A 45,442-nucleotide genomic window follows, 5' to 3' on the forward strand; every position below is an offset into this window, starting at 1 on the left:
CGACACCGTAGACGGTGTCGGTCGGGATCACGACGAGCTCGCCCTTGCCGATGGCGGCCCTCGCGAGTCGCATTCCGGTCAGTAGCGCAGCGTCGACGGAGCAGTCGTAGATGGCCATGTCGCTCCATGGTACGCGGTAGACGGGATAGCCTTGGAGCGCCGTGGACCTCTATCTATTCGACTTCGACAAGACGCTCTACGGCTACAACTTCCTGCACCGCCTTCCCGCCCTGTCGCGCATGAGCGGTGTCAGCCAGTACGACCTCGCCCGACTGTGGTGGGCCGACGGCTACGAGGCACGCGCAGAGTCGGGCGAATGGCCGGATGCCGAGCAGTACCTCGACAAGTTCCTCGAGGTGACCGGTGCCCGATTGAGCCTCGGCCAGTGGCAGGATGCCCGCGCCGCCGCCATGACCCCATTGCCCGGCAGCATCGCGGCCCTGCAGCGCGCCAGCACGCTCGGCACCGTCGGGCTCTTCTCGAACAACCCGTCGATCTTCGCGCGCTCGCTTCCGCGGCTGGCACCAGACGTGGCAGCGATCCTCGGGCCGAACGTTGTCACGAGCTGCCTGTTGCGGGCCCGCAAGCCGATGCGGCAGTCGTATGAGCGGGTGCTCGAGCACTTCGGCGCGAGCCCGAGTGACACCTTCTTCGTCGATGACAACCGCTCCAACGTCGCCGGCGCCCTCGAAACCGGCATACGCGCCCACCACTTCACCGATACCGCCGCGCTCGACGCCGCCATCACCGCATTCGCAGCAAGGAACGCATGACTCTGCTCTTCATCTTCGACATGGACGACGTCCTGTACGACTACGACTGGCGGCACCGGATGGCTGGCATGACAGCCCTCACCGGCCTGTCGCTGCGCAGGATGCGTGAACTGTGGTGGAACGACGAGGGCGAGTGGGCCGCAGAGGCAGGCGTGTTCGCGACGCCAGAGGCGTACCTGCACGCGTTCGAGGCAGCGATCGGCCAGAAGGTCGACGAGCAGGAGTGGGTGCGCGTGCGCGGAGCCGCGATGACGCCGCGGCCAGAGGCGATCGCCGCCGTGGAGCGGGCGGCAGAGCTCGGCGACGTGACGCTGCTGACCAACAACGGCGCCCTGACCGCCAAGCACCTGCGCACTCTCGCGCCCGACCTCGTGCCCGTGTTCGGAGACCATCTGCTCACCTCGAGCCACTACTCGGCGCGCAAGCCCGATCCCGTGGTGTTCGAGCGCGTGCTCTCTGCCTACGATCGCAGCGCGAGTGAGGCGTTCTTCGTCGACGACATGCCAGACAACGTGGCCGGGGCGGCATCCATCGGCATCACCGCCCACCTGTACCGCTCCCCCGCGGCGCTTTGTGCCGCGATCGAGGACTTCGCCGCGGTCGAACGCGACTAGCGAGCCCGGCCAGCGCAGCGCTACTAGCGCAGCGCGGTCGTGGCGCGGTCGCGACCGAGGAGGTCGCGGTGGGTCGCGACGGCCCGCCAGCCGTCCGCGGTGAGCAGCGCGGCGATCTCTGCGGCCTGCAGCTCGCCGTGCTCGATGACCAGGGTGCCGCCGTCGTGCAGAAGGCGGCGCGCGGTCGTCGAGACGTTTCGCACGACATCCAGCCCGTCCTCGCCGCCGTAGAGGGCGATCTCGGGGTCGAACAGGCGAACCTCCGGGTCGCGCGGAATCGCGTCGACCGGAATATACGGAGGATTGGATGCGACAACAGCGACCGTGCCGTCGAGCTCTGGCAGCGCGACAGCAAGGTCGATGAACACGGCGCGGGCGTTGTCTGGCGCGATCTCGCGGAAGTTCTGCTTGGTCCAGACGAAGGCGAGCGGCGACACCTCGACCCCGTAGACGCTCGCGTGTGGAACCTCGACGGCCATGGCGAGGGCTATCGCTCCGCTGCCCGTGCCAAGATCGACGGCGATCGGCTTCGGCGACGCGCTTGCCCGCAGGGCCTCGATGGCGATGCCGGCAACGCTCTCCGTCTCTGGCCGTGGCACGAAGACACCGGGCCCGACGGCGAGCTCGATCGAGCGGAACGCCGCCCGGCCGGTGATGTGCTGAAGCGGCTCGCGCGCTGCGCGGCGCTCGACGAGCTCTGTCACTGCGAGCAGCGACTCGGCGTCGAGCACTCCCCCGCTGATCGCGCGCGCCTGCACGGCACCGCGGCTGGTTCCGAGCACGAATCCGATGAGAAGCTCTGCGTCGACTGCCGGAGACGGCACCCCGGCGCTCGCCAGAACACTCGTTGCGCGCTCGAGCACCGCAGAGACAGCCGAGGGATTGGTGCTCATTGCCTACTCGGTGGCGAGATCGGCCAGCTGCGCCTCTTCGTCAGAGGTGATGCACGACTCGATCACCGGGTCGAGGGCGCCGTTCATCACCGCGTCGAGGTTGTACGCCTTGTAGCCGGTGCGGTGATCCGCGATGCGGTTCTCCGGGAAGTTGTAGGTGCGGATGCGCTCTGAGCGGTCCATCGTGCGGATCTGGCTCTTGCGGAAGACGCTCGCCTCGGCGTCGGCCTCCTCCTGGTACCGGGCGAGGATGCGGGCACGCAGCACGCGCATGCCGGCTTCGCGGTTCTGCAGCTGCGACTTCTCGTTCTGCATTGCCACGACGATGCCCGTCGGGAGGTGGGTGATGCGCACTGCGGAGTCGGTCGTGTTGACCGACTGGCCGCCTGGTCCGCTCGAGCGGTACACATCGATCTTGAGGTCGTTCTGGTTGATCTCGACCTCTTCTGGCTCATCGACCTCAGGGAAGACGAGCACACCGGCCGCCGAGGTGTGGATGCGCCCCTGCGACTCGGTCGCCGGCACCCGCTGCACGCGGTGCACGCCACCCTCGTACTTGAGGTGCGCCCACACGCCCTGGGCGGGGTCGGTCGAGTTGCCCTTGATGGCGACCTGGACATCCTTGTAGCCACCCAGATCGCTCTGGGTCTGCTCGAGGATCTCGGTCTTCCACTTCTTCGACTCCGCGTAGTGCAGGTACATACGCAGTAGGTCGGCGGCGAACAGCGCGGACTCCGCGCCACCCTCGCCCATCTTGATCTCCATGATCACGTCGCGACCGTCGTTGGGGTCGCGCGGAATGAGGAGTCTGCGAAGGACCTCGGCTGAGGCATCCAATTGCTCGGTCAGAACGGGCAGCTCTGCGGCGAACGACTCGTCCTCCGCTGCCATCTCGGTCGCAGCCTCGACGTCATCCGTCAGCTGGCGCCACACGTGATAGGCCGCGACGATGCGCCCGAGCTCTGCATACCGGCGGTTGATCCGCTTGGAGCGGGCCGGATCGGAATGCAGGTCGGGGTCGGAGAGCTGCTTCTCGAGGTCGGCGTGCTCCTCAAGGAGACCCTGCACTGACTCGAACATGCTTAGTCTTCCTTGGTGCCGCTCGCTCCGGGGAGCGACTTCTGGATCTGCATGAGGAACTCGACGTTCGACTGCGTCTCCTTGAGCTTGCCGAGAACCGTCTCGGTCGCCTGCTGGGTGTCGAGCCCGGCGAGGGCGCGGCGCAGCTTCCAGGTGACCTTGACCTCTTCAGCCCCGAGCAGCATCTCCTCGCGGCGCGTGCCGGAGGCGTTGACGTCGACCGCAGGGAAGATGCGCTTGTCGGCCAGCTGGCGCGAAAGGCGGAGCTCCATGTTGCCGGTGCCCTTGAACTCCTCGAAGATGACCTCGTCCATCTTGGAGCCGGTCTCGACGAGCGCGGTCGCGATGATGGTCAGCGAGCCGCCCTCCTCGATGTTGCGCGCGGCGCCGAAGAAGCGCTTCGGCGGGTAGAGCGCCGACGAGTCGACGCCACCGGAGAGGATGCGACCGGATGCGGGAGCCGCGAGGTTGTATGCGCGGCCGAGGCGGGTGATCGAGTCGAGCAGCACGACGACGTCGTGGCCGAGCTCGACGAGGCGCTTCGCGCGCTCGATGGCGAGCTCTGCGACCGTCGTGTGGTCTTCAGCCGGGCGGTCGAAGGTCGAGGCGATGACCTCGCCCTTGACCGTGCGCTGCATGTCGGTGACCTCTTCTGGCCGCTCGTCGACGAGCACGACCATGAGGTGAACCTCTGGGTTGTTCTTGGCGATCGCGTTGGCGATGGCCTGCAGAACGAGGGTCTTGCCCGCCTTGGGCGGCGAGACGATGAGGCCTCGCTGGCCCTTGCCGATCGGCGACACGAGGTCGATGATGCGGGTCGAGAGCTTCTGCGACTCCGTCTCGAGGCGAAGGCGCTCGGTCGGGTACAGCGGGGTCAGCTTGCCGAACTCGACACGGTTGGCCGCCTCCTCAACGGGCAGGCCGTTGATCGAGTCGACGCGAACGATCGCGTTGTACTTCTGGCGGCCCTGGTTGCTGTCGCCCTCCCGCGGCTGGCGGATCGAGCCGACGACGGCGTCGCCCTTGCGCAGGTTGTACTTCTTGACCTGGCCGAGCGAGACGTAGACGTCGTTGTTGCCCGGGAGGTAGCCCGACGTGCGCACGAAGGCGTAGTTGTCGAGAACGTCGAGGATGCCGGCGACCGGGATGAGCACGTCATCCTCGGTGATCTCCGGCTCGAAGTCGTCGCCAACCGGACCACGGCCGCGCTTGCGGTCGCGGTAGCGGTTGCGACCACTGCGGTCGTCGTCGTCGCCGAGCTGGTCGCGCTGGGAATCGCGCTGCGGTCCGTTGTTGTTCTGCGGCTGCTGCTGGCGGCCGTTGTTCTGCTGGCGCTGCTCGCCCTGCTGCCCGCCCTGGCGCTCGTTGCGGTTGCGGTTGCGGTTGCGGCTTCTGCCCTGGCCCTCGCGCTGCTCTCCATCGGAGTCGCCGGACTCGTCGGCGCCCGACTGCCCCTCGCGCGCGGCAAGAGCGCCGTCGAGCAGCTGCTCGACGTCGGGAGCGGTAGCGGCTACTGCATCGGTTGCGGAGTCTGCTGCGGCGGCAGGCTTGGTGGCGCGCCGGCTGCGGGTCTCGCGCTTGGCCGGGGCCTGGTCGGCCTGGTCGGCCGGTGCCGTCTCGACGCCGGTCTCGCCCTGCGAGACGTGCGAGCGAGCCGACTTCGGCGCCGACTCGTCGGAGCGGGTCTCGACGTCGGGGGCCTCGCTCACGGCGGGCGCTGCGGCGGCGGCGGCATCCGTAGCGGCGCGAGCCTCCGCGTCGACCATCGTGGCGCGGCGCGGCGCGCGCTTCTTGGGAGGCTCAGTCGCCTCTACTGCTGCGGGGGCGACATCGGTCGATGCGGCCTGGTTCTCGTTGATCGCGTCCACGAGTTCTCCTTTGCGAAGTTTCGAAGCACCGCTGATACCGAGAGCGCTCGCGAGTTGCTGCAGCTCAGAGAGCTTGAGCGAACTCGGGTTCGTGCGGACGTCGATATCAGACACTGCTGGGGTTCCTTTCCCCTGCCCGGATGCGGATCGATCCGGTGGAGGAGAGCTAAATCGCTGCTGCGGGTGCCAACGGCACCGCTGTAACTGCATCAGCGAGGGTGAGATGCAACCCGGGAAGTTGTGGCTAGGCCAGGCCTTCTACCGGGTGCACTGTCACTGTAGCACCTTTGAAATCCACGGCTGGCATGAGCGCCTGCCACGGTGTGGCGGTCGTCGCGGCGATGAGCGCGGCCGCGTGCAGTCGCTCTGCGGGGTCGCTCGCCAGCACGAGCACCGAGGGTCCGGCGCCAGAGACGACGGCCGCGAGACCCTCGGCGCGCAAGACGCGGATCAGGCTGTCGGTCTCGACCATGGCGCTTGCGCGGTAGTTCTGGTGCAGGCGGTCCTCGGTGGCGGCAAGCAGCAGCTCCGGGCTCTGGATGAGCGCGGCGATGAGAAGCGCAGACCGCGAGACGTTGAAGATCGCGTCCTCGTGGGGCACCGATTCCGGCTGCAGGCTGCGGGCGTGGGCCGTCGACATGGTGGCCTCCGGCACCGCGACGAGCGGAGAGACGCCGCGGTGCACGATGAGCTTCTTGTGCCGAGGACCGGTCGGAGTAGTCCAGGCGATGGTGAGGCCGCCGAAGAGGGCGGGTGCAACGTTGTCTGGGTGGCCCTCGAGCTCGGTCGCGAGCCTCAGCAGGGCATCCGCGTCGATGTCGACGATGCCGTCGAGCAGCCCCTTGGCCGCCATGATGCCGGACACGATCGCCGCACCAGACGAGCCGAGGCCGCGACCGTGGGGAATGACGTTGTGCGCAACGAGGTCGAGCCCTGGCATCGGCTCGTTGAAGGCCTGGAAGACGTGCGCGATAGAGCGGACGACGAGGTTGGTCTCATCGGTCTCGACCGTGCCTTCGCCGACGCCGTGCACCTCGACGGTGGCACCCGGCTGCGTGCGAACCCGCACCTCTAGCTCGTCGTAGAGCGCGAGCGCAAGGCCGAGCGTGTCGAGCCCGGGGCCGAGGTTCGCCGTGGTGGCGGGAACCTTGACCGTGACACTGCGGCCGAGCAGGCCGGTCATGTGCGGACGAGGCCGAGCACGCTCGCAACCTCCGCCGTGTCGACCGGCACGATCGTCGGTGCGACGTCGGAGCCATCGGCGGTGCGGAGAGCCCAGCTCGGATCTTTGAGACCGTGGCCGGTCACTGTGAGAACGACCGTGGAGCCGCGCGGGATCTGTCCGGCGTCGGCGCGCTCGAGGAGGCCGGCGACACTGATCGCCGATGCCGGCTCGACGAAGATGCCGACCTCGGCAGAGAGGATGCGGTGCGCCTCGAGGATCTTCTCATCGCTGATCGCGCCGAAGTAGCCGTTGCTCGTCTCGCGCGCGGCGATGGCAAGCTCCCATGAGGCAGGGTTGCCGATGCGGATGGCGCTCGCGATGGTCTCCGGGTTCTTGACGATCTTGCCATCGACGATCGGCGCGCTGCCCGATGCCTGGAAGCCGAACATGCGCGGCAGCTTGGTCGACTCGTTGCGGGCCAGCTCCTCGCTGTAGCCGCGGAAGTAGGCGGTGTAGTTGCCGGCGTTGCCGACCGGTACTAGGTGGAAGTCTGGTGCGTCGCCGAGAACCTCGACGACCTCGAAGGCCGCCGTCTTCTGGCCCTCGATGCGGTCGTTGTTGACCGAGTTGACGAGGTGCACCGGGTAGTTCGCCGCGAGGTCGCGGGCGATGTCGAGGCAGTCGTCGAAGTTGCCCTGCACCTGCAGCAGCTGGGCGTTGTGGGCGATCGCCTGCGCGAGCTTGCCCATGGCGATCTTGCCCTCCGGCACGAGCACGGCGGCCGTGATGCCGGCGTGGGTGGCGTAGGCGGCGGCGCTCGCCGAGGTGTTGCCCGTCGATGCGCAGATGACGGCCTTCGCCCCGGCCTCGACGGCCTTGGACACCGCCATCGTCATGCCGCGGTCTTTGAAGGAGCCCGTTGGGTTCATGCCCTCGAACTTGACCCAGACCGTCGCTCCGGTGCGGCGCGACAGCGCGTCTGCGGCGATGAGCGGCGTTCCACCCTCACCGAGCGTGATGATCGGGGTCGCGTCGGTGACGTCGAGACGATCACGGTATTCGTGGAGAACTCCACGCCACTGGTGCGCCATAGGTTTCTACAGACCTTCAACTCGGAGGACGGATACGACAGAACTCACGACGGCATTGTCCGTCAGCGCCTCGACAGTGGCGGCAAGAGCGGACTCCGTGGCGGAGTGGGTTCCAATGACAAGGCTAGCGGTGGGCGAGGCGGCCCCTTCACCGCTGGCTACCGATTGCGCAACGTTCTCGACAGAGACGCCGTGCTCGCTGAACAGGGTCGCGATCGCGGCGAGAACCCCGGGCTCGTCGACCACGGTGAGCGTGATCTGGTAGCGGGTGGTCACGCTCGACATGGGCAGGATCGGAAGGTTGGCGTTGTTCGACTCCGCGACACCAGGACCGCCGACGACGTGACGGCGCGCTGCAGAGACCAGATCGCCGAGCACCGCCGACGCGGTCTCCTTGCCACCGGCACCCGCGCCGTAGAACATGAGCGAGCCGGCCGCCTCCGCCTCGACGAACACCGCGTTCTTCGCCTCGTGCACGGCGGCGAGCGGGTGGCCGAGCGGCACGAGAGCAGGATGCACGCGCGTGCTCACGCCGAAACCACCGGTCGGGATGGCGATGCGCTCGCACACCGCGAGCAGCTTGACCACATAGCCCGCCGCGCGTGCCGCCTTCACCTGCTCAAGCGTGACGCCCGTGATCCCCTGGCGGTAGACCGACTCCAGCGGCACGGAGGTGTGGAAGGCGAGGCTTGCGAGGATCGCAGCCTTCTGCGCTGCGTCGTAGGCCTCGATGTCGGCCGTCGGGTCGGCCTCGGCGTAGCCGAGCGCCGTCGCCTTGGCGAGGGCGTCCTCGAGCGAGGAGCCCTCGGTGTCCATAAGGTCGAGGATGTAGTTGGTCGTTCCGTTGACGATGCCGAGGATGCGCGTGACCTGGTCACCCGCAAGGCTGTCGCGCAGCGGGCGGATGATGGGGATGGCTCCGCCCACAGCGGCCTCGTAGTAGAGCTGGGCTCCAACCTGCTCAGCGGCCTCGAAGAGCTCGGTGCCGTGGGTGGCGAGGAGCGCCTTGTTGCCGGTGATGACATCCGCGCCGCTGTTGAGTGCGAGCAGCACAAGGGATCGGGCCGGCTCGATGCCGCCGATGAGCTCGATGACGATGTCGGCACCCAGGATCAGCGCTTCTGCGTCGGTGGTCAGCAGCTCCTTCGGGATGCTCGGCGTGCGCTCCGCGTCGAGATCGCGCACCGCCACGCCGACGAGCTCCAGACCCGCTCCGGCGCGGCTGGCGAGCTCGTCGCCGTGCTCGAGCAGGAGCGATGCGACGTTGGCGCCGACGCTGCCGCCGCCGAGAAGGGCGACTTTGAGGTTGCGGTACTCGATCATCTAGTTCACTCCCGTGTCTCTGGCCAGAAGGTCGGCCTCGGTCTCACCGCGCACGAGGACGCGGGCCTTGCCATCGCGAACGGCCACCACGGGTGGTCGAGCGAGGTAGTTGTAGTTGCTCGCGAGCGACCAGCAGTACGCGCCCGTTGCGGGAACCGCAATAAGGTCACCGGGCTCGACGTCGCCAGGAAGGTACTCCGCATGCACGACGATGTCGCCGCTCTCGCAGTGCTTGCCGGCGACGCGCACGAGGATCGGGTCGGCGCTCGAGGTGCGGTTCGCGATTCGCGCAGAGTAGTCGGCTGCATAGAGCGCGGGGCGCACGTTGTCGCTCATGCCGCCGTCGACGCTCACGTAGGTGCGCACCGAGCTTCCGTCCACGAGCACCGGCTTGACGGTGCCGACGGTGTAGAGCGTCGAGGTCGACGGGCCGATGACGGCGCGACCAGGCTCGACCGCGACGACAGGTACCGCAATGCCGAGCTCGGCGGCCCGCTCGGCAACGATGTCGGCGAGACGGTGGGCGAGCTCTGCGACCGGGAGGGCGTCATCCGCGCTGGTGTAGGCGATACCGAAGCCGCCGCCGAGGTTGAGCTCGGGAACCGGCCCTCCGGCGAGCAGCTCTGCGTGAAGGGCGAAGAGGCGGCGGGCGGACTCGGCGAAGCCCTCAGACTCGAAGATCTGCGAGCCGATGTGGCAGTGAAGGCCGAGGAAGGCCAGCGAGTCGTGGCCGCGGATCGCCGCGACGGCAGCGGGAGCATCGGCGAGCGTGATGCCGAACTTCTGGTCCTCCCGCGCGGTGGCGAGGTACTCGTGGGTCGAGGCGTGAACGCCGCTGTTGACCCGCAGGCGAACCGGCTGAACCCTGCCGTGCCTTCTGGCGGCCTCGGCGACGCGCTCGATCTCGATGAGGCTGTCGATCACGATCGCGCCAATGCCGACCCCGACCGCTCGGTCGATCTCGACGACGCTCTTGTTGTTGCCGTGCAGTCCGAGGCGGGCGGGGTCGGCTCCGGCGGCGAGCGCGACTGCCAGCTCTCCCCCGCTGCAGACGTCGATATTGAGCCCGGCCTCGATCATCCATGCCGCGACCTGCATAGACAGGAATGCCTTGCCCGCGTAGTAGACCTTCGCGCTGCTGCCGACGCGCGTGAACTCGGTGTCGAACGCGGTGCGGATCTCGAGCGCGCGAGCGCGCACATCGGCCTCGTCGAGCACGAACAGCGGTGTGCCGAACTCGGCGACAAGGGCGGAGGCCGCGACACCAGCCACCTCGAGCTCGCCCGTCGCCGAACGCGCGCTCGAGCGCGACCACACGGCGGGATCGAGCGTGTTGGCGTCGACGGGATGCTCTAGCCACGACGGGGCGAGCGGGTTGACTGTCACGGGGACCCCTGAAGATCGGTTGCTGGTGGGGCGAGCGAACCCGCGAGGGTCGGCCAAGCCCTTGCAATAGTACCGGTGCGAGGCACCCCCCGAAGTGATGCCCCTGCAAGACGGGGCTACTGCCGAGGACGCACCGCGGGCAGCATTGACGAATCGCAGCCTCCAACGACAGGACGAGTCCCATGACGCGCGAACAGGGCAACGCAGCCCACGAAGGTGGATTCACCCTGATCGAGCTGCTCATCGTGACTCTCGTCATCGGTCTGCTGTCGGCGATCGCCGTACCCATCTTCATGAGCCAGCACGAACGGGCGACCGACGCGTCGACGATCAACGACCTCACCAACGCCAAGCTCTCTCTCGTGGCATACGCCGTCGAGCACGACGGGACCTACACCTCCGACACCGAGGCGCTCCGGCAGTATGGCTTCGAGACGAGCGATGGCGTCGAGTTCTCCGACATCATCATCATTCTCGACAGCGAGGACTTCTGCATCGAGGCGGCCGCCCGCACCGGCACGTGGTTCAGCGTGACAGAGGCGGCCGGCGTCACGAGGGCCGCCTGCGCCTAGTCGCAGCTGCCGAGTGTCGCGAGCGACGTCTCGTCGAAGAGGGCAGTGGTCGCCCCGATCGTGACGACGAGCGTGCTGTCGCGAACCGATACCTCGTCGACGGCGAAGGAGGCGGGAAGCCACGTTGCCACGCACAGCGACCTCGTCTGCAGCAGGTTCTCTGCCGGCCGGCCGAAGGTGTCGATGAGCGACTCCGCGCTCGATCGTGTGCCCCCGAGCTCGACACTCGTGGGCGTGAAGCCGATCTGACCACCGTCGGCAAACGGCTCGACGCCCAAGCCGACGGTGAAGGGAATGCCGAAGATCGACAGCTCTGTGCCCACCCTGATCTCACCGTCGACGAGGCGCACGGAGTCGATCGCCGTGTCGCTGAACGTGCGGGCGATCGACTGGATGCCGTCTTCACCGACCCGGAACTCGATCTGCACCCGGTCAACGGGCTTCGACGTATCGATCGGAACACCCTCTGCGCGAAGGCTGACGCCTCCCGTGAGGTCGCCGATGGTGACGGTCTCGACATCGACGCCGATCTCGTCGAGCGACCCGGTCACGACCTGGGCGATCACCGACGTGCCCCCGATCTCGACCGCTACCGGGTCGGTGCTCTCGAGGCTGAGCACCGTGCGCACCTTCTCTGCCACGTAGTCGGCGACCTGCTGCCGCGCCCATGCGTCGAGCGCGATGTAGCCGACAACGAGAACCGCAACGGTCACAAGGATGGCGATGACGGCCTTCAGCCCGCGACGCCGCGGGCGGGAGGCGGCAGTCACGACGACGGTCTCGCTCACGCGCAGTCGCCCTTGGTGGCGAGGCCGCCGCCGGTGATCGGCACCGTGGTGCCGTGGAGTCCGAGCACGAGTGTGTCTCCCGCGACAGTCACGTCGTCGAGCGCGAGTGCCGCCGGGAGGAATTCCGCTACGCAGAGCGAGCGGGGGGTTGCCGCCGCGGCGGCCCCCGGACCGTAGCTTCCTGCCTGGGCGGCCACGACATCCACCGGCGCGTTGTTGACCGTCATGGCCGAGACGGCGAACGCGACGATGCCCTCGCCCGCCGACGGCACGAGCGTGACAGTCGCCGGCAGCTCTTGGCCGAAGGCCGCCGTCGTGGTGGTGAGAACGAGGGCACCGTCGACGAGGTCGACGCTCGCCACCGGCGCGTCGGTCAGGCCTGCGCTGAGGGCGAGCAGGGCATCCTCGTCAAGAGCGACCGTTGCCGACAGCGTCGCAATCGAGCCGCCGAGGTCGAACGGAATGCCGGTTGCCAGCAGCACGACGTCGGCAGAAGCTGCCCCGACCGGCACACTGTCTGCGGTGATCCGCACCCCGTCGAGACCGCCGCCGACCACCTGAGAGATGAGTGTTCCGGAACCGAGATCCACCTCGACCCCGTCCTCTGCCTCCGCGCCGAGCGCACTGCCGACCTGGTCTTTGAGGACTCCGGTGAGGAAGTCGCGCCCGAGGCTCTCTCCGATGACGAGCGTCGCCACGACGAGGGAGAGGAAGACGAGTAGGGCAATGGTCATTCCAACCCACCGCCGCTTCGGACGGATCTTCGGCTCATCCCAGGTCATAGCCCCATCCTCGCAGGGGTTGGCCGAAACGCGGCCTACATCTTCTCTGGAGCGCCAACCCCGAGAAGAGTGAGGGCGTTGCGCAGCACCTGTCCCGTTGCGTCGTTCAGCCACAGCCGTGTGCCGTGCACGTCTCCCACCGGCTCGTCGCCGATTGGCGTTACGCGGCAGTTGTCGTACCAGCGGTGGTAGGCGCCCGCCACCTCCTCCGCGTACCGGGCGATGCGGTGCGGCTCGCGCAGCTCTGCCGCCTGGCGAACGATGCGCGGCAGCTCGGCGAGGATGCCGAGCAGCGCGCTCTCCGTCTCGTGCGTCAGCAGGCTCGCGTCGAACGCGTCACGCGTCACCCCGGCCGCCGCGGCGTTGCGGGCGACGGAGTTGGTGCGGGCGTGGGCGTACTGCACGTAGAACACGGAGGTTTCGTTGGTCTTGCTGCCGAGGAGATCGAGGTCGATGTCGAGCTGCGAGTCGGCAGAGCTGCGCACGAGGGCGTAACGACCGGCGTCGACGCCGACGGCATCCACGAGGTCCTCCAGCGTCACGACGGTGCCGGCCCGCTTGCTCATGCGCACTGGTTCGCCGTCTTTGAGCAGGTTGACCAGCTGCCCGATGAGGATCTCGAGGTTGTAGTAGGGCTTGTCGCCGAACGCCGCGACCATCGCCATGAGGCGGCCGACGTAGCCGTGATGGTCGGCGCCGAGCAGGATGAGGTTGCGCTCGAACCCGCGCTCTCGCTTGTTCAGGTAGTAGGCGAGGTCACCGGCGATGTACGCGGCCTCGCCGTCGCTCTTGATGACGACCCGGTCGCGGTCGTCGCCGAATGTCGTCGTGCGCAGCCAGATTGCTCCGTCGGCCTCGAAGATGTGGCCGAGCTCGCGCAAGCGCTCGATGGCACGCTCGACTGCCTTCGTGTCGTAGAGGTCGTTCTCGTGGAAGTACACGTCGAAGTCGACACCGAACTCGTGGAGGCTTGCCCGGATGTCGCCGAACATGAGGCCGACACCGACCGACCGGAACGCCTCCTGCAGCTCTGCCGGCGAGAGGGAGTCGAGGTCGCCGGGGTAGTCGGCCATGACCCGCGCCGTGATGTCGGAGATGTACTCTCCGCCGTATCCATCCTCCGGAGCGGGTGCGCCGTGGAAGCTCGCGACCAGGCTGCGGGCAAACCGGTCGATCTGCGCGCCGTGGTCGTTGAAGTAGTACTCGCGGGTGACGATTCCACCCTCTGCGGTGAAGATGCGAGCGAGGCTGTCGCCAACCGCCGCCCAGCGAACGCCACCGATATGGATCGGGCCGGTCGGGTTGGCGGAGACGAACTCGAGGTTGATCGTGACCCCGGCGTAGAGATCTCCGGTGCCGTAGTCGGAGCCAGCCTCGACGATCGCCTTGGCAAGAGCACCGGCTGCTGCGGCATCCAGTCGGATGTTGATGAAGCCGGGGCCCGCAACCTCGACTCCCGCGATGCCGTCGAGCGCGCCGAGGCGCACGGCGATCTCGGTGGCGAGTTCGCGCGGATTGGCGCCGATGCCCTTGGCGAGCTTCATGGCGGCGTTGGATGCCCAGTCGCCGTGCTCGCGGTTCTTCGGCCGCTCCAGCACGATGTCGCCGAGCTCGATGTCGGCGCTCGCGCCACGAGACGACACGACATCGCGGACGATCTCAAGCAGGGCGGCAGAAAGGCTTGCGGGATTCACGGTGCCCAAGCCTATCGCCGCCTGTCGAACCGCCCGTCATGGCGTGCACGGGGACAATGGAGGGATGCGCTCTCCACTCGCCACCGTCCTCGCAGCCGCTATCGTGCTCGCCATCGCCGGATGCACCCCTCAGGCCGAGCCGACACCGCAGCCGACTGCCAGCGCCTCGACCAGTGCGAGCCCATCGGCGGAGCCGAGCACGGAGCCGACCGCTGCTGGCCCGTTGCCGGTTCCGTCGTGTGAGGAACTGGTGTCGGCGGAGGAGATGTACGAGTACAACAGCAACGTTGCGGTCAGCCCCGGCTACTCGCCCCCAGCCGGAAGTCTCCTGGCACGGGTTGCAGCGACCGGCATCGCGTGCGGGTGGGTCAATCTCTCGAGCAACGAGGTCATCTCCCTCGCGGTCGGGGCGCCCGACGAGGCAGCGATTGCCGGCTTCGACGCGGAGTTCAGCGCGTGGACTCCGGTCGAGTGGAACGGCGCGAGTGGCTACTTCGGCGCGAGTGACGGCGTGGCCACCGCTGCAGCGATCGTCGACGGATACGTCGTGGTGAGCAGTTCGACGGTATACGTCGAGGCCGCGGATGCCGCTGCGATCGTCGACGCCGCACTGGCGTCGCTCTAGGAACTCGACGCCGCACTGGCGTCGCTCTAGGAAATCGCCGCCGCAGCGCCGCTGTGGCTAGCCGAGCTGGATCAGCTGCTGGCCGTCGTCGGTCGGCAGCGAGTCGACGATGGCGAGCACCTCGAGCCGATTGAGGATGAGGTCGGCCCTGTGGTTGGTGAGGAACGCGATATCGGCGGCATCGCGTCCCGTTGAGATGCGGAGCATGCTCTGGCGCGGAGCGAGTCGGGTGGCGTCGACGACCCACCATTGCCCGTCGATGTTTGCCTCTGCGACCGCGTGGAAGTCCATGGGGCTCAGCCCAGGCGCGTAGACGGCGACCATGCGCGCCGGCACGTCGAGGGCGCGCAGGAGGGCAATGACGAGATGGGCGTAGTCCCGGCAGACCCCGCGGCGGGCCATGAGGGTGCGAGCTGCGCCATCGGTGACGAGGCTGGAACCCGGCACGTAGGCGAGGCGCTCCCAGACCCACAGGGTCACTGCGGTCAGCAGTTCGTGTCCGCTGAGGCCGGCGAACTCGTAGCGCGCTGTCGGCAGCAGGCTGTCCGACTCGCAGTAGCGGCTCGGCCGAAGGTAGATGATCGGGTCGAGTTCGTCAGCCGGTGCCGCCTCGGCTCTGCCCTCGACGGTGGCAGAGTACTCGACCACCATGCGGCCGGGGCCAGCAGCGAACTCGTGCAGCCGCGAGCCGTGGCGGTCGACGAGCTCGCGGGCGTCGAAGCTCGTGCCGTCGATGAGGAACGACATGCTCTCTGCGAGGAACGTCGACTCCGCGGCGACCGCCATGCTGAAGACGAGATCGCTCTCGCCGCGCAGCTCGAGTTCCATACGGGTCGACACGGTGCGCTGCATCCATCGATCATGTCACGTGCCGCGGGCGAGGCGTCGCCGGTCTGCTGCTAGCCTTGAATCGAACCTGGCCCCCTTAGCTCAGGGGATAGAGCACTGCCCTCCGGAGGCAGGGGCGGCAGTTCGAATCTGCCAGGGGGCACCGCTACCGCGCTAGCAGCGCATCCAGTCCGACGGCCATGGCCGCCGCGAGACGGAAGTCGAGTCGGGTGTCTGGCACCGTCACCGAGTACTGGTCGCGCAGGGCGAATTTCTTCTCGCTCGACATGACGACGGCCCCCGTCGCCTTGTCGGTGAAGTCGAAGTGGAAGACGAACGGGATGTCGTTCCAGAGACGACGCAGGATTCCGACCAGCTCGTTGCGCTCCTGACCGTACGCGTCGATGCCAGGGCCGCCGAGGTGGAAGCTCGACCGCAGCAGGCTCGCCTTGAAGTCCTTCTGGAAGAAGCCAATGGGCGTTCCCGCGGCGTCGAAGACGTCGTAGACGGCGGCGAGCTCCATGATGTTGCGGGCCTTGAACGAGAAGACCGGTGTGGTGCGGGCCTCATCGGAGTAGAAGGTGACCTGTTCCTTGAACGCCATTCGCTTCTGCTGCGCGACAGCGACAACCGCTCCTGCCGTTCCGTCGGGGTTGGCCCCGCGGATCTCGTACCGGTTCACCATGAGGGTGAGCTTCTGCTTGACGAAGAACCGGGGAAGGTGGTGCACGCCATCGGCGGGGGCTGAGGGCTGCGGGGACTGGATGGAGTCGGTCATGACTGGAGTCTAGGGAATGTCATGTCCTCGTGCGGCCGCCGCTAGAATCCGACAATGGCGAGAACGGCTGCACTAGGCACCGTTCTCCGCGACGCGATCGAGCTTCGGCCGAACGACGCGGTCTCGTACTGCGACGACAGGCTTGCCACCACCGGCGACCCGTGGCTTCATTCCCTCCGCTCGTTCGCCGCCTTCTTCGCGCAGGACTTCTCGTCGGCAACCACCAGCGCCGCCATGGCTCGCCAGACGGCAGCGGATGACGAGTCGGCCGTCTTCTCCCTCGTCGCCACCGCCTTGGCGAGCGCGGGCGCCGACCCGCACTATGACGGCGACCCTCACCTCGACGCCATCGCGGCACTCCCCCGGCTCGTCAGCGCCCCGCGCGACCGCCGCGCGTTCATCGAGTACCTGCTCGCCGAGGCGAGCCTCGGGTGCGGCCGCCTCGACCTCGCGACGCGCGTCGTGGCAGAGAGCATCGCGCTGCCTGCTGACTTCCTCGCGGATGGCGGTGCACCGCATCCGTACCTGGCAGTGATGAGGGTGATGCACGCCCGCCTGCTCGGGTTTCAGGGTCGGGTGACCGACGCCCTCAGCGTCATCTCTGGCATTGCCACAACCCCGGGAAGCGCCGGCGACATGCTGGTGAGCGCGACGACGTGCCTGCTGCAGGGCAACAATGCGAAGCGCCAGGTTGTGCGTGCACTCGCCGACAGGCTGGAGCGTGAGGTCGGAGAGCCGAACGACTACATCTCCGCTGGGTGCTACCTGCTCGTCGCGTTCGGCCTTGTCGCGACGCCCGATGTCGACCGTGCGGCGGCTTTCGTGCTCAGGGCAGGGCACACGGCCAGTCTCGACGGACTCACCATCATCGACAGGGCACTCGGGCTGGAGATGCTCACCAGCGCCGCGGTCAGCCAGGGCGACATCGGTGCCGCCCAGGCGTGGCGGCTGCGGGCGCAGCCTATGCTCGACACCCTCGCCGCCTGCTCGACAATCGAGCGGATCAACAGCAGGGTCGCCCTTCTCGAAGGCGACGCGGTCGCCGCAGCCGCGTGGGCTAGGCGGGCCGTCGAGCATGCCACGATCCAGGGCCGGGCCATCGAGGCGGCGGAGGGCGAGATCGTTCTGTCGAGAGCCCGCATCGCGCTGTCGGAGCGCGGGGCCGCGAGCCAGGGGCTCGAGGCGATGGCTGCTCGCGCCGCGTCATCCGGTCATCTCGCCGCCCAGAAGTCTGCTGCACGCGAGCTGCGGGCTATCGGTCGGCGGCTGCGTCCCGTGGCCGGCAGCGGTTGGCAGGGGCTCTCCCCGCGCGAGCGCGATGTCGCACTGCTGATCGCCGAGGGGTTCGGCAACCAGGCGATCGCCAGGGCGCTCCATCTGTCAGAGCACACCGTGCAGGCTCACGTGTCTCGCGTGCTCGCGGCCTTCGGTGCGGCCTCGCGTCTCGCCGTCGTCGCCGCGCTGACACCGCTGCTGCCGCGGGACCCGGATGCCGCACCACCGCCTGCCCTCACGCCGCGTCAGCAGATGGTTGCGGCCCGCATCGCCGCCGGCGGCACGAACGAGGCGATCGCCATCGAGCTCGGCGTGAGTGTGAAAACCGTTGAGAAGCACGTCAGCGAGATCCTGCGCCGCTGGCAGGTCGCCTCCCGCATTGGCATCGCCCGGTTGGCGCTGTCCGTCGCCTGATCGCAGCAGAAAAGAATAGGCAGGAGCCCTACTGCCACCGCGCCGCCACTGACGGATCATTGGCGCATGACTTCCTTCCCGTCGCCCCGCCGCGCCATTACGCTCCTCCTGACCGCTGCCGTCGTGCTCACGGCCGCCGGCTGCTCGAGCTTGCCCAGCACTGTCAGCAATGGCGAAGCCCCGGTAGCGGAGACGGCCACCTCCTCGCAGGTCGGCGCAGGGAAGGGCCCGGCCTGCGAGGACAACACCAGCGGTGTCGAGATCTTCGCCGGCGAGGGGGTCACGAACGCTCCAGAGCCCGGACAGGTCTGGGGCGACGGCTCAGAGCTCGCCTTCGACTACGCCGACTTCGTTCCCGGCGCGACTCTCGGCTATGAGATCGGCTATGTGCAGGAAAACGGCTCGGTCAGCCCCGTGACGGGCGGGTTCTTCGCCGAGCCGTCGGGAACGACGTTTGCGTCGAGCGATCTGTACTTCGACAGCACATCGGAGGGCTATTTCGGCATCGTCTCCGTGACGATGACGAGCAACGTCGAATTCGACGGAGAGAACTACACGTCAGACAGCACCGACGTGGCGAACTTCTGCGTGCTGCTCGCCACGAGCGAGTAGCACGCGGGTCGTCAGGACCTAGCGGTCTTTCGGCTTCGCCTTCTTCTCGGCGCGCTTCTCCTTGAGAGACTTCGAGGCGGCCGTCTTCGGGCTGGACTTCTTGGGGGACTTGTCAGCCATGCGATTCTCCTATCCGTCGATGCGCTTGAGAACGTGCACCGGAAGGGCAATGGAAGCGGCTACCGCGAGGATGCCACCCACGAACATGACGCCCTCGTACCCGACCGCGTAGAAGGAGTAGGCGAACAGTGCCAGGCCTCCGACGAAGAGCGCGATGGCGATGAGGAAGGCGAAGACGTTCATGACCTCATTGTAGGGGCGGTCATACGATGAGGCCGTGCCACTCTCCGTACTGATCGCCCCCGACTCGTTCAAAGGCAGCATCAGCGCACAGGATGCCGCCACGGCGATCGCGCGCGGCTGGTCGGCCCAGCGCCCCGACGACGCACTCGCGCTGCTGCCGCAGGCCGACGGCGGCGAGGGCACCCTCGACGCCGTCGAGGCCGCCGTCGCCGGAGCACGGCGGCAGTGGGTGCACGGTGTCACCGGCCCCGACGGAGCCGAGGTCGATGCCTCCTGGCTGTCGCTGCCCGACGGCACCGCCGTCGTCGAGCTCGCGCAGTCCAGCGGGCTCCCGCTCATGCGGGTGCCCGATCCGCTCGGCGCCACGACGCGGGGTCTCGGCGAGGTGATCCGCGCTGCACTCGAAACGTCGCCGCGCCGCCTGCTCGTCGGGCTCGGCGGCTCCGCCTCCACCGACGGCGGGGCCGGGGTGCTCGAGGTCGTTGCCAACGTCGACGTCGACGTCGTGCTGCTCACCGATGTGACCTCTCCCCTCCTCGGCCCCGACGGTGCCGCCGCGGTGTACGGGCCGCAGAAGGGTGCGTCGCCAGAGCAGGTCGCGCAGCTCGAACGCCGACTGGCACTGCTCGCGGAGCGGCTCGGCGGCGACCCCGACGCCGCGGGTGCCGGCGCGGCGGGCGGCACCGCCTACGGGCTGGCGGCGGCGTGGGGTGCTGTCATCGCATCCGGGGCCGACTACGTCGCAGACCTCACCGGCCTCGACGCCAGGATCGCGGGCGCGGATGCCGTGATCACCGGCGAGGGCTGCTTCGACGACCAGTCGACGGCAGGCAAGACCGTCGGCCGGGTGCTGTCGCGGGCGGCGCTGCACGACGGCGGCGTCGCCCTCATCGCCGGAGAGGTGCGCGCACCCGCTGCAGCCCGCGCGATCACGCTGGTCGAGCTGGCCGGGTCGCGCGAGGCGGCGATGGCCGAGCCAGCGCGATGGCTGGAAACGGCGGGAGGCCTGCTGGCTCAGTCCGTCGAGCTGTGGGCCTCGAGGAACTCGTAGAGCTCCTGGTCGTCCACCCCGGGAAAGGTGCCGGAGGGCAGCGGCGACAGGATGTGGGCATGCAGCTTGGCACTCGACCAGGCACGGCCTGACCACTGGGCGCTGAGGGCGGCATCCGGTCGCTTGCAGCATGACTCGTCGGGGCACCGAGACGCCGTGCGGTTGCTTGTCTCCCGCCCCCGGAACCAGGTGGAGTGCACGAACGGCACCCCGACAGTGATCGAGAACTCGTCTTTCTCGCTCGTGCCCGTCTGCGTCGAGTCGAAGAAGGTGCCCTCCGGCGTGTCGGTGTACTGGTAGAACTCCGTGGTGCGGTTGGTGCGGCGGAAGGCCGCGCGCGCGCTCCAGTGCCGGCACACGAGTTGGCCCTCCGTCGAGCCGGTGACGTCGACGGGAAGGCGAAGGCCGTCGTTCTCGTATGCCTTGGAGACGGCACCGTCACCGCCGACGCGGAGGAAGTGCACCCGCATGTCGAGGAACGCCGTGGCGAGGTTGGTGAAGCGAAGGGCCGCGGCCTCGTGGGTAACGCCGAAGGCATCGCGAAAGTCCTCGACGGCGATGTTGCGCTCTGCCTTCGCCGTGAGCAGGAACTCGACCGACTGGGTGCGTGGCATGAGCGCGGCCGCGGCGAAGTAGTTGATCTCGAGCCGCTGCTGGAGGAAGTCGGCGTAGGTAGCCGGCTGCTCGTGGCCAAGCAGCCGGTGCGCCATCGCCTGCAGCGCCATGCCGCGGAGTCCATGACCACCGGGAATCGACGCCGGCGGGAGGTAGATGCGACCGTTCGCGAGATCGGTGACAGATCGGGCGGAGTGCGGGAGGTCGTTGACGTGAACGAGCTCGAAGCCGAGCCGCTCCGCCATGCGGCTCACCTCACGGTGTGTGAGTGCACCAGAGACGTGGCCGACCTCGCGCAGTGTCTGCTCTGCGAGCTCCTCGATCTCCGGAAGGTAGTTGTCGACGGCGCGCATGCGCTGCCGCAGCTCTGTGTTGGCGCGGCGCGCCTCCTCTGGGGTCGCGATCGCCTCTCCGGCCCGGCGGGAGAGCTCGCGATGGAGGCCGACGATCGCCTCGAGCGTCTCGTCTGACATGCCACGGCTCGCGCGAACCACCGGGAGCCCGAGCGAGGCGTAGAGCGAGGCCTGCTGCGCGCGGTCGAGCTCGAGCTCGAGCGCACTGCGCCGGTCGGGCGGTGTCTCATCGAGCAGGTCGCCGACCGCGATGCCGAGGGCGGCGGCGATGTCGTTGAGGAGGCTCAGCCGCGGCTCGCGGCGGCCGTTCTCGATGAGGGAGAGCTGACTGGCAGCCATGCCGACACCGGCCGCGGCGCCGAGTTGGTCGAGGGTCAGGCCCGCCGCGTTTCGGTAGTGACGGATGCGGCGCCCGATGGTGGCGATGTCGGTCATTCTTTTACGATATCAAAAGAAGTGCCCGTATTAACTGCGATTCTTGGTCATCAAGCCTGATTCTCGGCGAAGAATGAAACACGAGCCGATTCTTTCGGCGAGTTCGTTCCCGGCGAGGAGGATCCATGTCGACCATCACGGTGAAGCAGAGCGTCGCGACGACGCCGATCGTCACGAGCGACCGCCTGGCGATGTGGGTGCACGAGATCGCCGCCCTCACGCAGCCGGATGCCGTGGTCTGGTGCACCGGGTCGACGGCAGAGCGCGACGGCCTCCTTCGCGGCCTCGTCGAGGCGGGAACCCTCACCCCGCTCAACCCGGAGCGCCGCCACTACAGCTTCCTCGCCCGCAGCGACCCCGACGACGTCGCGCGCGTCGAAGAGCGCACCTTCATCTGCTGCGACGACGAGCAGGATGCCGGGCCGACCAACAACTGGTGCGATCCCGCCGAGATGCGCAGCACCCTCTCGCGGCTCTTCACCGGCAGCATGCGCGGTCGCACGATGTACGTGATGGCGTTCTCGATGGGCCCGCTCGGATCCCCGTTCTCGCGGATCGGGGTGCAGGTGACCGACTCCCCATACGTCGTCGTCAGCATGGGCACGATGACCCGCATGGGCTCAGAGGTGCTCGAGGGCATCACCGACTACACGCCATGGGTGGCCGCCGTGCACAGCGTCGGCGCTCCCCTACAGGACGGCGCCGACGACGTGCCATGGCCGTGCAACCCGGAGAAGTACATCAGCCACTTCCCGGCAGAGCGGGAGATCTGGTCGTTCGGCTCCGCCTACGGAGGCAACGCCCTGCTTGCAAAGAAGTCGTTTGCCCTCCGCATCGCGTCGTCGATGGCGCGCGAGGAGGGCTGGCTGGCTGAGCACATGCTCCTCGTCAAGGTCACCAGTCCCGAAGGCCGCGCGTTCCATCTCGCGGCAGCCTTTCCCAGTGCGTGCGGCAAGACGAACCTTGCCATGCTCGCACCCTCGCTTCCCGGGTGGACAGTCGAGACGATCGGCGACGATATCGCCTGGCTGCACCGCGGCGACGACGGCCGGCTGCGCGCGATCAACCCGGAGGCTGGCTTCTTCGGAGTGGCCCCTGGCACGAGCACCTCGACGAATGCCACGGCGATCGAGACGCTGTGGGGCAACGCGATCTTCACCAACGTCGCGCTCGACGACGACGGCGACGTGTGGTGGGAGGGGCTGACGAAGAAGGCGCCAGACCACCTTCTCGACTGGCAGGGACGTGACTGGTCGCCCGCGTCATCCAGTCCGGCCGCCCACCCCAACTCCCGTTTCACCGTAGCGGCAGCCCAGTGCCCGTCTATCGCAGACACCTGGCAGGATCCGCACGGCGTCGTCATCGACGCAATCATCTTCGGCGGCCGCCGCGCGAGCAATGTGCCTCTAGTGGTGGAAGCACGCGACTGGGAGCACGGCGTCTACCTCGGCGCCACGATCTCGTCGGAGCGCACGGCGGCCGCCGAGGGCACCATCGGAGAGCTGCGCCGCGACCCCTTCGCGATGGCGCCGTTCTGCGGCTACAACATGGCCGACTACTGGGCGCACTGGCTCGACTTCGGAGTGCGGCTGCGCGCGACGGGTGGCATGCCGCGCATGTTCCAGGTCAACTGGTTCCGCACCAGCGCCGACGGCTCCTACCTCTGGCCGGGATTCGGCGAGAACCTGCGCGTGCTCGAGTGGATACTGGCGAGGGTCGACGGACAGGTGGCTGCCGTCGACAGCCCGCTCGGGCTGCTGCCTCACCCCGGCGAGGTGCGCACGGAGGGGCTCGAGCTCGCCGAGGGAGCGTGGGATGCCCTGTTCGAGATCGACACCGACTCGTGGCTGGCGGAGGCCGCATCCACCCGGCAGTTCCTCGAGGGATTCGGGGATCGGGTGCCGCCGGCCGTGCTGCGCCAGCAGCAGATCCTCGAGGAGCGACTCGCGAGCCACTGACCTCCCCAACGTTCTGCCCTCGCTGTGCGTCTAATAGGGCAAGGGAAAGGGTCGGATGGTGTCAGCGGTCGAGCAGGAGGGGCAGAGCCCCGCGTGGGAGCGCGTGGTGCAGCGGCTCGTCGCCGAGCGCGGCGAAGCACTGACCCGCTACGCGTTCTACGTCTGCGGCAGCCGGGAGGACGCGGCCGACCTCGTGCAGGACGCCCTGGTGAAGACCTTCGGCCGACTGCGCAACGGCTTCACGATCGACAGCGCAGAGGCATACGTGCGCCGCGCCATCCTGAACACCTGGGTCGACCGCGGTCGGCGCACCACGCGCTGGCGCCGCATCGCGCACCTCAACGCCGCCCCCGAGGTCGAGGATGCCGCAACGGCAGAGACGGAATCGCGCCTCGACCTGCATGAGGAGCTGCGCAAGCTGAGCCCACGGGAGCGCGCATGCCTCGTGCTGCGCTACAACGAGGACCTCAAGGTCGACGACATCGCGGCGACCCTCGAGCTCAGCTCTGGGGCAGTCAAGCGCTATCTGAGCGACGGCCTGTCGAAGATGGCCGTCTCGCTCTCCACCGACACCGACGAGGCAGGAAACTGACATGGCATCCGAGCCCTCCAACCTCCGCTACCTGTTCGGCGAGCCGACAGCGCCGACGCCGACCATCGATGTGTCGAGCGTCATCCGCCGCAGCCGTGCCCGCCGCGCACCGCGGCTGCTCGGGGCAGGGGCGTTTGCCGTGCTCACCGTCGGCGCACTCGCCTACGGTGGCTTCGCCGGGCTCGCGGGCTTCGGCAGCGTGACGGCGAGCGACGCGGGCGGCGCCGCGCCGATGACGGAGTCCGACGACGGCGCGACCTCCTCGATGGGGGGCGAGACCGGATTCATGGACGCCAAGTCGAGCGTCGCGGCCGCGGACCTGTTCCGTTGCGGAGAGCCCGTGGTCGAGATTCCGCCAAGCGAGCTCGGCCTGGTGTTGCGCGCGACGGCGCCGGGCGTTGTCGACGCGGGTGCGGCATCCATCGACGCTGCTGTCGTGCTGCGCAACGATGGCTCAGAGCAGGTGATGACGGCCGTGTCGACCGCGCCGGCGTTCGCGCTGACACGCGACGGCATTGTCGTCGCGACGAGCGCACAGCCATCGGGCAGCACCACCGTCGACCTCGAAGCCGGCGAGTCCTACGAGTACGGCACCGCGACCGTGGCCCTCGCGTGCGACGGCACCACACTGGTGCCGGGCGACTACGAGGTGCTCGCGGCGATCGACGCCGAAGCCGCGTCGGGCGGGCCAGTGGTGACCAGCCCGACACGGCTGACGATCAGATAGTCGGGTGAACCCGCACTAGCCGATCTTGCGGTCGTTGAGCAGGTAGAGCGCGCCCGTGATCGCGAAGAGGATCGCGAGGATCAGGGCGAACCACACCGGCAGAGCGAGGCTCGCTGCGATGAACGACAGCGCCCAGATTGCCCCGACAACCGCTGGAACGAACAGGATCCAGCGAGCTGCGCCCTTGGCAACGCCCTTCTTGTAGATGGCCCAGGCCGAGAGCAGCCCGCCGACGATGATGAAGAGCCCGGCGAACACGACGGCGATCGACGGCAGCGCGACAAGCTGGGCGATCGCGAGGATGACCCAACCTGCGGCGAACACGATGAGGGCGATTTTGCCGAGCATGTAGTCACCGACGGCGCCGTTGCCACCGGTCTGCCCGAGCGCGACGATGACGAGCCCAGCCGCGAGGATCAGGAACGCGAGCGCCAGCAGCCACGGCACCGTGCCGACGACGTAGGCGAGAATCCAGAGGACGCCCGCGATGAGAAGAGCGGACCCACCGAAGAGCCGCCAGTTGGCAGTTCGTGCAGTAACACCAGCCATGTAAACCTCCTGTTGCGCGCGGGCCCGTACTGGCCCGCGTCGCGCTCAGTCTGGCAGTAGGGAGGCCGCAGCGGCATCACTGATGCTGCGCATACTCCCGCTCGCTATGATGCGCTCGTTACAATCGCGAGTGGATGCCTGCCCCCGCAGGCGCTCAGCCGGGCTCGCCCCGGCCAACAGGAAGGCATGCGCATGGCCAAGCAATCAATCCTCGGACGAATCGCCCAGCTGGCGAAGGCGAACATCAATGCTCTGCTCGATGCGGCGGAAGACCCCCAGCTCATGCTCGACCAGATGGTGCGCGACTACTCCAACAGCATCGCTGAGGCGGAGAGCGCCGTCGCCCAGACCATCGGCAACCTTCGCCTGGTCGAGCAGGATCACAAGGAAGACATCGAGGCCGCCGCCGACTGGGGTCGCAAGGCCCTCGCGGCAAGCACCAAGGGCGACCAGCTGCGCAGCGCAGGCAACGACGTCGACGCAGACAAGTTCGACAAGCTCGCCAAGATCGCCCTCGGCAAGCAGCTCGCGGCAGAGAAGGAGGCGCGTGACGCAGAGCCGTCGATCGCCTCCCAGACCGAGATCGTCGAGAAGCTCAAGCACGGGCTCGACGCCATGCGCGCCAAGCTCGACGAACTGAGCGCCAAGCGCGACGAGCTCTCTGCCCGCGCCAAGATGGCCGACGCCCAGCAGCAGGTTCACGATGCGATCAAGAGCATCGACCTGCTCGACCCGACGAGCGAGATCAGCCGCTTCGAGGAGAAGGTGCGGCGCGAGGAGGCCAAGGTGCTCGGCCAGCAAGAGCTGGCCGCATCGAGCCTCGACGCCCAGTTCGACAGCCTCGAAGACCTCGACAAGGAGGCGGAGATCGAGGCGCGGCTCGCCTCGCTCAAGCTCGGCTCCGGGTCGGGCCCCGCGGCCGTTCCAGCCGCCGAGTAGTCATGAGCGCCTCCTTCGTCGTCGTTCCCCAGTGGCAGGCGTCCGGCTCCGATCGGGCGATGCGGCTGGTCGACGGCGCGGAGGCGATTCGCGGAGACCTGCCTGCGGCATCCACTGTCGTCGTCGACATCCCCCTCGAGGCTGGTGACGAGCTGGGCACGGGGGTCGCGCGGGCAGGGTCTCTGCGGATCGTGCACGACCGCACGCGCGACGCCCTCGCCGGTCTCGACGGGCTCGCCATCACGATCGGCGGTGACTGCGGCGTGTCGCTCGGGTCCGTCGGCTTCGCCAACGAGCAGCGCGACGGCGACATGGCCGTCGTGTGGTTCGACGCGCACCCCGACCTCAACTCGCCTTCCACCTCCGCCTCGGGGTGCTTCGCCGGCATGGTGCTGCGGGCGCTCGTCGGCGATGGTGTCGACGGCCTGGTGCCGGCGGTCGCCGTGCACCCGTCGCGCGTCATCCTCGCCGGCGCACGATCGTTCGACGACGGCGAGGATGCCTACATCGCCGAGCACGCAATTCCCGTGATCGAGGCAGCAGAGCTTGCCACCCCCGAGGCCCTCCTCGCCGCGATCGCGGCGACCGGTGCGAGGTCGGTGTACATCCACATCGACGTCGACGTGCTCGACCCGGCAGAGATCACGGGAGTCGGCAACCCGGTTCCGTTCGGCGTTGGCGCTTCCCACCTCGTCGACGCAGTGCGGGCAATTGCCGCGGACTACGAGATCGCCGGTGCGACCATCGCGCAGTTCGCGCCGGTCTCTGCCGACGCCGCGATCGACGACCTGCCGACCCTGCTGCGGGTCATCGGGGCGATCGCCGGCCGCTAGCCTGCCGTCGCCGCTGGCTAGCATGGAACAACGGGCGACACGCAAAGGGGCAGACATGGCCGAGAGCCGCATCACCATCGAGCGCGACGGGCACGTGCTGCTCATCGGCTTCAACCGGCCGGAGAAGCGCAACGCCGCCGACCTGCAGCTGCTGCACGAGCTCTCCCTTGCCTACGCCCAGCTGGAGAACGATCCAGAGCTGCGCGTCGGGCTCGTCTTCGCACACGGCGACCACTTCACGGGCGGCCTCGACCTCGCCGATGTCGGGCCGCGCATCGGAGCCAGCGGCCTCGACATCACGGGTGACGACGGCATCAACCCGTGGCAGGTCTCCGGCCAGCAGCTGTCGAAGCCGGTCGTGATCGCCGTGCAGGGCACCTGCCTCACCCTCGGCATCGAGCTGATCCTCGCGAGCGATATCGCCGTCGCGGCGCAGTCGACGGTGTTCGGGCAGATCGAGGTTGCCCGCGGCATCCTCCCCTTCGGCGGGGCCACCATCCGCTTCCCGCGCGCGGTGGGCTGGGGCAACGCGATGCGCTGGATCCTCACCGGCGACAGCTTCGACGCGGCGGAGGCGCTGCGCATCGGACTCGTGCAAGAGGTCGTTCCCGACGGCGAGCAGTACGAGCGCGGCCTCGCGCTCGCCCAGCGCATCGCCGCTCAGGCTCCCCTTGCCGTGCAGGCGGCCCTCGCCAACGCCCAGCTCGCGGTGCGTGACGGCGACGCGGCCGCGGAGCAGGCGCTGCAGCCAGAGCTCGTGCGACTGGCGACGAGCGAGGATGCCCGCATCGGCATGGAGGCGTTCCTCACCCGCACACCGGCGACCTTCGTCGGGCGCTGATGGATGAGAAGTTAGGTTCTCATTAGCGATCCGTCGGCAGACTCTGCGACCCTCGGTGACCGATTTGTCTCCTTGACTTCTCATTCGGCGTCAACGAGAAGGCGGCGCGGCGAGGACGGAATCTGCGCAGGATCCTCGAGAAGCGCATCAGTGAAGTGAGATCGTAGATTCAAACGAAAGGCGCACGATGACCACTGAATACGACGTCATCATCATCGGAGGCGGGGCGGTCGCAGAGAACGTCGCCGATCGCGCGGTGCAGGGTGGACTCACCGCAGTGCTCATCGAGAGCGAGCTCGTCGGCGGCGAGTGCTCCTACTGGGCGTGCATGCCGTCCAAGGCCCTACTGCGCAGCGGGAGCGTGCTGCGCGCCGCCAAAGCGGTAGACGGGGCGAAGCAGGCCGTCACCGGCGAGCTCGACGTGGCGGCGGTGCTCGCACGCCGCACGGGCTTCACCCACAACTGGGACGACGCGAGCCAGGTCGACTGGGTCGATTCCGCGGGAATCGACCTGGTGCGAGGTCATGGACGGCTATCCGGCGTGCGCCAGGTGACGGTCGAGGAGCCCGACGGGTCGACTCGCGCCCTCACCGCTCGGCACGCTGTCGTCGTGAGCACCGGATCCGACCCCGTGCTGCCCGACGTGAACGGCCTGGCCGGCGTCTCGCCGTGGACTCCGCGCGAGGCAACGAGTGCAACAGCCATTCCCCGCAGTCTCGCGATCATCGGCGGCGGCGTCGTCGCCGTCGAGCTCGCCACGGCCTACGCGAGCTTCGGCTGCACCGTCACCGTGATAGCCCGCAGCGGGCTGCTCAGCGGGCAGGAGGACTTCGCGAGCGCCATGGTTGCCTCCTCCCTGCAGCAGAGCGGTGTGACCCTCCGACTCAACACGACGCCCGTGTTCGCCCAGCGCGACGGCCAGGTGTCCCTCGACCTGAGCGACGGCACCACCGTCGTCGCCGAAGAGGTGCTTGTCGCCACCGGCCGCCAGCCTCGCACGACAGACATCGGACTCGACTCCGTCGGCATCGCACCCGGCGGGTGGCTCACGGTCGACGACACCATGCTCGTGACCGGCACCGACTGGCTGTATGCAACGGGAGACGTCAACCACCGTGCGCTGCTCACCCACCAGGGCAAGTACCAGGCGCGCATCGCCGGCGACGTGATCGCGGCACGGGCGGCTGGCGCGTCGGTGGACGACGAGCCGTGGGGGTCCAACGTTGCGACCGCAGACCACGCTGCGGTGCCCCAGGTGACGTTCAGCGACCCGGAGGTCGCATCCGTGGGCCTGACCTCGGAGGCGGCGCGCACGGCTGGCCACCGCATCCGGGTCGTCGACTACGACCTCGGCTGGGTCGCGGGAGCATCACTGCACGCGGATGGCTATGAGGGACGCGCCCGCATGGTCGTCGATGAGGACCGCTCCGTCATCCTCGGCGTCACCTTCGTCGGACCGGATGTCAGCGAGCTGATCCACGCGGCGACGATCGCCGTCGTCGGCGAGGTTCCCATCGCGCGACTCTGGCACGCCGTTCCCGCCTACCCGACCATGAACGAGATCTGGCTTCGCCTGCTCGAGACCTACCGCAGCGAGGCGTAACCTCCCAGCGGGGCGCCGGTAGCCTGAGGGAATGGCATCCACCGTCCGACCGATCAACCCGGGGCGGTTCGTTCGGGCGATGCAGCGGTGGTCGGAGTTCACGGTGGCAATCCCCGGCGCGCGGCGCGTGCTGCTGAGCCCGGTGGTCGCACGCCCCGGCTACTGGTTCGCAACACTCGCCGGTCTCGTCTGGGGCGGCATCCTCAGCCTCGGTCGCATTCGCAGCGCCGGTGGCGTCATCGTCGCGCGCAAGTGCCCGCGCTGGGCCTTCGGCCGTGGCGGCACAACGATCGGCGCCGTCTTCCTCACCCATGACCGCGTCAGCGACGACGTGCTCGAGCATGAGGCAGTGCACCGCGCCCAGTGGAAGCGGTACGGCCTCGCTTTCATCCCGCTCTACATTGCCGCCGGAGTCCCGGCGCGCACCAACAGGTTCGAGGTCGAAGCAGGCCTCACAAAGGGCGGGTACACGAAGTGATCAAGACAGCAGTCATCACCGGCGCGAGCGCTGGCATCGGCGCAGAGACGGCCGCGCGCCTGCACGACCTCGGCTGGAGGCTCGCCATCGTCGGGCGCAACAGGGAGCGAACGGATGCCGTCGCGGCAGCCGTGCGCGGCACCGCTTTCTACGCCGACTTCGACTCGCTGCAGGAGGTGCGTGCCCTCGGGGCGGCCCTGCTCGCGAAGTACCCGCGCATCGACGTGCTGCTCAACAATGCGGGCGGCCTCACCTCTCCTCGCGGACTCACCGTCGACGGGCACGAGCGCACGTTCCAGCGCAACCACCTCGCGCCGTTCCTGCTCACCGGTCTGCTGCGCGAGCGGCTGGAGAAGCACGGTGGCCGCGTCGTGTCGACCTCGAGCATCATGAACCGCATCGGCGACGTGCGCCTCGACGACCTCGAGTGGGAGAAGCGCGCCTGGCTCGGGGGCTGGAAGGCCTACGGAACCGCCAAGCTCGAGACCGTGCTGTTCATGCGCGAGCTGGCCCGCCGCTCGAGCCTCGAGGCGTACTCCGTGCACCCCGGCTATGTCGCGACGGGCTTCGGCACCGACTCGCGGCTCATCCGCATCTCTGCTGTGCTCAAGCAGGGCGGCTTCGGCATTCCGGTGGCAGAGGGGGCGCTTCCGCTCATCCGTCTCGCGACAGACCCCGACGTCGCGGCCGGCAACGGGTCGTACTTCGACCAGCTCATCCCCAATGGCGCGACCGCTCGGCAGGGCGGCGACCTCGGACTTGCCGCCGCGCTGTGGGACCGCAGCGCAGAGCTCGTCGGGTTGGTCTGAGCCGCGCTCGGTGAGTCGGGCTAGTTCGAGCTGAGCAGTCGGGGGGCGCCCTCTGAGGCGATCCACGCGTAGACGCTGTGCTCCTCTGTGCCGCTCACCGGCAGCATCTCGCTGAGCCAGGCGTCAACCGAGCGCTCGAGCTGCTGTCCGCGATCGCGCAGCAGCCAGCAGATCGAGAAGCGCGGAGGAGCGTCGAGGGCCTCGATCTCGTTGGCAGAGTCGACCTCGACGAACACCTGCCCGCGGGCCTTGGCCGGCAGAGTGGCGAGCACGAACCGAATGTCGCCGAGCGAATCTGAGGTGCCGGCAAGGAGGATGCGGTCGCGAACGCCGGGATTCCATCCGGTGCCGCTCTCCTCGAAGGTCATGCCTCCAGTATAGGCATGCCTTACCTAAGCTCGCTGAGCGCTACCACTGCGGAGGATGGCGCTTCTGCCACGCGAAGCGCCGCTCGAGCTGGGCGCCGATGGCCAGCAGGGTGTGCTCGCCGCCCGGCCTCCCGATGAGCTGCACGCCCATCGGGAGTCCGTCGTCGGTGACGTGCACTGGCAGCGTGATGGCGGGCAGTCCGCTCACGTTGACGAAGCTCGTCCAGGGGGTGTACTGGCACTGCTGGGCGAAGTTGCGCTCGGCATCCTCGCTGTCATACCAGCCGATCGGCCGCGGCGTCATGGCGAGCGCTGGCGTCATCACCGCGTCGAAGCGCGAGAACTGACGGATGACGCTGCGCTCGAACCGCGTGAGCGTCACCAGCGCCTCGGCGAGGTCGCGCGCCCGCAGCTCCCGCCCGCGTTCGACGAGCCATTGCGTGAGCGGCTCGAGCAGCGCGAGCCGCTCCCCCTCCACCGGGATGGATGCCGCCCCCGCCTGCCAGATCGTGCGGAACGCCGGCCCGTAGCTCTCATCCGGCTCGAGTGCGCACTCCTCCAGGCCGTGGTCGATGGCGGCAAGCGCGTCGGCGGCCACCGCGAGCGCCGCGGCGGCCTCGGCGGAGACCTCGATGTCGTAGCTGGAATCCCACGGGCTCGAGGTCATGATGCCGATCGAGAAGCGGCCTTCCCCGCGCAGGGCGGCGTTCGAGAAGGCGCCGCCGTCCCACGTCGGCGGTGCGGTGGCGAAGGAGGATGGCGCACCCTCGACGAGCGCGTCGAGCACGAGCGCCGCGTCGCCCACCGATCGCGCGATGGGCCCGTGAACGACGAGCCCGGCGGTCGAGAGGAACCCGGAGCCCGACGGCACCCGCCCGCGCGATGGCTTGAGGCCGACAAGGCCGGTCGCCGCCGCCGGGATGCGGATGGAGCCGCCACCGTCACTGCCCGGCGCGACGGGCAGAAGCCCGGCCGCGACCGCGACCGCCGCTCCCCCGCTCGAACCCCCGGCGCCCAGCGCCAGGTCGTAGGGGTTCCTCGCGGGCGGCGCGACAAGCGACTCTGTATAGCTGGGCAGCCCGAACTCCGGCGCGGCGGTCGACCCGAGGCTCACGGCCCCCGCGGCGTCCCTGGCGAGCACGCCCTCGTCCGACTCCTCTGCGACATGGTCCGCGAAGGCGCGGGATCCGAAGGTGACGCGTGCTCCGGCCCTGCGCTCGAGGTCCTTGTCGCCGAGCGGGATCCCCCACAGCGGCAGCGACCGTGGCAGCTGGGACTCCACGACGGCGGCCCGCTCGAGGGCGGCATCCGGCGCCACTGTCGTGAACGCGCCGAGTGTTTCGTTCAGCCGGTCGATGCGATCGAGGTAGTGACGCGCCAGCTCTGTCGGCGACACCTCGCCACGGCGCAGCCAGTCCCCCTGCTCGCGGGCGGAGAGGTGGTGCAGCTCGAACATCCTTCGAGCCTAGGCGCTCACCTCAAATCCCCCGCAGCTCCAGCTGCGGGCTCGGCGCCCCCGGTATAGCGCGCGACATGAAGCCATAGCTGGAGCTGTGGCGAAGAGAGGGTTGACAGGAGGGGGGTTAGCTGGTTGGTTAGTTACATGAGTAATGAACCAGCGAACGGAGAGCACGGTGGATGAGTCCCGACCGATCTTCGTGCAGATCGCGGAGCAGATCGAGAACGACATCGTCGCAGGCTCGCTCGCAGAGGAGACCCAGGTTCCCTCCACGAACGAGTTCGCGGCCTTCTACCGCATCAATCCGGCGACCGCGGGCAAGGGCGTCAACCTGCTCGTCGATGCCGGCATCCTCTACAAGAAACGGGGCATTGGCATGTTCGTCGCCGACGGCGCACGCACTCGACTCGTGGCAACGCGCCGCGAGCACTTCACCACCCAGTTCGTCCGCCCACTCGTCGAGGAGGCAGCCAAGCTCGGCATCTCCCCCGACCAGCTGGCAGACCTGATCAGAAAGGAGGAGGCCAAGTGACCGCGGTAGTCGAAGTCAGCAACCTCACCAAGCGCTTCGGCAGCGTCACCGCTGTCGACAACGCGAGCTTCACCATTCGCGAGAACGCGATCCACGGCCTTCTCGGTCGCAACGGCGCAGGCAAGACCACTGTCATGCAGCTGCTGACCGGGCAGGAGTTCGCCACCTCCGGCGAGATCGCGGTGTTCGGGCAGTCGCCCGTCGAGAACGCCGCCGTGCTGCAGAACCTGTCGTTCATCAAGGAGAGCCAGCGCTATCCAGAGGACTTCATGCCGAAGCACGTCTTCCGCAGTGCGCCATGGTTCTTCCCGAACTGGGACGCCGACTTCGCCGAACAGCTCATCGACGAGTTCCGGCTGCCGACAGGTCGTCGCATCAAGAAGCTCTCTCGAGGTCAGCTCTCCGCGGTCGGCGTCATCGTCGGCCTCGCCTCCCGCGCCCCGCTCACCTTCTTCGACGAGCCGTACCTCGGACTCGACGCGGTGGCCCGCCAGCTGTTCTACGATCGACTACTCGCCGACTACGCGGAGCACCCCCGCACGGTGATCCTGTCGACCCACCTGATCGACGAGGTGAGCAACCTGCTGGAGCACGTCATCGTGATCGACCGCGGCCGCATCATCATCGACAAGGGTGCCGACGAGCTGCGCGGATCCGTGTCGAACGTCGTCGGCACCGCATCGGCAGTCGACGCGTTCGTCGCCGGCCGCGACGTGCTGCACCGTGAGGGCATCGGCGGGCTTGCCTCCGTCACCCTTGCCTCGCTCGACGAGGCCGACCGCGCTGTCGCACGCGCCGCGGGCCTCGAGCTCTCGCCGGTATCCCTGCAGCAACTCATCATCCGCACGACCACGGTCGCCGATAAGGAATTCGAGCTGAGCGCATGACCACCATCACCGAGTCACCCGTCACCACCGGCCTCTGGAACCGGGTGAGCGCGGTCGTGCGGCTGCAGTTCGTCAACCCCATGACCGTTCTGGTCATGCCGTGGGCCATCCTGCTGACGATCTTCCTTGCCAATGTCGCCATCTGGGCGCTCATCATGGGCGGCCTGGAGGACGGCGTCGACCGCGCCAAAGTGGCCGACGGCTTCCAGTGGAGCGGCGCATCCACCTTCATCTTCATCTACATGATGGTGGTGGCGATCCAGTCGATCAACGCGACGTTCTCGTTCGCCCTCGGCCTGAGCGTCACTCGGCGCGACTATGTGCTCGGGGCTGGCCTCAGCTTCGTTGCCCTCGCCGCGATCTTCGCAACCGGGCTTGCGATCCTTGCGGCGATCGAGGAGGCGACTGGTGGATGGGGCCTCGGCGGACGCATGTTCACCGCCGTCTACTTCGGCGATGGCACCTGGTACGAGCGCTACTTCATCTTCTTCGCGCTCCTGCTGTTCTTCTTCTTCGTCGGTGCCGCGATCGCCGCGGTCTACGTGCGCTGGAAGGCGATCGGCGTCACGGTGTTCTTCGTGGCACTCGGCTTCGCGCTCATCGGCATCGGCGCACTGCTGACCTTCACCGACGGATGGGCCTCGCTCGGCGAGTGGCTGGTTGGCAACGGCTGGGTCGGCAACTACGCCTGGTCGCTTGTGCTCACAGCGATCGCCGCGGTGGCCGGGTACCTCCTACTGCGCAAGGCGACGCCGAGAAGCTGAACTGTGCGGGTGCGGCGTCGGCTGGGCATCCCCAGCACGGCGCCGCATCCGGCTGTTAGATTCCTGCTCATGCGCGCACGCTCCGTACTCCCCGCCCTCCTGGCCGTGGCGGCGCTCTCGATCACCGGGTGCGCCACACCGGCTCCGCCCACCGACGCCGACGAGCCGCGGGTCTCCCCGAGTGCCTCCGCCTCATCGACACCGGATGCCGCCCTCCTGACCTTCACCCAGCCAGCCACCTGCGCCGCCGCCCTCCCCCTCGCGCGCATCGCCGCGCTGGAGGGCGATCGCGACCTCGTGCTGCTCGGGGGGCCGGAGGGCCGGTACGGCCTCGAGTACGCACTCGACCCCTCACCAGAGGAGCGAGCGGGTGGCATCACCTGCATCTGGGGCGATGGCACGACTGACATCAGTGTTGTGACTGTCTCCGTCGCCCCGGTGAGCCCAGCGAGCCGCGCACCCATCGTGGCGCAGCTCATCGACCAGGGCCTCAACGAGAGCATCGAGGGCGATGTCGTCGTGTACTGGCAGCAGGGCGACACCGACGAGCAGCCGGCCATCGTCAACATGGTGCGCGACGACAGCTGGATCTCGGTGATCCAGACGGTCGGTGGTCCCGTGGCATACGAGGAGGCACTCGCTCTGGCCGACGAGGCGCACGCGATGGTCTACGGCTAGGTAGCCTCGAGCCATGGGCTACGTCTTCCTCGCGCTTGCGATCATCGGCGAGGTCATCGCAACGACCTTCCTCAAGTTCACGAGCGGGGAGCGCCAGGTGTGGTGGGCGTATCCGATCGTCGGGGTCGGCTATGTGTTCGCCTTCGCGATGCTCTCGCTCACGCTCTCGCGCGGGGTGCCGCTCGGCATCGCCTACGCGCTATGGGCGGGCATCGGTGTCGTACTCGTGGCGATCATCAGCTGGCTGGCGTTCGGCGAGTCACTGACCTGGGTGCAGCTCGTGGGCATGGGCCTTGTGATCGCCGGCGCTGTGCTGCTCGAGCTCGGCGCCGCGCACCCGACCGAGGGCTGAGGCAGCCCTCGGAGCTGGCGGCTGCGCTCCTGGATGCAGCGCGTTACTTGAGCGACTTCTGCATCAGCACGGTGCCGATCCAGCGGTCGAACTTGAAGCCGACCTTGCCCATGTGACCGCCGTCGGTGAAGCCGAACTGGCGGTGGAGCGCGATCGAAGCCTCCGCTCCCTTGTCGGCGATCACCGCGATGATCTCCTTGAGTCCCGCCTCGCGCGACTTGTCGATCAGGGCGGAGAGGAGCGCCTTGCCGAGACCCTTGCCGGTCGACGCCGGCCCGAGGTAGATCGAGTTCTCCACAGTGAAGCGGTAGGCAGCCTTCGCCTTCCACGGGTACACGTAGGCATAGCCGAGAATCTGCCCGCTCGGACTCACCGCCACGATGTACGGCATGCCCAGCTTCTTGGCACTGGTGAACTTCTGCCGCAGCGCCCGCAGCGACAGCTCCTCCTCATCGAAGGTGACGACGGAGTTGAGCACGTAGTGGTTGTAGATCGCCCGGATCGAGGGTAGGTCGGAGGCCACCGCGTCGCGAATTGTGAACGCGAACGGCGCCTCTGGCTCCGGCTGCTTGCGCAGGTGCGGTGGCAGCTGGCGTCGCGGCTGGTATTCCTCTTCAAGCACGAGTCGAGTTTATGCTCGTGCGCTCACGTGACGTCTTTGCGCCAGGTGACCAGGTATCCGATGACCGTCACCGCGACGGCGATCGCGAGCAGCACGAGGCCGCCCTGCCACCACTCGAGCTGAACGATGGGCGCCCCGCTGCCACCCATCATCGTGAACACGCTCGCCCCGACGAGCGCATCGCTCGCCGCACCGGGAAGGAACTTGCCGATGTTCGCCGTCCAGTCCCAGACAGTGGCCCCGAGGCGAAGGATCGGCTCGAGGAACTGGGTGAAGACCAGCACGACCACGATCGAGAGCACCTGGCTGCGCAGGAGGGTGCCGAGTCCGACCCCGACAACCGCCCAGAGCACCATGGCGATGAGGATGCGGCCGAACAGCGCCCATGTGTCGCTGGAGTCGAGCCCGGTGTCGCCTCCGGTCAGCGCGATGATTCCGGCCCCGGGGCCGACGGCGCCGACCAGCGCCCCAAGACCGTAGACGAGGCCGACGGTGCCGAGTGCGATGAGCTTCGCCCCGAGCACAGAGAGGCGGCGTGGATTCGCGAGAAACGTCGGTGTCAGTGTCTGGTGCTGGAGCTCCGAGGTGGCGGCGAGCGCGCCGAACAGCACGGGGAAGACGTAGCCGATCGAGGAGGCGGTGCTGTAGACCAGCGGCGGAATCGACTCCTCGGGGATGGGCGGCATGCCCTGGGAGGAGAGCTGGTCGCCAAGGCCGCCGAAGATGCCCCCGACCAGCGCGGCGAGGAAGGCCATGTAGCCGACGAGGATGAGCAGCAGTACCCACCACATGCGAACGGTGAGGATCTTGGCGAACTCCGACCGGATCGCGTTGCCGAAAGTGGTCATGCGCCGCTCCCCTCGCTCGTTTCTCCGACAAGCTCGAGGAAGACGTTCTCGAGTCCCGCCTGCTCTGGTCTCAGCAGGCTCAGCGGAACGCCGGCCCGGTGGGCGATCGCCCCGATCTCCGCGGCGGTGACGGCGCTGACCTGGATGCCGTCATCCTTCTGCTCTATCCGCGCCCCGGCAGCGACGAGGGCCGCGGCCAGCGCAGACCGGTCCGGCGCGTCGACGCTGACGCGGGTGCCAGCCTCGAGGTCGGCGAGTGTGCCCTCGTGCACGAGGCGCCCGCGCGAGATGATCACGACACGGTCGACGCTCTGCTCTACCTCGCTCAGCAGGTGCGAGGAGACCAGCACCGTGCGTCCCTCCGCGGCGAGCGAGGTCAGCAGCTGCCGCATCCAGCGGATTCCCTCTGGGTCGAGGCCGTTGATCGGCTCGTCGAGCACGAGCACGGGCGGGTCGCCGAGCAGGGCGAAGGCGATCCCGAGCCGCTGGCGCATGCCGAGCGAGAAACCGCCGACCCGACGGTCTGCGTACTCGGCGATACCCACCTGCGCGAGCACGGCGTCGACGCGAGAAGCCGGTATGCCGGCGGCGATCGCGTAGACCCGCAGATGGTTGCGCGCACTGCGTCCTGGGTGGAAGCTCGATGCCTCCAGCGCCGTGCCGACCGTTGCAAGGGGCGCAGCGAGGTCATGGTAGGCCACGCCGCCGAAGGTCGCCGTGCCGGAGCTCGGGGTCACAAGGCCGAGCAGCATGCGAAGCGTCGTGGTCTTGCCGGCGCCGTTCGGGCCGAGAAAGCCCGTGACCTGGCCGGGCTGCACGGTGAAGGTCAGGTCGGTCACCGCGGCAACGGCGCCGAACGACTTGGACAGACCCGCTATCTCAATCGTCGTCATGACACCAACGCTAGTTGAGTGACCAGTCGATCGGCTCCGCCGCACGGCGGAGAAGGTGCTCGTTTGCCTGACTGAACGGCTTGGAGCCGAAGAATCCGCGGGACGCCGACAGGGGGCTCGGATGCGGCGAGGCCACGATGGGCGTCGTTCCGAGCATCGGGCGCAGCGTCTGCGCGTCGTTGCCCCACAGGATCGCGACGAGCGGGGCATCCCTGGCCACCAGCGCGCGGATGGCGGCCTCCGTCACCGCCTCCCACCCGCGACCACGGTGCGAGCCGGCGACGCCCTCCCGCACGGTCAGCACGCGGTTGAGCAGCATGACGCCGCTCTCTGCCCACGACGTGAGGTCGCCGTGCTCTGGCGTCGCGATGCCGAGGTCGTCGCTCAGCTCACGGTAGATGTTCGCGAGGCTGCGCGGAATGGGTCGCACGTGCCGCTCGACGGCGAACGAGAGCCCGATGGCGTGCCCCGGCGTCGGGTACGGGTCCTGACCGACGATCAGCACCCGCACGGCATCCATCGGGTAGCTGAAGGCCCGCAGCACGTTCTCGCCAGCGGGAAGGTACGGTCGGCCAGCAGCGACCTCGGCCCGCAGGAATTCCCCGAGCGCGGCCACGGTCGGCGCGACGGGCTCGAGAGCCTTGGCCCACCCCGGATCGACGAGCTCAGCGAGCGGCCGTGCCGTCATCAGGCACCGATCGTGCTCACCAGCACGCCATCGTCGTGCGCGATCACCTGCCACACGCTGCCAGAGCCGACGACGCGAAGCCCGTCGTCCTCGACGATGAGCACGGTGAACTCGTCGATGGCCAGACCGCCCTCGACCAGCCCGGCTTCCGTCGCAGCGACGAGTCGCGAGAGGGTTCCCCACTGCGCGGCGTGCACGTCGATCGCGAGGTCGACGAGGCCGAGGCCCTCGACAACGGTGACCTCCTCGAGGTCTTCTGCGGCGTCCTCCCCGCAGACCTCGATCGATCCGATGCGCCAGCCGCCGATGATCGCGGCGTCGGCGGCGATCATGGCACCGGCAGAGAACCCGAGGTAGGGAAGGCCGTCGCCGACGAGGAGGCGGATCTCGTCGACGATGGGGGTGACGGCGTCGAGGTAGGCGGGGGTGAGTCCGCCGCCGATGAGCAGGCCGTCGATGTCGGTGAGGGCGCCGGATGCGAACAGCTCGCCCTCCACGATCGAGGTCACGGCCGGCTCGCACGGCGACACCCGCCGCAGCTGGTCGATGTAGTCGCGCGCCTTCGACTCTGCGGTCTCCTGGTCTTCGCGAACGAGCAGCACGCCGATGCGGGGAAGGTCGCGCCCGCTCAGGAGCGCGCGAGCGGCCGCCTCGACGAGGAAGGCACGGTAGACCTCGCCGTCGTAGTCATCCGACCAGCCTCCGCCGACGAGATGGATGCTCATGCCGCGCTCACCGGTGGCAGAACCGACCACGGGAAGTTGATCCACTTCTCGGTGCGGCGCCAGGTGAAGTCGGCCTCCTGCACCGTGTGGGGCTTCGTGTAGAGCACGACCGTGCGCACCTCTGCACCGCTCGCCTCGAGCAGCTCGATCACCATGGCGAGCGTGCGGCCGGAGTCTGACACGTCGTCGACCAGCAGCACCCGCGCGCCACGCAGGCTCGCCGCGTCGAGCAGGGGCGGAAGGATGACCGGGGCCGGCAGTCGTGTGCCGACACCCGTGTAGAACTCGACGTTCAGTGCACCGCACGACTTGACCCCGAGTGCATAGCTCAGGCTGCCGGCAAGCAGCATGCCGCCGCGGGCGATCGCGACCACGAGGTCGGTCTCGAACCCGCTGTCGGCGATCTGCTGGGCAAGCTCCCGGCTCGCCTCCCCGAACTCCTCGTAGCTGAAGGACTCGCGGTCGTCAGGAGCTGTCATCACACCACGCTAGCCCTTCGGTGTCAGCGGACCACGCACGACCTTGTGCGGCGCGGCCTGCGCGAGCGGCTTGATCGTGACGAGGTCGATGTTGACGTGCGGTGGAAGCTCGATGGCGTGCACGATCGACGCGGCGATGTCCTCCGCGACGAGCGGCTCCACGTCGGCGTACACGGCGTCGGCGCGCTCCTGGTCGCCCCCGAAGCGCACGAGCGAGAACTCGTCGGTGCGCACCATGCCGGGCGCAACCTCGATGACGCGGATCGGCTCGCCGGCGAGCTCCAGCCGCAGAATGCCCACGAGGGCATGGGCCGCGAACTTCGCGGCGTTGTATCCGCCGCCTCCCTCGTATGTGACGTGGCCGGCGATCGAGGTGACGGTGAGGATGTCGGCGATGCCGTTCGCGCGCGCCCCGTCCCGCAGCAACGGCAGCAGCGCACTCGTCACCCGCTTCACCGTCATCACGTTGATCTCGAACATGCGCTGCCACGCGGCCGGGTCGCCGTCCTCGACGGAGTCGAGGCCGATGGCGCCGCCGGCGTTGTTGACGAGGGCGTCGACGGTGCCGAGCTCACGCAGGTAGTCGCGAAGGGCATCCACCTCGCTCTGCACTGTCAGGTCGGCGACGAACACGTCGCATCCGGTCTCTGCCGCGAGCGCCTCGAGCCGGTCTGCTCGCCGCGCGACGCCGACGACCTCCCAGCCGTGCTCGCGGAACAGGCGAACGCTCGCCGCCCCTATCCCAGAACTTGCACCGGTGACAACGACTCGACGAGAACCCATGCCTCAAAAATACCGCCGGTAGGGTGGATGCGATGACCGCTCCAGCCGCTGCGACCAAGCCTCGCGTGCCCTTCTGGGACAACGCGCGCTTCGTGAGCGTGACGCTTGTGGTCATCGGCCACGCGATCCAGAGGCTTACGAGCGACTCGAACAACGCCCTCGTGCTGTACCTGTTCATCTACGCGTTCCACATGCCGGCCTTCGCCATCATCAGCGGGTACTTCTCTAAGGCCTCGCCCCCGACGACGCGGCGCATGCGCAGGGTGCTCAGCGACATCCTGCTGCCGTATGTCGTCATGGAGACCATCTGGACCCTCGTGCAGTGGGTCGTCGAGGGCAAGCAGGAGTTCAACCCGACCAACCCGAGCTGGACCCTGTGGTTCCTGCTCGCACTCGGAATCTTCCGGCTCGTGCTGCCCTACCTCGTGCTGCTGCGCGCACCCCTGCTGTGGGCGCTGCTGCTCTCGGTCATGGTCGGGTACTTCGGCAATGTCGACAGCACCTTCTCGCTCTCGCGGGCGATCGGCATCCTCCCGTTCTTCGTTCTCGGCTGGCAGGCGCGGCAGTGGGGTCTCGCCGAGCGCCTCCTCGACCTCGGCCGCTCCATCTGGGCGGTGCGCGCGGCGGCGGTCCTGGTGCTCGGGGCGTGGCTCGCTGTCGTGATCGTCGGCATAGAGCAGTGGCGGGCGATCGACCTGCGGTTCTGGTTCTTCTACGAGGACTCCTACCGCGGCCTCGGCGAGAGCGAGTGGTGGGCGGGCCTCGTGCGGCTCGGGCTCATCGTGCTCGCGGCCCTGCTGAGCGCCGCGTTCTTCGTGCTCATACCCCGGTCGCAGACGTGGATCACCGGCTTCGGCCAGGCGACGATGTACGTCTACCTGCTGCACAGCTTCATCCTCTACCCGATCCGCGAGACGGGCATCCTCAAAGACGAGCACTCATCGGCGATGTGGCTGGCGAGCATGGTGGTGGCGAGCATCGCGATCTCGATCGTGCTGACGGCGCCTCTCGTGCGGCGGGTGTTCAGCCCGCTCGTCGAGCCGAAGCCGCGCTGGCTGTTCGCCCGCGCGGATGACAAGCCGGCTCGTGAGTCGAAGGTCGATCCGACCGGCGCGCGCCGCTGGCAGTGAGGCCATCCGTCGACTCGGCTAGTGCGTCGAGACCTTCTTCGGCAGCACGAAGACGAGCAAGAACGCGACGACCGCGAACATGGCGCTCGTGAACAGCGACACCGTCGCCGCCTGGCCGAACGCCGGCGCGAGGTCGGCTGGGCCGGCGATGCCGTAGGAGTCGACGAGCCCGAACAGGATGCTGCCGATCACCGCGATGCCGATCGCGCTGCCGATGCGCTGCATGGTTCCGATCACGCCGGAGGCCGCACCGGCCTCTGCCCGGTCGACCGTCGCGATGATGAATCGGTTGTTCGGGGCAATGAAGAGCCCGCTGCCGAGTCCGGCGACGAGCATGGGGCCGAGCAGCTGCCAGCTGGTGAGGTCGGCGGCAGGCACGATCAGCAGGATGAGCCACAGCGCCAGCAGCCCGACCGACAGCATGGCGACGCCGATGGAGAGCACCGTTCTGCCGAGGCGGTCGGCCAGGCGATCGCTCTGAGACGCGCCGATGATGGTGCCGATCGCGAACGGCGTCGACACGAGGCCGGACTCGAGGGCCGTGTGGCCGAGTCCCGCCTGCCACAGCAGGGAGATGGTGAAGAAGATGCTCGTGAACACGGCGAAGTAGACCAGCGCGAGGATCACGCCGCCGGTGAAGGCCTTGTGAGAGAACAGGTGCGGCGGCACGAGCGGTTCCTGACCGCGGGCGACGACGGAACGCTCCCAGAAGGCGAACGCGACGAGGAGGGCGACACCGCCGCCCAGCGAGAGGTAGGTCCACAGCGGCCAGCCCTCATCCTGCCCCTGGATGAGGGGAACGAGGACGGCGACGAGCGACCCCGCGAGCAGCACGAGCCCGACGATGTCGGTCGAGAGCTTCTTGCCCTCTGCACCCGACGGCAAGAGGATCGCCGCGGCGACAAGGGCGATGACCCCGAGGGGGAGGTTGATCGCGAAGATCCAGCGCCATCCGGTCTCCTCGCCGATGGCCTCGATGAGCAGGCCGCCGACAATCGGGCCGAGGGCCGACGAGACGCCGATGACGGCGCCCATGATGGCGAAGGCCTTGCCGCGCTTCATCGGCGGGAACATGAGCTGCACGAAAGCGGTGACCGGGGGGAAGAAGATGCCGCCGCCGAGGCCCTGCACGACGCGGGCGACGATGAGCTGCGTCTCGTCCTTGGCGACTCCTGCCCACAGGCTTGCCGCGGTGAAGAGCAGGAGTCCGGCGAAAAAGACCCACTTGTGGCCGAAACGGTCGCCGATGCGCCCCGCCGGGATGAGCACGAGGCCGAAGGCAAGGGCGTAGCCGGAGATGATCCACGACAGGGTCGCCTCGGAGGCGCCGAGGCTGTCGCGGATGGTTGGCAGCGCCACGTTGACGATGGTGGTGTCGAGCAGCGACATGAACATGCCTGCCATGAGCACAGACAGCGCGATCCAAGCGCGCTTCGGGCTGACCTCGACGGGCGCGACGGCTGGGGTGGTGGTGGTCATTGGTGCTTTCTCGTTCTCTCGTCGGACATGATCTCTGGCAGCGCCTCGAGAAGTTCTTCGTGCCACGCGATCTCGGCCATGAGGCGGTGCACCTGGTGTCGCATGACCTTCTTCTCGATCACCGTCAGGTACTTGGCGATGTGCTCCATGCGCACCAGGAGACCTTCGAGGTCTTTCGTGATCCGCTCGAGTCGACCCCGCAGCGTCTGCTCCAGGGTCTCGACACTCGACTCGTCGAGTCGCGCGAGTGCGAGGTCGACCGGGTCGGGGCGGTACACGATGGTCTCGAGGGACTCGCGCCGGATGCGGGCGAGCGACTCGTCACCCGCAGCGGTGATCGCGAAGATCTGGCGCTCTGGATAGTTGCCCTCCCGCTCGACCCGCACGGCCTCGACGAGATGCTCTCCCGCGAGGCGCTTGAGCGCGCCATAGATCGCCCCCGGCGACACGTCGGCCCACGTGTCGATGTTCTCCTCATCGGCGAGCAGGCGGAGGGCGTGGCCGTGCATCGGTCCGCGTTCGGCGAGCGAACCGAGAATGAACAGGCGAATGGATGACACGCGACTACTCTCGCATGAGTAGTCGCGTGAACGCAAGGCGATTGTTTCGCCCTATTGCGGCATCCATTGTTCGCCACAGGCGGCCTGCCTAGGCTCGCTGCACAGACGGGGATTGGCCCGCCGCAGCTTTCACACAAGGAGCAACAATGAGCGACTGGCAGTTCGAGACCAAGCAGGTGCACTCCGGCGCCAAGGCCGACCCCGCGACCAACGCCCGTGCGACACCGATCTACAAGACGACCTCGTACGTCTTCAACAGCACGCAGCATGCGCAGAACCTCTTCGCGCTGGCCGAGTTCGGCAACATCTACACGCGCCTCATGAACCCGACGACCGACGTCGTCGAGCAGCGCATCGCCGCGCTCGAGGGCGGAACGGCCGCCCTCGCCGTCGCATCCGGCTCCTCTGCCATCACGTACGCCATCCTCAACATCGCGGGCTCCGGCGACCACATCGTCTCGTCGTCCTCGATCTACGGCGGCACGTACAACCTGTTCAAGTACACGCTGTCGCGCCTCGGCATCGAGGTCACCTTCGTCGAAGACCAGGATGACGCCGCGGAGTGGGCTGCAGCCGTTCGCCCCAACACCAAGGCCTTCTTCGCCGAGACCATCGGTAACCCGAAGATCAACATCCTCGACATCGAGAAGGTCGCCGATGTCGCGCACAAGAACGACATCCCGCTCATCGTCGACAACACGATCGCGACCCCGTACCTGATCCGTCCCTTCGAGTTCGGCGCCGACATCGTCGTGCACTCCGCCACGAAGTTCCTCGGCGGCCACGGAACGGTCATCGCCGGCCTCATCGTCGATGGCGGAAAGTTCCCGTGGGCCAAGCTCGCGGCGAAGTTCCCCGGACTCACCGAGCCAGACCCCAGCTACCACGGCGCCAGCTACACGGGCGTGCTCGGCGACGCGATCGCCTACGTCATCAAGGCCCGCGTCACGCTGCTGCGCGACACCGGTGCGGCCCTGTCGCCCGACAGCTCGTTCGCGCTGATCCAGGGCCTCGAGACGCTGAGCCTGCGCATCGAGCGCCACGTCTCGAACACGCAGGAGATCGCCGAGTGGCTCGAGAACCACCCCGACGTCGCCTCGGTCAACTACTCCGGACTCCCGTCGAGCCCGTGGTACGCCGCCGCCAACAAGTACGCCCCCAAGGGCGTCGGCGCCGTCGTCTCGTTCGAGCTCAAGGGCGGCGTCGACGCCGGCCGTGCCCTCGTCGAGAACGTGGAGCTGTTCAGCCACCTCGCCAACATCGGCGACGTGCGCAGCCTCATCATCCACCCCGCGTCGACGACGCACTCGCAGCTGACCCCGGAGCAGCAGCTCACGACCGGTGTGACGCCGGGCCTCGTGCGCCTCTCCGTCGGCATCGAGAACGTCAACGACCTGAAGGCCGACCTCGAGGCCGGCTTCAGCGCCGCCCGCAAGATCGCCGCAGAGAGCGCCGCGAAGGCATAGTCGTCGCACCGACCGAGCCCGTCGAGATCCGATCTCGGCGGGCTCGTCCTGCTTTCGCCACCGGACTGCCCTCAGTTCAGGC

49 protein-coding genes, 1 tRNA gene and 1 pseudogene are annotated in these 45,442 nt (G+C 68.2%); 24 read left to right on the forward strand and 27 right to left on the reverse strand.

The genetic code is table 11. From position 1 onward, the window contains the following. Positions 1-118: pseudogene (locus AC14A7_RS09275) on the reverse strand (L-threonylcarbamoyladenylate synthase); the annotation flags it as partial. A 43-nt stretch (positions 119-161) separates the two neighbouring features. On the opposite strand from AC14A7_RS09275, the gene AC14A7_RS09280 reads away from it, so the two are divergent. Both AC14A7_RS09280 and AC14A7_RS09285 read left to right on the forward strand, forming a co-directional pair. Then, positions 162-773: an HAD-IA family hydrolase gene (locus tag AC14A7_RS09280; RefSeq protein WP_484008376.1), complete on the forward strand. Its 612-nt coding sequence runs from the start codon at positions 162-164 to the stop codon at positions 771-773. Next, positions 770-1,387 carry an HAD-IA family hydrolase gene (locus tag AC14A7_RS09285; RefSeq protein ID WP_484008378.1) on the forward strand — a complete coding sequence of 206 codons (618 nt, stop codon included), beginning with the start codon at positions 770-772 and terminating at the stop codon, positions 1,385-1,387. The genes AC14A7_RS09280 and AC14A7_RS09285 overlap by 4 nt, the downstream gene beginning before the upstream one ends. A 23-nt stretch (positions 1,388-1,410) precedes the next feature. Here AC14A7_RS09285 and prmC read toward each other — a convergent pair whose 3' ends face one another. Genes prmC through lysA form a run of 7 tightly spaced genes read right to left on the reverse strand, consistent with a single transcriptional unit; the run spans position 1,411 to position 10,193 of the window. Continuing rightward, positions 1,411-2,280 (reverse strand): peptide chain release factor N(5)-glutamine methyltransferase, encoded by an 870-nt coding sequence (gene prmC, locus AC14A7_RS09290; protein ID WP_484008380.1) that lies wholly within the window; start codon positions 2,278-2,280, stop codon positions 1,411-1,413. Between the two features lie 3 nt (positions 2,281-2,283). Then, positions 2,284-3,360 (reverse strand): peptide chain release factor 1, encoded by a 1,077-nt coding sequence (gene prfA, locus AC14A7_RS09295; RefSeq protein WP_484008381.1) that lies wholly within the window; start codon positions 3,358-3,360, stop codon positions 2,284-2,286. Positions 3,361-3,362: 2 nt separating this feature from the next. Next, positions 3,363-5,438, reverse strand: coding sequence for a transcription termination factor Rho (rho, locus tag AC14A7_RS09300; protein WP_484008383.1), 2,076 nt, complete (start codon positions 5,436-5,438; stop codon positions 3,363-3,365). A gap of 34 nt (positions 5,439-5,472) precedes the next feature. Next, a complete protein-coding gene (thrB, locus tag AC14A7_RS09305; RefSeq protein WP_484008385.1) occupies positions 5,473-6,411 on the reverse strand; it encodes a homoserine kinase in 939 nt (312 codons plus the stop codon). Beyond that, on the reverse strand, positions 6,408-7,484 hold the full coding sequence (gene thrC, locus AC14A7_RS09310; protein WP_484008387.1) for a threonine synthase: 1,077 nt from the start codon (positions 7,482-7,484) through the stop codon (positions 6,408-6,410). Before thrC ends, thrB begins: the two co-directional genes overlap by 4 nt. Positions 7,485-7,490: 6 nt before the next feature. Beyond that, positions 7,491-8,807, reverse strand: coding sequence for a homoserine dehydrogenase (locus AC14A7_RS09315; protein ID WP_484008388.1), 1,317 nt, complete (start codon positions 8,805-8,807; stop codon positions 7,491-7,493). Continuing rightward, positions 8,808-10,193, reverse strand: coding sequence for a diaminopimelate decarboxylase (lysA, locus tag AC14A7_RS09320; protein WP_484008390.1), 1,386 nt, complete (start codon positions 10,191-10,193; stop codon positions 8,808-8,810). A gap of 182 nt (positions 10,194-10,375) precedes the next feature. On the opposite strand from lysA, the gene AC14A7_RS09325 reads away from it, so the two are divergent. Continuing rightward, positions 10,376-10,765: a type IV pilin protein gene (locus AC14A7_RS09325; RefSeq protein WP_484008392.1), complete on the forward strand. Its 390-nt coding sequence runs from the start codon at positions 10,376-10,378 to the stop codon at positions 10,763-10,765. On the opposite strand, the gene AC14A7_RS09330 is transcribed toward AC14A7_RS09325, so the two are convergent. Genes AC14A7_RS09330 through argS form a run of 3 tightly spaced genes read right to left on the reverse strand, consistent with a single transcriptional unit; the run spans position 10,762 to position 14,029 of the window. Beyond that, positions 10,762-11,553 (reverse strand): LmeA family phospholipid-binding protein, encoded by a 792-nt coding sequence (locus AC14A7_RS09330; RefSeq protein ID WP_484008393.1) that lies wholly within the window; start codon positions 11,551-11,553, stop codon positions 10,762-10,764. The genes AC14A7_RS09325 and AC14A7_RS09330 overlap by 4 nt on opposite strands. Continuing rightward, on the reverse strand, positions 11,550-12,335 hold the full coding sequence (locus tag AC14A7_RS09335; RefSeq protein WP_484008394.1) for an LmeA family phospholipid-binding protein: 786 nt from the start codon (positions 12,333-12,335) through the stop codon (positions 11,550-11,552). Before AC14A7_RS09335 ends, AC14A7_RS09330 begins: the two co-directional genes overlap by 4 nt. 35 nt (positions 12,336-12,370) lie before the next feature. After that, a complete protein-coding gene (gene argS, locus AC14A7_RS09340) occupies positions 12,371-14,029 on the reverse strand; it encodes an arginine--tRNA ligase (protein WP_484008396.1) in 1,659 nt (552 codons plus the stop codon). A 64-nt stretch (positions 14,030-14,093) separates the two neighbouring features. On the opposite strand from argS, the gene AC14A7_RS09345 reads away from it, so the two are divergent. Then, positions 14,094-14,654, forward strand: a complete 561-nt coding sequence (locus tag AC14A7_RS09345) for a hypothetical protein (protein ID WP_484008398.1) — start codon at positions 14,094-14,096, stop codon at positions 14,652-14,654. Between the two features lie 57 nt (positions 14,655-14,711). Here the strand turns inward: AC14A7_RS09345 and AC14A7_RS09350 are convergent, their stop codons facing one another. Then, positions 14,712-15,506, reverse strand: a complete 795-nt coding sequence (locus tag AC14A7_RS09350; protein ID WP_484008400.1) for a transglutaminase-like domain-containing protein — start codon at positions 15,504-15,506, stop codon at positions 14,712-14,714. A 67-nt stretch (positions 15,507-15,573) separates the two neighbouring features. On the opposite strand from AC14A7_RS09350, the gene AC14A7_RS09355 reads away from it, so the two are divergent. After that, a tRNA-Arg gene (locus AC14A7_RS09355) sits at positions 15,574-15,645 on the forward strand. Between the two features lie 3 nt (positions 15,646-15,648). Here AC14A7_RS09355 and AC14A7_RS09360 read toward each other — a convergent pair. Continuing rightward, the gene (locus AC14A7_RS09360) at positions 15,649-16,260 is read right to left on the reverse strand and encodes an LURP-one-related family protein (RefSeq protein WP_484008401.1); all 612 of its coding nucleotides are present in this window, start codon (positions 16,258-16,260) and stop codon (positions 15,649-15,651) included. A 54-nt stretch (positions 16,261-16,314) separates the two neighbouring features. Here AC14A7_RS09360 and AC14A7_RS09365 point away from each other — a divergent pair, with 54 nt between their 5' ends. Together AC14A7_RS09365 and AC14A7_RS09370 are read left to right on the forward strand one after the other, a co-directional pair. Beyond that, entirely contained in the window at positions 16,315-17,949 is a 1,635-nt protein-coding gene (locus AC14A7_RS09365) for a helix-turn-helix transcriptional regulator (protein WP_484008402.1), read from the forward strand. Between the two features lie 66 nt (positions 17,950-18,015). Further along, positions 18,016-18,561 (forward strand): hypothetical protein, encoded by a 546-nt coding sequence (locus AC14A7_RS09370; RefSeq protein ID WP_484008404.1) that lies wholly within the window; start codon positions 18,016-18,018, stop codon positions 18,559-18,561. Positions 18,562-18,690: 129 nt separating this feature from the next. Here the strand turns inward: AC14A7_RS09370 and AC14A7_RS09375 are convergent, their stop codons facing one another. Further along, positions 18,691-18,864 carry a hypothetical protein gene (locus AC14A7_RS09375; protein ID WP_484008406.1) on the reverse strand — a complete coding sequence of 58 codons (174 nt, stop codon included), beginning with the start codon at positions 18,862-18,864 and terminating at the stop codon, positions 18,691-18,693. A gap of 34 nt (positions 18,865-18,898) precedes the next feature. Here AC14A7_RS09375 and AC14A7_RS09380 point away from each other — a divergent pair, with 34 nt between their 5' ends. Next, positions 18,899-19,915, forward strand: coding sequence for a glycerate kinase family protein (locus AC14A7_RS09380; protein ID WP_484008407.1), 1,017 nt, complete (start codon positions 18,899-18,901; stop codon positions 19,913-19,915). On the opposite strand, the gene AC14A7_RS09385 is transcribed toward AC14A7_RS09380, so the two are convergent. Further along, positions 19,879-21,318 carry a helix-turn-helix domain-containing protein gene (locus tag AC14A7_RS09385; protein ID WP_484008408.1) on the reverse strand — a complete coding sequence of 480 codons (1,440 nt, stop codon included), beginning with the start codon at positions 21,316-21,318 and terminating at the stop codon, positions 19,879-19,881. The genes AC14A7_RS09380 and AC14A7_RS09385 overlap by 37 nt on opposite strands. A gap of 125 nt (positions 21,319-21,443) precedes the next feature. Between AC14A7_RS09385 and AC14A7_RS09390 the strand changes: the two genes are divergently transcribed. From AC14A7_RS09390 to AC14A7_RS09400, 3 genes are read left to right on the forward strand one after another with little or no spacing between them, the layout of a single operon-like run. Then, positions 21,444-23,276 carry a phosphoenolpyruvate carboxykinase (GTP) gene (locus AC14A7_RS09390; RefSeq protein WP_484008410.1) on the forward strand — a complete coding sequence of 611 codons (1,833 nt, stop codon included), beginning with the start codon at positions 21,444-21,446 and terminating at the stop codon, positions 23,274-23,276. 58 nt (positions 23,277-23,334) lie between these two features. Continuing rightward, entirely contained in the window at positions 23,335-23,868 is a 534-nt protein-coding gene (locus AC14A7_RS09395) for an RNA polymerase sigma factor (RefSeq protein WP_484008411.1), read from the forward strand. 1 nt (position 23,869) lies between these two features. Next, a complete protein-coding gene (locus tag AC14A7_RS09400) occupies positions 23,870-24,595 on the forward strand; it encodes a hypothetical protein (RefSeq protein ID WP_484008413.1) in 726 nt (241 codons plus the stop codon). 15 nt (positions 24,596-24,610) lie between these two features. Here the strand turns inward: AC14A7_RS09400 and AC14A7_RS09405 are convergent, their stop codons facing one another. Next, on the reverse strand, positions 24,611-25,144 hold the full coding sequence (locus AC14A7_RS09405) for a hypothetical protein (protein WP_484008414.1): 534 nt from the start codon (positions 25,142-25,144) through the stop codon (positions 24,611-24,613). A gap of 192 nt (positions 25,145-25,336) precedes the next feature. Here AC14A7_RS09405 and AC14A7_RS09410 point away from each other — a divergent pair, with 192 nt between their 5' ends. From AC14A7_RS09410 to AC14A7_RS09435, 6 genes are all read left to right on the forward strand, one after another. Further along, the gene (locus AC14A7_RS09410) at positions 25,337-26,083 is read left to right on the forward strand and encodes a PspA/IM30 family protein (RefSeq protein WP_484008415.1); all 747 of its coding nucleotides are present in this window, start codon (positions 25,337-25,339) and stop codon (positions 26,081-26,083) included. Positions 26,084-26,085: 2 nt separating this feature from the next. Beyond that, complete coding sequence (locus AC14A7_RS09415) at positions 26,086-26,916, forward strand: arginase family protein (RefSeq protein WP_484008416.1); 831 nt, start codon at positions 26,086-26,088, stop codon at positions 26,914-26,916. 55 nt (positions 26,917-26,971) lie between these two features. Then, complete coding sequence (locus AC14A7_RS09420) at positions 26,972-27,757, forward strand: crotonase/enoyl-CoA hydratase family protein (RefSeq protein ID WP_484008417.1); 786 nt, start codon at positions 26,972-26,974, stop codon at positions 27,755-27,757. Positions 27,758-27,944: 187 nt separating this feature from the next. Then, positions 27,945-29,360 carry a dihydrolipoyl dehydrogenase family protein gene (locus tag AC14A7_RS09425; protein WP_484008419.1) on the forward strand — a complete coding sequence of 472 codons (1,416 nt, stop codon included), beginning with the start codon at positions 27,945-27,947 and terminating at the stop codon, positions 29,358-29,360. A 31-nt stretch (positions 29,361-29,391) separates the two neighbouring features. Beyond that, entirely contained in the window at positions 29,392-29,838 is a 447-nt protein-coding gene (locus AC14A7_RS09430; protein WP_484008420.1) for a hypothetical protein, read from the forward strand. Next, positions 29,835-30,647 (forward strand): SDR family NAD(P)-dependent oxidoreductase, encoded by an 813-nt coding sequence (locus tag AC14A7_RS09435; RefSeq protein WP_484008421.1) that lies wholly within the window; start codon positions 29,835-29,837, stop codon positions 30,645-30,647. The genes AC14A7_RS09430 and AC14A7_RS09435 overlap by 4 nt, the downstream gene beginning before the upstream one ends. A gap of 20 nt (positions 30,648-30,667) precedes the next feature. On the opposite strand, the gene AC14A7_RS09440 is transcribed toward AC14A7_RS09435, so the two are convergent. Beyond that, positions 30,668-31,015 (reverse strand): SIP domain-containing protein, encoded by a 348-nt coding sequence (locus tag AC14A7_RS09440; RefSeq protein ID WP_484008422.1) that lies wholly within the window; start codon positions 31,013-31,015, stop codon positions 30,668-30,670. A 40-nt stretch (positions 31,016-31,055) separates the two neighbouring features. Further along, positions 31,056-32,471, reverse strand: a complete 1,416-nt coding sequence (locus AC14A7_RS09445) for an amidase (protein ID WP_484008424.1) — start codon at positions 32,469-32,471, stop codon at positions 31,056-31,058. Positions 32,472-32,625: 154 nt separating this feature from the next. Here AC14A7_RS09445 and AC14A7_RS09450 point away from each other — a divergent pair, with 154 nt between their 5' ends. The 5 genes from AC14A7_RS09450 to AC14A7_RS09470 all read left to right on the forward strand — a co-directional run bounded on the left by AC14A7_RS09450 (position 32,626) and on the right by AC14A7_RS09470 (position 35,687). Next, the gene (locus AC14A7_RS09450; RefSeq protein WP_484008425.1) at positions 32,626-33,006 is read left to right on the forward strand and encodes a GntR family transcriptional regulator; all 381 of its coding nucleotides are present in this window, start codon (positions 32,626-32,628) and stop codon (positions 33,004-33,006) included. After that, positions 33,003-33,893, forward strand: coding sequence for an ABC transporter ATP-binding protein (locus AC14A7_RS09455; RefSeq protein ID WP_484008426.1), 891 nt, complete (start codon positions 33,003-33,005; stop codon positions 33,891-33,893). The genes AC14A7_RS09450 and AC14A7_RS09455 overlap by 4 nt, the downstream gene beginning before the upstream one ends. Then, the gene (locus AC14A7_RS09460; protein ID WP_484008428.1) at positions 33,890-34,657 is read left to right on the forward strand and encodes an ABC transporter permease; all 768 of its coding nucleotides are present in this window, start codon (positions 33,890-33,892) and stop codon (positions 34,655-34,657) included. Before AC14A7_RS09455 ends, AC14A7_RS09460 begins: the two co-directional genes overlap by 4 nt. 69 nt (positions 34,658-34,726) lie before the next feature. Next, the gene (locus AC14A7_RS09465; RefSeq protein ID WP_484008429.1) at positions 34,727-35,335 is read left to right on the forward strand and encodes a hypothetical protein; all 609 of its coding nucleotides are present in this window, start codon (positions 34,727-34,729) and stop codon (positions 35,333-35,335) included. A 13-nt stretch (positions 35,336-35,348) separates the two neighbouring features. Beyond that, entirely contained in the window at positions 35,349-35,687 is a 339-nt protein-coding gene (locus tag AC14A7_RS09470) for a DMT family transporter (RefSeq protein WP_484008430.1), read from the forward strand. Between the two features lie 43 nt (positions 35,688-35,730). On the opposite strand, the gene AC14A7_RS09475 is transcribed toward AC14A7_RS09470, so the two are convergent. Genes AC14A7_RS09475 through AC14A7_RS09505 form a run of 7 tightly spaced genes read right to left on the reverse strand, consistent with a single transcriptional unit; the run spans position 35,731 to position 40,725 of the window. After that, complete coding sequence (locus AC14A7_RS09475) at positions 35,731-36,309, reverse strand: N-acetyltransferase family protein (RefSeq protein ID WP_484008431.1); 579 nt, start codon at positions 36,307-36,309, stop codon at positions 35,731-35,733. A gap of 23 nt (positions 36,310-36,332) precedes the next feature. After that, a complete protein-coding gene (locus tag AC14A7_RS09480; RefSeq protein WP_484008433.1) occupies positions 36,333-37,157 on the reverse strand; it encodes an ABC transporter permease in 825 nt (274 codons plus the stop codon). Next, positions 37,154-38,050, reverse strand: a complete 897-nt coding sequence (locus AC14A7_RS09485) for an ABC transporter ATP-binding protein (protein ID WP_484008434.1) — start codon at positions 38,048-38,050, stop codon at positions 37,154-37,156. The genes AC14A7_RS09480 and AC14A7_RS09485 overlap by 4 nt, the downstream gene beginning before the upstream one ends. Positions 38,051-38,060: 10 nt before the next feature. Further along, positions 38,061-38,738: a uracil-DNA glycosylase gene (locus tag AC14A7_RS09490; protein ID WP_484008435.1), complete on the reverse strand. Its 678-nt coding sequence runs from the start codon at positions 38,736-38,738 to the stop codon at positions 38,061-38,063. Beyond that, positions 38,738-39,493, reverse strand: coding sequence for a Type 1 glutamine amidotransferase-like domain-containing protein (locus AC14A7_RS09495; protein WP_484008436.1), 756 nt, complete (start codon positions 39,491-39,493; stop codon positions 38,738-38,740). The genes AC14A7_RS09490 and AC14A7_RS09495 overlap by 1 nt, the downstream gene beginning before the upstream one ends. Continuing rightward, the gene (locus AC14A7_RS09500) at positions 39,460-39,942 is read right to left on the reverse strand and encodes a phosphoribosyltransferase (protein ID WP_484008438.1); all 483 of its coding nucleotides are present in this window, start codon (positions 39,940-39,942) and stop codon (positions 39,460-39,462) included. Before AC14A7_RS09500 ends, AC14A7_RS09495 begins: the two co-directional genes overlap by 34 nt. Before the next feature lie 9 nt (positions 39,943-39,951). Then, positions 39,952-40,725, reverse strand: a complete 774-nt coding sequence (locus AC14A7_RS09505) for an SDR family oxidoreductase (protein ID WP_484008439.1) — start codon at positions 40,723-40,725, stop codon at positions 39,952-39,954. Positions 40,726-40,757: 32 nt separating this feature from the next. On the opposite strand from AC14A7_RS09505, the gene AC14A7_RS09510 reads away from it, so the two are divergent. After that, entirely contained in the window at positions 40,758-41,855 is a 1,098-nt protein-coding gene (locus AC14A7_RS09510; protein WP_484008440.1) for an acyltransferase family protein, read from the forward strand. Positions 41,856-41,873: 18 nt separating this feature from the next. Here AC14A7_RS09510 and AC14A7_RS09515 read toward each other — a convergent pair whose 3' ends face one another. Then, positions 41,874-43,334 (reverse strand): MFS transporter, encoded by a 1,461-nt coding sequence (locus tag AC14A7_RS09515; protein ID WP_484008441.1) that lies wholly within the window; start codon positions 43,332-43,334, stop codon positions 41,874-41,876. After that, a complete protein-coding gene (locus AC14A7_RS09520; protein ID WP_484008442.1) occupies positions 43,331-43,894 on the reverse strand; it encodes a PadR family transcriptional regulator in 564 nt (187 codons plus the stop codon). The genes AC14A7_RS09515 and AC14A7_RS09520 overlap by 4 nt, the downstream gene beginning before the upstream one ends. 146 nt (positions 43,895-44,040) lie before the next feature. Here AC14A7_RS09520 and AC14A7_RS09525 point away from each other — a divergent pair, with 146 nt between their 5' ends. Next, positions 44,041-45,360 carry a bifunctional o-acetylhomoserine/o-acetylserine sulfhydrylase gene (locus tag AC14A7_RS09525; RefSeq protein ID WP_484008444.1) on the forward strand — a complete coding sequence of 440 codons (1,320 nt, stop codon included), beginning with the start codon at positions 44,041-44,043 and terminating at the stop codon, positions 45,358-45,360. The last annotated feature ends 82 nt before the right edge of the window (positions 45,361-45,442 follow it).

The organism is Conyzicola sp. (assembly GCF_057073975.1).

Excerpts from the sequence above, each read along its gene's own strand:
- AC14A7_RS09470 (WP_484008430.1), top strand. The coding sequence starts at position 35,349 with ATGGGCTACGTCTTCCTCGCGCTTGCGATCATCGGCGAGGTCATCGCA.
- AC14A7_RS09325 (WP_484008392.1), top strand. The coding sequence starts at position 10,376 with ATGACGCGCGAACAGGGCAACGCAGCCCACGAAGGTGGATTCACCCTG.
- AC14A7_RS09390 (WP_484008410.1), top strand. The coding sequence starts at position 21,444 with ATGTCGACCATCACGGTGAAGCAGAGCGTCGCGACGACGCCGATCGTC.
- AC14A7_RS09405 (WP_484008414.1), bottom strand. The coding sequence starts at position 25,144 with ATGGCTGGTGTTACTGCACGAACTGCCAACTGGCGGCTCTTCGGTGGG.
- AC14A7_RS09365 (WP_484008402.1), top strand. The coding sequence starts at position 16,315 with ATGGCGAGAACGGCTGCACTAGGCACCGTTCTCCGCGACGCGATCGAG.
- AC14A7_RS09430 (WP_484008420.1), top strand. The coding sequence starts at position 29,392 with ATGGCATCCACCGTCCGACCGATCAACCCGGGGCGGTTCGTTCGGGCG.
- AC14A7_RS09315 (WP_484008388.1), bottom strand. The coding sequence starts at position 8,807 with ATGATCGAGTACCGCAACCTCAAAGTCGCCCTTCTCGGCGGCGGCAGC.
- AC14A7_RS09460 (WP_484008428.1), top strand. The coding sequence starts at position 33,890 with ATGACCACCATCACCGAGTCACCCGTCACCACCGGCCTCTGGAACCGG.
- AC14A7_RS09465 (WP_484008429.1), top strand. The coding sequence starts at position 34,727 with ATGCGCGCACGCTCCGTACTCCCCGCCCTCCTGGCCGTGGCGGCGCTC.
- AC14A7_RS09385 (WP_484008408.1), bottom strand. The coding sequence starts at position 21,318 with ATGACCGACATCGCCACCATCGGGCGCCGCATCCGTCACTACCGAAAC.
- AC14A7_RS09400 (WP_484008413.1), top strand. The coding sequence starts at position 23,870 with ATGGCATCCGAGCCCTCCAACCTCCGCTACCTGTTCGGCGAGCCGACA.
- AC14A7_RS09450 (WP_484008425.1), top strand. The coding sequence starts at position 32,626 with ATGAACCAGCGAACGGAGAGCACGGTGGATGAGTCCCGACCGATCTTC.
- AC14A7_RS09490 (WP_484008435.1), bottom strand. The coding sequence starts at position 38,738 with ATGACGGCACGGCCGCTCGCTGAGCTCGTCGATCCGGGGTGGGCCAAG.
- AC14A7_RS09440 (WP_484008422.1), bottom strand. The coding sequence starts at position 31,015 with ATGACCTTCGAGGAGAGCGGCACCGGATGGAATCCCGGCGTTCGCGAC.
- AC14A7_RS09485 (WP_484008434.1), bottom strand. The coding sequence starts at position 38,050 with ATGACGACGATTGAGATAGCGGGTCTGTCCAAGTCGTTCGGCGCCGTT.
- AC14A7_RS09515 (WP_484008441.1), bottom strand. The coding sequence starts at position 43,334 with ATGACCACCACCACCCCAGCCGTCGCGCCCGTCGAGGTCAGCCCGAAG.
- AC14A7_RS09285 (WP_484008378.1), top strand. The coding sequence starts at position 770 with ATGACTCTGCTCTTCATCTTCGACATGGACGACGTCCTGTACGACTAC.
- AC14A7_RS09500 (WP_484008438.1), bottom strand. The coding sequence starts at position 39,942 with ATGACAGCTCCTGACGACCGCGAGTCCTTCAGCTACGAGGAGTTCGGG.
- AC14A7_RS09410 (WP_484008415.1), top strand. The coding sequence starts at position 25,337 with ATGGCCAAGCAATCAATCCTCGGACGAATCGCCCAGCTGGCGAAGGCG.
- thrC (WP_484008387.1), bottom strand. The coding sequence starts at position 7,484 with ATGGCGCACCAGTGGCGTGGAGTTCTCCACGAATACCGTGATCGTCTC.
- AC14A7_RS09370 (WP_484008404.1), top strand. The coding sequence starts at position 18,016 with ATGACTTCCTTCCCGTCGCCCCGCCGCGCCATTACGCTCCTCCTGACC.
- AC14A7_RS09415 (WP_484008416.1), top strand. The coding sequence starts at position 26,086 with ATGAGCGCCTCCTTCGTCGTCGTTCCCCAGTGGCAGGCGTCCGGCTCC.
- AC14A7_RS09525 (WP_484008444.1), top strand. The coding sequence starts at position 44,041 with ATGAGCGACTGGCAGTTCGAGACCAAGCAGGTGCACTCCGGCGCCAAG.
- AC14A7_RS09510 (WP_484008440.1), top strand. The coding sequence starts at position 40,758 with ATGACCGCTCCAGCCGCTGCGACCAAGCCTCGCGTGCCCTTCTGGGAC.
- AC14A7_RS09480 (WP_484008433.1), bottom strand. The coding sequence starts at position 37,157 with ATGACCACTTTCGGCAACGCGATCCGGTCGGAGTTCGCCAAGATCCTC.
- AC14A7_RS09425 (WP_484008419.1), top strand. The coding sequence starts at position 27,945 with ATGACCACTGAATACGACGTCATCATCATCGGAGGCGGGGCGGTCGCA.
- AC14A7_RS09505 (WP_484008439.1), bottom strand. The coding sequence starts at position 40,725 with ATGGGTTCTCGTCGAGTCGTTGTCACCGGTGCAAGTTCTGGGATAGGG.
- prfA (WP_484008381.1), bottom strand. The coding sequence starts at position 3,360 with ATGTTCGAGTCAGTGCAGGGTCTCCTTGAGGAGCACGCCGACCTCGAG.
- AC14A7_RS09360 (WP_484008401.1), bottom strand. The coding sequence starts at position 16,260 with ATGACCGACTCCATCCAGTCCCCGCAGCCCTCAGCCCCCGCCGATGGC.
- AC14A7_RS09335 (WP_484008394.1), bottom strand. The coding sequence starts at position 12,335 with ATGACCTGGGATGAGCCGAAGATCCGTCCGAAGCGGCGGTGGGTTGGA.
- AC14A7_RS09350 (WP_484008400.1), bottom strand. The coding sequence starts at position 15,506 with ATGCAGCGCACCGTGTCGACCCGTATGGAACTCGAGCTGCGCGGCGAG.
- AC14A7_RS09345 (WP_484008398.1), top strand. The coding sequence starts at position 14,094 with ATGCGCTCTCCACTCGCCACCGTCCTCGCAGCCGCTATCGTGCTCGCC.
- thrB (WP_484008385.1), bottom strand. The coding sequence starts at position 6,411 with ATGACCGGCCTGCTCGGCCGCAGTGTCACGGTCAAGGTTCCCGCCACC.
- AC14A7_RS09420 (WP_484008417.1), top strand. The coding sequence starts at position 26,972 with ATGGCCGAGAGCCGCATCACCATCGAGCGCGACGGGCACGTGCTGCTC.
- AC14A7_RS09375 (WP_484008406.1), bottom strand. The coding sequence starts at position 18,864 with ATGAACGTCTTCGCCTTCCTCATCGCCATCGCGCTCTTCGTCGGAGGC.
- AC14A7_RS09445 (WP_484008424.1), bottom strand. The coding sequence starts at position 32,471 with ATGTTCGAGCTGCACCACCTCTCCGCCCGCGAGCAGGGGGACTGGCTG.
- prmC (WP_484008380.1), bottom strand. The coding sequence starts at position 2,280 with ATGAGCACCAATCCCTCGGCTGTCTCTGCGGTGCTCGAGCGCGCAACG.
- rho (WP_484008383.1), bottom strand. The coding sequence starts at position 5,438 with ATGCAGTTACAGCGGTGCCGTTGGCACCCGCAGCAGCGATTTAGCTCT.